52 protein-coding genes and 1 pseudogene (1 of these 53 running past the window's edge) are annotated in these 57,671 nt (G+C 50.7%); 28 read left to right on the forward strand and 25 right to left on the reverse strand.

Translation table 11 applies throughout. The features are described 5' to 3' along the window. Positions 1-4: 4 nt before the first annotated feature. From C2U68_RS17975 to C2U68_RS18010, 8 genes are all read right to left on the reverse strand, one after another. Positions 5-211: a hypothetical protein gene (locus tag C2U68_RS17975; RefSeq protein WP_186289662.1), complete on the reverse strand. Its 207-nt coding sequence runs from the start codon at positions 209-211 to the stop codon at positions 5-7. 161 nt (positions 212-372) lie between these two features. Further along, positions 373-735, reverse strand: coding sequence for an acid-shock protein (locus C2U68_RS17980; protein ID WP_140913851.1), 363 nt, complete (start codon positions 733-735; stop codon positions 373-375). Positions 736-750: 15 nt separating this feature from the next. Then, complete coding sequence (locus C2U68_RS17985) at positions 751-942, reverse strand: DUF2934 domain-containing protein (protein ID WP_140913852.1); 192 nt, start codon at positions 940-942, stop codon at positions 751-753. 44 nt (positions 943-986) lie between these two features. Next, positions 987-1,430 carry an FKBP-type peptidyl-prolyl cis-trans isomerase N-terminal domain-containing protein gene (locus C2U68_RS17990; RefSeq protein ID WP_140913853.1) on the reverse strand — a complete coding sequence of 148 codons (444 nt, stop codon included), beginning with the start codon at positions 1,428-1,430 and terminating at the stop codon, positions 987-989. Between the two features lie 18 nt (positions 1,431-1,448). Continuing rightward, entirely contained in the window at positions 1,449-1,967 is a 519-nt protein-coding gene (gene fae / locus C2U68_RS17995; RefSeq protein WP_186289663.1) for a formaldehyde-activating enzyme, read from the reverse strand. A gap of 87 nt (positions 1,968-2,054) precedes the next feature. After that, complete coding sequence (locus C2U68_RS18000) at positions 2,055-2,426, reverse strand: rhodanese-like domain-containing protein (protein ID WP_140913854.1); 372 nt, start codon at positions 2,424-2,426, stop codon at positions 2,055-2,057. A gap of 230 nt (positions 2,427-2,656) precedes the next feature. Next, positions 2,657-3,268 (reverse strand): response regulator transcription factor, encoded by a 612-nt coding sequence (locus C2U68_RS18005; protein WP_140913855.1) that lies wholly within the window; start codon positions 3,266-3,268, stop codon positions 2,657-2,659. Next, positions 3,265-6,678, reverse strand: a complete 3,414-nt coding sequence (locus C2U68_RS18010) for a PAS domain S-box protein (protein WP_140913856.1) — start codon at positions 6,676-6,678, stop codon at positions 3,265-3,267. The genes C2U68_RS18005 and C2U68_RS18010 overlap by 4 nt, the downstream gene beginning before the upstream one ends. A 279-nt stretch (positions 6,679-6,957) precedes the next feature. Between C2U68_RS18010 and C2U68_RS18015 the strand changes: the two genes are divergently transcribed. After that, positions 6,958-7,500 (forward strand): nucleoside triphosphate pyrophosphohydrolase family protein, encoded by a 543-nt coding sequence (locus C2U68_RS18015; protein WP_140913857.1) that lies wholly within the window; start codon positions 6,958-6,960, stop codon positions 7,498-7,500. 9 nt (positions 7,501-7,509) lie between these two features. Here C2U68_RS18015 and C2U68_RS18020 read toward each other — a convergent pair whose 3' ends face one another. From C2U68_RS18020 to C2U68_RS18030, 3 genes are read right to left on the reverse strand one after another with little or no spacing between them, the layout of a single operon-like run. Next, on the reverse strand, positions 7,510-8,256 hold the full coding sequence (locus tag C2U68_RS18020; protein ID WP_140913858.1) for a hypothetical protein: 747 nt from the start codon (positions 8,254-8,256) through the stop codon (positions 7,510-7,512). 40 nt (positions 8,257-8,296) lie between these two features. After that, complete coding sequence (locus tag C2U68_RS18025) at positions 8,297-10,783, reverse strand: EAL domain-containing protein (protein ID WP_140913859.1); 2,487 nt, start codon at positions 10,781-10,783, stop codon at positions 8,297-8,299. A 15-nt stretch (positions 10,784-10,798) separates the two neighbouring features. Beyond that, positions 10,799-12,598 carry a PAS domain S-box protein gene (locus C2U68_RS18030; RefSeq protein WP_260839395.1) on the reverse strand — a complete coding sequence of 600 codons (1,800 nt, stop codon included), beginning with the start codon at positions 12,596-12,598 and terminating at the stop codon, positions 10,799-10,801. A gap of 303 nt (positions 12,599-12,901) precedes the next feature. On the opposite strand from C2U68_RS18030, the gene C2U68_RS18035 reads away from it, so the two are divergent. From C2U68_RS18035 to C2U68_RS18045, 3 genes are read left to right on the forward strand one after another with little or no spacing between them, the layout of a single operon-like run. After that, positions 12,902-13,627 (forward strand): Crp/Fnr family transcriptional regulator, encoded by a 726-nt coding sequence (locus C2U68_RS18035; protein ID WP_140913860.1) that lies wholly within the window; start codon positions 12,902-12,904, stop codon positions 13,625-13,627. A 43-nt stretch (positions 13,628-13,670) separates the two neighbouring features. After that, the gene (locus tag C2U68_RS18040) at positions 13,671-15,560 is read left to right on the forward strand and encodes a diguanylate cyclase (protein ID WP_140913861.1); all 1,890 of its coding nucleotides are present in this window, start codon (positions 13,671-13,673) and stop codon (positions 15,558-15,560) included. A gap of 33 nt (positions 15,561-15,593) precedes the next feature. Next, a complete protein-coding gene (locus C2U68_RS18045) occupies positions 15,594-16,109 on the forward strand; it encodes an aspartate carbamoyltransferase (RefSeq protein ID WP_260839396.1) in 516 nt (171 codons plus the stop codon). Between the two features lie 45 nt (positions 16,110-16,154). Here C2U68_RS18045 and C2U68_RS18050 read toward each other — a convergent pair whose 3' ends face one another. Genes C2U68_RS18050 through C2U68_RS18070 form a run of 5 tightly spaced genes read right to left on the reverse strand, consistent with a single transcriptional unit; the run spans position 16,155 to position 19,645 of the window. After that, positions 16,155-16,541 (reverse strand): thiol-disulfide oxidoreductase DCC family protein, encoded by a 387-nt coding sequence (locus tag C2U68_RS18050; protein ID WP_140913862.1) that lies wholly within the window; start codon positions 16,539-16,541, stop codon positions 16,155-16,157. 8 nt (positions 16,542-16,549) lie between these two features. Beyond that, the gene (locus C2U68_RS18055) at positions 16,550-17,281 is read right to left on the reverse strand and encodes a rubredoxin-like domain-containing protein (RefSeq protein ID WP_140913863.1); all 732 of its coding nucleotides are present in this window, start codon (positions 17,279-17,281) and stop codon (positions 16,550-16,552) included. Between the two features lie 42 nt (positions 17,282-17,323). After that, positions 17,324-17,758, reverse strand: a complete 435-nt coding sequence (locus tag C2U68_RS18060; protein ID WP_140913864.1) for a GlcG/HbpS family heme-binding protein — start codon at positions 17,756-17,758, stop codon at positions 17,324-17,326. Between the two features lie 24 nt (positions 17,759-17,782). After that, on the reverse strand, positions 17,783-19,186 hold the full coding sequence (gene fumC / locus C2U68_RS18065) for a class II fumarate hydratase (RefSeq protein ID WP_140913865.1): 1,404 nt from the start codon (positions 19,184-19,186) through the stop codon (positions 17,783-17,785). Between the two features lie 12 nt (positions 19,187-19,198). Next, on the reverse strand, positions 19,199-19,645 hold the full coding sequence (locus C2U68_RS18070; protein ID WP_140913866.1) for a bacterioferritin: 447 nt from the start codon (positions 19,643-19,645) through the stop codon (positions 19,199-19,201). 220 nt (positions 19,646-19,865) lie between these two features. Here C2U68_RS18070 and acnA point away from each other — a divergent pair, with 220 nt between their 5' ends. Next, positions 19,866-22,562, forward strand: coding sequence for an aconitate hydratase AcnA (acnA, locus tag C2U68_RS18075; protein WP_140913867.1), 2,697 nt, complete (start codon positions 19,866-19,868; stop codon positions 22,560-22,562). A gap of 35 nt (positions 22,563-22,597) precedes the next feature. On the opposite strand, the gene C2U68_RS18080 is transcribed toward acnA, so the two are convergent. Beyond that, entirely contained in the window at positions 22,598-22,804 is a 207-nt protein-coding gene (locus C2U68_RS18080) for a DUF6494 family protein (RefSeq protein WP_140913868.1), read from the reverse strand. 186 nt (positions 22,805-22,990) lie between these two features. Between C2U68_RS18080 and C2U68_RS18085 the strand changes: the two genes are divergently transcribed. The 10 genes from C2U68_RS18085 (at position 22,991) to C2U68_RS18130 (ending at position 35,392) form a co-directional block, all read left to right on the forward strand. Further along, positions 22,991-25,489, forward strand: a complete 2,499-nt coding sequence (locus C2U68_RS18085; protein WP_140913869.1) for an EAL domain-containing protein — start codon at positions 22,991-22,993, stop codon at positions 25,487-25,489. Positions 25,490-26,683: 1,194 nt separating this feature from the next. Then, a complete protein-coding gene (locus C2U68_RS18090) occupies positions 26,684-27,133 on the forward strand; it encodes a hypothetical protein (RefSeq protein ID WP_140913870.1) in 450 nt (149 codons plus the stop codon). Between the two features lie 15 nt (positions 27,134-27,148). After that, positions 27,149-29,233 carry a MobH family relaxase gene (gene mobH, locus C2U68_RS18095; RefSeq protein WP_140913871.1) on the forward strand — a complete coding sequence of 695 codons (2,085 nt, stop codon included), beginning with the start codon at positions 27,149-27,151 and terminating at the stop codon, positions 29,231-29,233. Further along, the gene (gene traD, locus C2U68_RS18100) at positions 29,233-31,077 is read left to right on the forward strand and encodes a conjugative transfer system coupling protein TraD (protein ID WP_140913872.1); all 1,845 of its coding nucleotides are present in this window, start codon (positions 29,233-29,235) and stop codon (positions 31,075-31,077) included. The genes mobH and traD overlap by 1 nt, the downstream gene beginning before the upstream one ends. After that, positions 31,055-31,453: a hypothetical protein gene (locus C2U68_RS18105; RefSeq protein ID WP_140913873.1), complete on the forward strand. Its 399-nt coding sequence runs from the start codon at positions 31,055-31,057 to the stop codon at positions 31,451-31,453. Before traD ends, C2U68_RS18105 begins: the two co-directional genes overlap by 23 nt. Before the next feature lie 2 nt (positions 31,454-31,455). Continuing rightward, positions 31,456-32,088, forward strand: coding sequence for a DUF4400 domain-containing protein (locus C2U68_RS18110; RefSeq protein ID WP_140913874.1), 633 nt, complete (start codon positions 31,456-31,458; stop codon positions 32,086-32,088). A 14-nt stretch (positions 32,089-32,102) separates the two neighbouring features. Then, a complete protein-coding gene (locus C2U68_RS18115; RefSeq protein WP_140913875.1) occupies positions 32,103-32,594 on the forward strand; it encodes a thermonuclease family protein in 492 nt (163 codons plus the stop codon). Next, positions 32,591-32,953, forward strand: a complete 363-nt coding sequence (locus C2U68_RS18120; RefSeq protein ID WP_140913876.1) for a hypothetical protein — start codon at positions 32,591-32,593, stop codon at positions 32,951-32,953. Before C2U68_RS18115 ends, C2U68_RS18120 begins: the two co-directional genes overlap by 4 nt. Before the next feature lie 17 nt (positions 32,954-32,970). Continuing rightward, positions 32,971-34,383, forward strand: coding sequence for an MBOAT family O-acyltransferase (locus tag C2U68_RS18125; RefSeq protein WP_140913877.1), 1,413 nt, complete (start codon positions 32,971-32,973; stop codon positions 34,381-34,383). Then, positions 34,355-35,392 (forward strand): hypothetical protein, encoded by a 1,038-nt coding sequence (locus C2U68_RS18130; RefSeq protein ID WP_140913878.1) that lies wholly within the window; start codon positions 34,355-34,357, stop codon positions 35,390-35,392. The genes C2U68_RS18125 and C2U68_RS18130 overlap by 29 nt, the downstream gene beginning before the upstream one ends. A 195-nt stretch (positions 35,393-35,587) precedes the next feature. Here C2U68_RS18130 and C2U68_RS18135 read toward each other — a convergent pair whose 3' ends face one another. Together C2U68_RS18135 and C2U68_RS18140 are read right to left on the reverse strand one after the other, a co-directional pair. Next, the gene (locus C2U68_RS18135; RefSeq protein ID WP_140913879.1) at positions 35,588-36,004 is read right to left on the reverse strand and encodes a PIN domain-containing protein; all 417 of its coding nucleotides are present in this window, start codon (positions 36,002-36,004) and stop codon (positions 35,588-35,590) included. Next, a complete protein-coding gene (locus C2U68_RS18140) occupies positions 35,991-36,224 on the reverse strand; it encodes an AbrB/MazE/SpoVT family DNA-binding domain-containing protein (protein ID WP_140913880.1) in 234 nt (77 codons plus the stop codon). The genes C2U68_RS18135 and C2U68_RS18140 overlap by 14 nt, the downstream gene beginning before the upstream one ends. A 248-nt stretch (positions 36,225-36,472) precedes the next feature. Between C2U68_RS18140 and C2U68_RS18145 the strand changes: the two are divergent. After that, a pseudogene (locus tag C2U68_RS18145) lies at positions 36,473-36,616 on the forward strand (cold-shock protein); the annotation flags it as partial. Between the two features lie 316 nt (positions 36,617-36,932). On the opposite strand, the gene C2U68_RS18150 reads toward C2U68_RS18145, so the two are convergent. From C2U68_RS18150 to C2U68_RS21655, 4 genes are all read right to left on the reverse strand, one after another. Continuing rightward, on the reverse strand, positions 36,933-37,097 hold the full coding sequence (locus C2U68_RS18150) for a DUF4175 domain-containing protein (RefSeq protein ID WP_140913881.1): 165 nt from the start codon (positions 37,095-37,097) through the stop codon (positions 36,933-36,935). Further along, the gene (locus tag C2U68_RS18155) at positions 37,087-37,383 is read right to left on the reverse strand and encodes a multiprotein-bridging factor 1 family protein (RefSeq protein ID WP_140913882.1); all 297 of its coding nucleotides are present in this window, start codon (positions 37,381-37,383) and stop codon (positions 37,087-37,089) included. Before C2U68_RS18155 ends, C2U68_RS18150 begins: the two co-directional genes overlap by 11 nt. Next, positions 37,376-37,705 carry a type II toxin-antitoxin system RelE/ParE family toxin gene (locus C2U68_RS18160; RefSeq protein ID WP_140913883.1) on the reverse strand — a complete coding sequence of 110 codons (330 nt, stop codon included), beginning with the start codon at positions 37,703-37,705 and terminating at the stop codon, positions 37,376-37,378. Before C2U68_RS18160 ends, C2U68_RS18155 begins: the two co-directional genes overlap by 8 nt. Before the next feature lie 862 nt (positions 37,706-38,567). Then, positions 38,568-38,702: a hypothetical protein gene (locus C2U68_RS21655; protein ID WP_260839397.1), complete on the reverse strand. Its 135-nt coding sequence runs from the start codon at positions 38,700-38,702 to the stop codon at positions 38,568-38,570. A 62-nt stretch (positions 38,703-38,764) separates the two neighbouring features. Here C2U68_RS21655 and C2U68_RS18165 point away from each other — a divergent pair, with 62 nt between their 5' ends. Beyond that, complete coding sequence (locus C2U68_RS18165) at positions 38,765-39,859, forward strand: L-dopachrome tautomerase-related protein (protein WP_140913884.1); 1,095 nt, start codon at positions 38,765-38,767, stop codon at positions 39,857-39,859. Here the strand turns inward: C2U68_RS18165 and C2U68_RS18170 are convergent. Further along, positions 39,856-40,791, reverse strand: a complete 936-nt coding sequence (locus C2U68_RS18170) for a LysR family transcriptional regulator (protein WP_140913885.1) — start codon at positions 40,789-40,791, stop codon at positions 39,856-39,858. The genes C2U68_RS18165 and C2U68_RS18170 overlap by 4 nt on opposite strands. 251 nt (positions 40,792-41,042) lie before the next feature. Between C2U68_RS18170 and amoA the strand changes: the two genes are divergently transcribed. From amoA to C2U68_RS18190, 4 genes are read left to right on the forward strand one after another with little or no spacing between them, the layout of a single operon-like run. After that, positions 41,043-41,795, forward strand: coding sequence for a bacterial ammonia monooxygenase, subunit AmoA (amoA, locus tag C2U68_RS18175; RefSeq protein ID WP_140913886.1), 753 nt, complete (start codon positions 41,043-41,045; stop codon positions 41,793-41,795). Between the two features lie 12 nt (positions 41,796-41,807). Then, complete coding sequence (amoB, locus tag C2U68_RS18180; RefSeq protein WP_140913887.1) at positions 41,808-43,046, forward strand: bacterial ammonia monooxygenase, subunit AmoB; 1,239 nt, start codon at positions 41,808-41,810, stop codon at positions 43,044-43,046. 16 nt (positions 43,047-43,062) lie between these two features. After that, a complete protein-coding gene (gene amoC / locus C2U68_RS18185) occupies positions 43,063-43,836 on the forward strand; it encodes a bacterial ammonia monooxygenase, subunit AmoC (RefSeq protein ID WP_140913888.1) in 774 nt (257 codons plus the stop codon). Between the two features lie 28 nt (positions 43,837-43,864). Next, positions 43,865-45,118, forward strand: coding sequence for an MFS transporter (locus C2U68_RS18190; protein ID WP_260839398.1), 1,254 nt, complete (start codon positions 43,865-43,867; stop codon positions 45,116-45,118). A 223-nt stretch (positions 45,119-45,341) separates the two neighbouring features. On the opposite strand, the gene C2U68_RS18195 is transcribed toward C2U68_RS18190, so the two are convergent. Continuing rightward, the gene (locus C2U68_RS18195) at positions 45,342-45,965 is read right to left on the reverse strand and encodes a tyrosine-type recombinase/integrase (protein ID WP_140913889.1); all 624 of its coding nucleotides are present in this window, start codon (positions 45,963-45,965) and stop codon (positions 45,342-45,344) included. A gap of 215 nt (positions 45,966-46,180) precedes the next feature. Between C2U68_RS18195 and C2U68_RS18200 the strand changes: the two genes are divergently transcribed. The 7 genes from C2U68_RS18200 to C2U68_RS18230 form a co-directional block, all read left to right on the forward strand. After that, a complete protein-coding gene (locus C2U68_RS18200) occupies positions 46,181-49,366 on the forward strand; it encodes a hypothetical protein (protein WP_140913890.1) in 3,186 nt (1,061 codons plus the stop codon). Positions 49,367-49,371: 5 nt separating this feature from the next. After that, entirely contained in the window at positions 49,372-53,241 is a 3,870-nt protein-coding gene (locus C2U68_RS18205) for a helicase-related protein (protein ID WP_140913891.1), read from the forward strand. 24 nt (positions 53,242-53,265) lie between these two features. After that, positions 53,266-53,664: a hypothetical protein gene (locus C2U68_RS18210; RefSeq protein WP_140913892.1), complete on the forward strand. Its 399-nt coding sequence runs from the start codon at positions 53,266-53,268 to the stop codon at positions 53,662-53,664. Between the two features lie 33 nt (positions 53,665-53,697). Next, a complete protein-coding gene (locus C2U68_RS18215) occupies positions 53,698-54,036 on the forward strand; it encodes a CopG family ribbon-helix-helix protein (protein ID WP_140913893.1) in 339 nt (112 codons plus the stop codon). Then, the gene (locus C2U68_RS18220) at positions 54,033-54,404 is read left to right on the forward strand and encodes a type II toxin-antitoxin system VapC family toxin (RefSeq protein ID WP_140913894.1); all 372 of its coding nucleotides are present in this window, start codon (positions 54,033-54,035) and stop codon (positions 54,402-54,404) included. Before C2U68_RS18215 ends, C2U68_RS18220 begins: the two co-directional genes overlap by 4 nt. Positions 54,405-54,428: 24 nt before the next feature. Then, entirely contained in the window at positions 54,429-55,952 is a 1,524-nt protein-coding gene (locus C2U68_RS18225) for a site-specific DNA-methyltransferase (RefSeq protein WP_140913895.1), read from the forward strand. Between the two features lie 155 nt (positions 55,953-56,107). Then, positions 56,108-57,671, forward strand: the 5' portion of a protein-coding gene (locus C2U68_RS18230; RefSeq protein WP_140913896.1) for a DEAD/DEAH box helicase. 1,130 nt of this gene lie beyond the right edge of the window; 1,564 of the gene's 2,694 nt are visible here — the first part of the coding sequence; it begins with the start codon at positions 56,108-56,110; the stop codon falls past the right edge of the window.

Here is a 57,671-nt window from a genome sequence, read left to right on the forward strand (position 1 = left end):
TTTTTCACCAGCCTGCTAACGCGATACCGCGCTCAATTGCGGAAATAAAATCGGTTTTTATACTGATCCCTTCTTCGGGAAGCCCTTCAATTGGCGTGTCTCTTTTCGCTAGAACATGGATATGACCATCATCTATACCCTCATGATGAAGCTCCTTAACCACCTTGTGAGCAATATCAATATTCGGCACTAAAAAATATATTCTTCTCATGCGCCCTCCAAGTCTCTGCTCAATTCAAACTACGAAATGCGCTTGTTTTCAATATTTCTCGTCTAATTAAATTCTAAAACAGAATACCAGCAATAGAAATAAACTTCTAACCTGAATTGAAGTGAGTTATTTCATTTCTAAGGTTCGAGTAAATTAAATTCCTATTTAGACATATTCGCTTTGGCGGCATGATCATCATGAATAAGAGCCGTTGCAGTATGCTCCTTATCCAACTCAGAATGATGTTTGGCTATGTTTGCATGGCGGGTCGATAAATCTTGATGACCATGCTTCATATGTTCCATAGATAACGAGTCGTGATGCGCTGCCATGCCTTTATGATATTCAGCCGTTTTTCTATGCCGTTCTGCTGCCGCTTTATGTTCTTGTGGCGTCCTGGCCACTTCGTCATCATGTTGCTTCACAAACTCAGGGGAGGCGATAATATCTGCTTTGCTTGAATATACAGGCAAAACAAATATGCTAGCTAACGCCAGTAACAAATAGATATAATGTTTTTTCATGTCAATTCCCCTGGCTTAATTATTTCCACAGTAAATTAATTCGCGCTCTGCCTCTAACCAGTCGTTAAGCTCATATCCTGGCTCAAAACCTCTGCTTTCAGACTTGTAGTAAGCAAGTTCCGCAATTCTTAGATTGATATCCGGCAACGTGATAGGCTCATCGTTATGCACGGGATTTTCTTTTGCATTTTTCTTGGTAGAATTCATAAAGTCCTCTTTTTGTGCTTATCAAAAACCGACTCGAAAGCAAGTTAATATTTTAAAATACCTCGAAATATGATTCCTTGATCTTGTGAAAAACGATTTGCCTTGATTTCATCATGGAATCGGAGTCCGGTATTTTCTCCTATCGCCTGACAACCCATTATCATCATCGCAATTTGCGTGGATTGACTGACTTGCTCATCCGTTAAACGGGATACTCGGTGATGACGACCGTCATCCATACCGTTCAAAAACATCGTCATATTGATATCGATGTTATGTGCACCTAAATTCCTGCCAATTTGCAAGCCAAGGCTATAACTTAGCCCATTGATTCTGTCGGTGAAACTTGAAGTGCGGGGAAAGGAACCCAACAATATAAAAGCACCACTGAAGGCCAATAGAAAAGCGACGGCTACGAATAATAATGCATTTGCTTTCATTGCTGTCCCCATGCCAAATAGAGAGCGATTTATATTCTGTGGATTCATAATCACCCGAATATGCCATCAATCATGGGCGGCCAGCGGATGATGCTCAACCGTTTCTTGGGCGATTACTTCTTCAGGACATGGCAATCCTGCAACGGCACGTTGGATAGCCAGTTTGGTTGCGGCATAATTCCAGTCTTGAATTTTTGCCTTATCGTGAGCGTTCCAATGGATAAAAACGCCTATGCAGATAAAAATATCCTTGGCCTCCGCGATCGGGATGACACCGTCTTTCACCGAGTCAACCACCGCCGTTGCCACACCTCGCTGCGCGGGACCAAACATGAGTTCCGCCTGCTTGCCGTTTTTGATCTCCACTTTGTTGAACATCACCGTGGCGGGCTTCGCCATCAAATTGGGTGCTACTAGCGCCAATAAGGCATTATCACCGCGTTTTTGATTGGTAAGCGTGGAGCAAAAAGCATTTTCAACCGCGCTACCACGCGGCCCCAAGATCAAATCAATGTGAGCAACCTCATCACCTTGTCCCACCAAGGCTTCTCCAACCATGACGTGATCAATTTTTGGAATATGCATACTCATCATTGCGTTATCTCCTGTAACTGATTAGACAAAAAGACCTTATCGTCAACCTGACTTGGGTAACTTTGTTGAAGAGGTTACTTATGAAGAGCATGGCTCGTCACAGGCTGCCGCGTCATTGCATGACACTGGATAGCCAACTTTCAGCCAATCTTCCATTCCACCTTCAAATGCGTAAACATTGGTATGGCCCGCAGCGAGCAAAAGCTTGGCCGCGTCTTTTGAAGCGCTGCAATGACACCCGGCGCAATAGGTCACTATGGGATAATCCTTCGCTTTGCCACCCAATAAACTTTCCACCTGTCTAACAAAATCAGGTTCGGCCACCGAGACATGTTGTGAGTCTGGTATATGCGCTTTCCGGAATGACGAGGTCGATAAAACGTTTAGCAGCATAAAGTCCTGCTGCTCATCTATCATTTGTTTTAAAGCGGAGCGTGATAGTACTTGCATGACTTAGTCTCCTGTTTTGTATACGGACCTGATGACCGACACCGCCAATTTATATTGAACGACGGATGATCATGGCTCAAACGAATTGAGTAATTCTGTTTTTGTCCAGAAGCGATTGGACAGAATTAAATCCCACAATGATTCGTAAATAAATCCGTATGGACACCTATAAGGCGCATCCGATCAGATCTTGAGTCAGAGGAGGTATTACAAGACGAAGCAGTTGGATATTACTTGACGGAATTGCATGGAATCTGGCACTCGCTACAGATACGCGCCAAATCTATAAGGTTGTTTGCGCCGGTTTTTTCCATAACCCGCGCACGGTGTATTTCGACGGTACGATGACTGATGCCCAATTGTCTGGCAATTTGCTTATTGGAGTGGCCGGCAATCACCAGGCACATCACATCAAACTCTCGCGCAGTGAGCGTCGTGATACGCTGGCATTGGCCTTGCTCTGATACCAACGCTTGTTGCCGGAGCACAGTTTCTATGCGTTCAAGTAGCACTTTGCTGGCAACGGGTTTGGTCAGAAAATCGATCGCGCCGGCCTTGATGGCCCGCACAGTTGTGGGTATGTCGCCAAAAGCAGTTAAAAAAATGATGGGTAACTTAATGTTTAATCGATTTAACTCAACTTGTAACTCGTCGCCGGTCATATTTGGCATATTCAAATCAAGTACCAAACAGCCCGGTTGTCCCGGTTTATAGGCTTCAAGAAACTGTTTAGCACTTTCAAAAAGCTGACAGGGCAAGCCTGCAGCTTTCATGACCTGTCCGAGACTATCTCGTACCGCATCATCGTCATCGACAATAAAAACACAGGGTTGGAGATTCATAGGGCAAACGGCAAGGTAAAATGAATGGAGAGGCCTTGATCCGTGTTTTTTTCAGCCCACATCTTCCCGCCATGCGCCATAATCAAGGAACGGCTAATCACCAGCCCCATGCCCAAGCCTTTCGGCTTTGTGGTGTAGAAAGGCCGAAAGAGTTTACGCAACGTCGCATCATCCTCAACCCCTTTGCCGCTATCTCGCACGGTCACTTGAACCATGGATGAATCAAGCGCCGAACGACGGCTTATTACCGCAATTTTGCAGGCGCTTTCGCCGTACTCTTGCATCGACTCCAAACCATTGCGCAATAAATTGATCAGCACTTTCTGGACTTGCAATGCATTGGCCATGACCGGCGGCAAATCGATGGCAAGGTCGGTTTCGACGATAAACGCGTGGCTAAACTCATCGACATTCACCAAGTCTACCGCCTCCTGAATGGCTAAATTGATATCCAACGCTTCGCTAGGTATTTCTTCTTTTTGTAACAGGGCCAACAATTGCCGCATGACATCCCCCGCGCGTTGCGCTTGGGTCGAACAGTTTTCCAATAAGTGGGAAAGTTTTTGCTGATTCGAGCTATCAGTCTGTAATAGATGCAGAGCAACATCAGCGTAAGACGAAATAGCGGCCAGCGGCTGATTCAATTCGTGGGCAATCGCTGCGGCGGTTTGCACCGCAACATATAAACGAAACGACCGTTCAATCTTATCCCGCTGCCCGCTCAGCTGCTTTTGCCGCATGTAGTCGGTAATGTCCAAATTGATACCCAACATACGATACGGGCTATTGTTCAAATCGCTGAGCAATACGCCTCGCGAATGGAACCAGCGGTAGTTACCATCTTGATGCCGAAATCGAAATTGAACTTCGTAATGCGTTTGCAAACCAGCGATGTAGTCGTCCGCCAGTTTCAACACGAACGCGCGGTCGTCGGGATGCAACCGCTCTTCCCACTCTTCTCGTCGGCTGGGTATATCGCACCCGTCTAAGCCGATTTGCTGCTTCGCCTCGGGCGATAAAAATAAGCGGCGGTCGGTTAAATCCCAATCCCAATAACCGGCTTTTACTTGATCGACAATCAAGGCGAGCCGAGTTTGATACTCTCGCAACGCAATTTCGGCAAGTTTATGTTCAGTAATATCAACATGGGTGATAATTATCGCTTTATCGCCATGAACGAATCGTTTGGCGTGCATTAGAAACCAGAGTGTACGTTTCTGAGTATGACAAGCATATTCCATGACAAAACTGCTCTCTGTTCCTGAAAGTAAAGCCTCCAGTCCTTCTAAGACTTTTGTGGCCTCCGGATCGCCCATGGCGGATGAACGTCGGCACACATCCAGATAGTTCGCCCCCACCGACAATTTGGAAGCAGAGCTACCATTCTCGATTGCGAATCGCTCCCATGGCTCGTTTACTGCAGCTATCAGGCCGTGCTCATCCAGCACAGCGATGTGCTCAGGTAGCGAGTTGAGCACATCGCGCACAAATGCCTCGCTTTCGCGAACCGATCTCTCGGCATGCTTGAGTGCGGAAATATCCATGAATGCCCCCAGCGCGCCTCTAGGCATACCGTCTTCGTTCAGTAACGGCGAGGTATTACACAAAACTGAGACAACTTTATGACCGGGACGAATAACTTCAATGACTTGATTAGAGACCAATTCGCCCCGAATCGCGCGTTCCATCGGTAAATCGTCGATAGCCAGCTCGGCGCCATTCTGCTTGATACAAATACCGGCAGTGAAACCTTGCCGCAACGAAAGTTCGCTCTTGGGCGGCAAGCCCATCATACGCTCAAGCACCGAATTACCCCGGATATGCTTGCCATCCGCACTCTCAGCAATACTTAAACCGATAGGTACGGTGTTGAAAATAACCTGCATTTCCTGTACCCGGCGTTGCAAACGCTGGTTCAATAAAGTGATTTTTTGCTCCGATGCCACCCGTTCGCTAATGTCGAATACATGCACAACGATCCCCCTGACAACACCGTTGGCACCGATATTCGGCAAATACGTCACATGCACCCAACGGGGGCCACCGGTTCCATAAGGAATTTGTTGGTCGAAACTGACGGTTTCTCCGTCGCGGGCACGCTGCAGATAAGTGCTTACCGTTTGCCAGGCCGCTGTGCCTAGAACCTCTTCGGCCTGCCGTCCCAAGATTTGCTCGGCAGGCATGCCGAACCACTTTTCATAGGTGGCGTTGACGCGTAAATAACGAAAATCCAGATCCAGATACGATATCAGTGCTGGCGTTGCGTCCATGATCAATCTCAGCTGCGCCTCTCGATCGCGCAAGGTATTCTCGGCCAGCTTACGTTCGGTAACGTCATGTACGTAGCCATGCCAAAGAATACTTCCATCGGCTTCCCGTATCGGCAGCGAATGGCCTTCGTGCCAAACTTCACCCTTCGTCGGATGGTTATAGCGATAGGTGTCGCGCCAGGGTTGCTGACTATGCGCTGATTCGGCAATCGACGCGTGAATGCGGCCAATATCATCGGGATGGATGCGCGCAAATACCGGGTTAAAATCTTTGGAGACCACATCAATACCAATGCCATAGAAGGTATCGATGACCGGACTGGCGTAAGGCATACAGGCACTGCCATCCGAATTTAGCCGAAAGGAACAAATCAGACCGGGTACCGATGCGGCGACTTTGGTCAATTGATCCTGCAAATCGATGCGTCGGGTCACATCCTGGGTAATTCCGAAACCACCGAGTAAATTGCCTTTATTGTCGAATTCCAGAATGGCTTTTTCCCGCACCCATTTCACTTTACCGGCCACGACCAAGCGGTGCTCAATGTCGTAAGGTTCACCGCGCAAACCGGCTTGCCACATGCGATCGACAAATTCCCGATCGTCGGGATGCACAATGGCAAGAAACGCTTCATAGGTCATCGGTGTAGTTTTGGGTATACCGAAAATACGATGATTCTCGTCGGACCAGATCAGTTCGTTACGGGCGACATTCAACCGCCAACTGCCTATTTGACCAAGGGTTTGCGCATGCAGAAAATCTTGCCGGCTTTCCCAAAGCGCCTCGGCTAACTGCCTGTGAAAACTGGTCGTAACGACCATGACGGCTGAAACAAAACAAAACCCGGCATTCAGTAACACTACATCGCCAACTTCTATTGTTGTGGGCAGTAATACAAACAGGTTGACCGAAGCCAAGGATAGAATGGCAGCAACAATACCGGGATATAAACCTAGCCAAAACGAAACCTGAATAACCCCGAAGAAAAACAGTAAAAACGCAGCCCGTTCGCCAATCACCTGCACATAAATGGTTGCCAAACTGGTTGCAACCACAACAAGCGCTGCTAAGCCATAGCGACTTAATGCCGATTGAGAACCTAACAAAAAGAAAATGGATTGGATACTAAATTTCGTCACTCTAATATTGTTGGCTAATTAAAGACATGTAATCCGCGCCCTGTTCTTGGCAAATAAGCCAGAAAAATTCTGGTCGATTGTGATGAAAAGATTGTAATTTGCCAAAGCATTTAAAAGGTGACCATTGGAAACTGAAAACCACGGCCAAAAGAATATGTAGTGATACTTACTTGAATAGGCCAATGACAAGGCTTAAGCTGGTGGCTAAGACACTCGCGCCTTTTTCCCAATCATCCATCGCTCCAAGCGATCTTTCTGACATTTGTCTGGGAGAATCCTGTGAACAAGCACCTGCAATTAGTCCGCGACTACCATGAGCAATTTGCAATAAAACAACCTAATTATCCGGAAACCGTTCAGCTCTCCGACATGGACATCGTTATGTACCAAGCCTTATTGATGGATCAAGGAAGCGCGACTTTTAAGGCTATCACATCTGGCGAATTAGCCGACATTTTGGCTGGCCTAGTCGATCTGGCGTACACCGCGTTGGCCCCGATTGCTTGCAAAGGCGACGATGTCGTCGCCACCTCCGTTGCCTGGCGCCAAGACGGCTCGGTACTGTCCATCATGATGTTACTCAGTGATAAAATCGGTCTTTGCAGCACCGGCGAAACCCATCATTACTCGGCGCTTTACAATATTTGCGAGCAACTGGCTCGCGGCTTCATTAACGCCGATTTCGATAGAGCGTTTCAGATGGTGCATCGGCATGCGATGTTGAAACCCACGCTCTACGAACCCGACCAACATTACGCGGCTCGCATTCTACGAGCCAGCCTGCCATCCCCGCCTGACGTAAGCGAAGCTCTCTACGAATAAAGCACCCAATCACGTTTCCGTGTGCTTGCGGATGGCCTGATCGAATTCCCATTGGCAAAACAGCGGCATTTCGTGGCCGAATGAGGCATCGTGACTCAACGTCCAAATATTGGGAATGCACCAACGATCGAATACCCTGACCCGCTCTTCGCTGAATTGGCCATACAGAATTGTCATACTGCCCTCGTCTTCAAGACTATGGCTTTCAACCACCATTTTGAATAACAAGCCCATCGTCGCCAGTACATCGGCATATTGCATTTGCACTTTTAGCTTCGCAGCATAGTAATTATCCCCGGTATAAAAAGCCGGTTCGGTTTTAACGCAATCCAATACATTAAATTGGCATTGAAGCTTGTTCAAATACCGACCCAATAACTCATCGGTTACGGCGAAGGTAGCGTTGAAATCGACAAAGAAAAAATAACGAAATGCCATTTGCCTAGCCGGCGCCGAAATCTTGGTATCTATCCAGGGTATGAAAGAGCTGGTATTTCGTGAAGGATCAAGGTAATACTCGCCGAGCAACATTTCTTCCTCGGAGAACTCGTACGCTTTACATTCGCATGGCAATATTATTTTTATTTTCCGCCAAAAATCATCAAGATGGGCTCGATCGACGACAAACGAATAGTAGCGTTTGGTCAATTCCATAGATTCGCAAGGTAAGCCGTTGGCATTGATTTGCGCTTCGGATAATTCCAACTGCTGCTGCGTGTTGTGGTCGTGAACAAGCCACAAGTAAATTTTTTCCATGATCAACCTCCCGGTCGCTACAAACAAGAACCGAACCGTGTCACTGGTAACGATGCAGTTGCGGCTTGAACTGAGTCGCTTGAAAGCCGTTTTCCAGCGTTTCCGACGCTTCCGGTCTGCTGAACATAAAACCCTGCAACGAATCGCAACGATGCTTGCTGAGAAAAGACAATTGTTCTTCGGTTTCCACACCTTCCGCAACGACATTAAGTTTTAGCTCGTGCGTCAGCGCAATAATCGCTCTGACCAGCGTTCGGCTACCTTCGTCGCTTGAAATATCCACCACAAACGACTGGTCGATCTTGACGCTTTGTACCGGAAATTGCCTGAGGTACGTCAAGCTGGAATACCCCGTGCCAAAATCGTCTATGCTCAACCTGATACCCAGCTCGCGCAATTGCCGCAACACCAGTAGAGTGTTGTCGGGATCCTGCATGATGGCCGACTCGGTGATTTCCAGCTCCAGTGCCGCCGGATTAAGGCCGGTTTCCGCCAGCGTCTGTTTAACGGTTTGATAGAGATTGTTTTCCAAGAACTGACGCGACGATAAATTGACCGCCACAGAACTAAACGGCCCATCGTTGTCATGCCAAGTCTTGGCTTGTTTGCAAGCAGTGCGTAGCACCCAAGCGCCGATGGGCACAATCAACCCGGTCTCTTCGGCAACCCCGATAAATCGGTCTGGATATACCAATCCCCATTCCGGATGCTGCCAACGAACCAGCGCTTCGACGCGGGTTGCCAGGCCGCTGGCCAAATCGATCTGTGGTTGGTAATACACCCTTAATTCGTTATTAGCCAGCGCGTGCCGCAGTCCTCGCTCAATGGTCATGCGTTCCAGCGACCTTTCGGTCATCGCTTGCGTATAAAATTGGTAGTTATTTTTCCCACGTTCCTTGGCCAAATACATCGCTGCGTCGGCGTTCATAAGTAAGCTATGGCTATCCTTGCCATCGTCCGGGTAGACGCTGATGCCGATACTGGCCGTGACCACAATATCGTTACCTTCGAGCGCGAACGGTTGGGCCAACAATTGGATAGTCTTTTCGGCGACTCTTGCAGCGTCGTCGATTTGCACAACATCGCTGAGCAGAATGATGAACTCGTCGCCGCCCAGCCGGGCCAGAATATCTTGCGCACGAACCGCGCCTCGCAACCGGTCGCTGACGGCCTGCAGCAGCAAATCGCCCAGCCGGTGGCCCAAGGTATCGTTGATTAATTTAAACCGGTCCAAATCCAAAAACATCAAAGCCAATTTTTTATCGTGACGCTGAACGGTGGCTAAGGCCTGTGTCAAACTGCTCTGGAATTGCTCGCGATTCAAAAGGCCGGTCAGCGGATCGTGATTCGCTAAATACAGCAATTGCTGTTCGGCGAACTTGCGGTTGGTAATGTCTTGAATTTGCACAATAAAATATTGCGGATCACCATTCGCATCACGGACTAGAGATGCGCTCAGCAGGGTCCAGACTATCTTGCCGACGATTTTGTGAAAGCACTCCATCTCGATTTGAAAAGACGGCAACTCGTCAGCCAATAGCTGCCGCAAGCGGAACGCAAGCGCATTGTCCATGTGATCAGCGTGCGTCAGCATCTGTAGATTCGCCTGCAACAACTCGGGTTTGGAATAACCAAATATGTCCATGAGCGATTTGTTGACTTGCAAGAATCCGCCATCAACGGCAATTAATGCCATCCCGATCGAAGCCAAATCAAAGGCGCTGTGAAAGCGTTCCTCGCTCTCGCGCAGCAATTTCTCCATACGCCTCCGTTCGCTAATGTCCCGAAACACCATCACTGCGCCCAGCAGGCTACCGTCTTCGTCCAGAATGGGCGCCGCGCCATCCTCGACCGGAAATTCGCTACCTGATTGGCTGACCAGCAGCGTGGCGCCTCCCATGCTGGTGACTTGGCGACTCTTCAGCGTTTGCGGTACGGGGTTTTCGATGATCGACCGATTGTTCTCGTTCAGCAGCGTCATCAACCGCTCAACGCCGGTGCCTTTGGCCTGCTCCAGGCGTAATCCGGTTGCAGTCTCGGCCACCGGGTTCATGAAACGGATATTGCCATCACCGTCGGTGGCGATCACGGCGTCGCTAATACAATGCAGTGTCTTGGCAAACCACTGTTCGCTATCCTTCAGCTTTTGTTCCAATTGGTGCTTGTATAGCGCTACCTCGATCGAGGCATGCAATTCGTCGGGACGGAAGGGCTTGATCAAATAACCATAGGCGCCGGTGACCTGAGCGCGCCGAAGGGTGGCTGGATCGCTGTAAGCGGTCAGGAAAATGACCGGAATGTGCAAGGATTCGCTGATGGCATGCGCCGCGCTAATGCCATCCATATCGCCTTTCAGCACGATGTCCATCAGCACCAGATTGGGTTTGTGTTCTTCAGCCAGGGTAATCGCTTGCCCTCCGGAAAATGCGGTGGCGACCACGTCGTAACCGAAATCTTCCAACTGGCGGCGAATATCCATCGCGATAATACCTTCGTCCTCGACAATCAGAATCTTACTATTTGGCATGGCAAGGTCTTCCGGCTAAACAACTTCGGCGAAACGCAGGGTGAAGGCACTGCCATGACTACGCTCAACGGTCATTTGACCCATCAACTGGTTGATCAAGGTGTTGACCAGTTGCAGACCCAAGGACGCGCTTCGGGTAATATCGAGTTGGGCAGGAAGGCCAATACCGTTGTCGGCAATCACCAGTACTAATTCGCCTTGGCCACGCGTGAAATCGATGTCGATTTCCCCTCGCCTATCGCCGGGGAATGCGTGTTTCAACGCATTGGACAGCAATTCGTTGATGATCAAGCCGCAAGGAATCGCGGTATCGACATTCAGATAAACGTCCTCGATCCTGAGATTAACGGCGATTTTGCTGGCATGCGTTCCATAACCGAACAACAGATGATCGACCAGGCTGCGCATATAGTCTTTAAAATCGATTTTCGCCAAGTCCTTGGACTGGTAAAGCTTTTCGTGCAACAAGGCCATGGCCTTGATCCGGTCCGAGCTTTGCTTCAGCAGATCTCCTATCGCCTCGCTCTTAACGTTGCCGGCTTGCAGATTGATCAGGCTAGACACCACCTGCAGATTATTCTTGACCCGGTGGTAAACTTCTTTCAGTAACAACTCCTTCTCTTTTAAGGCTTGCCTGAGCCTGTCGCTGGCGCTCCTGCGTTCGGTAATATCGATGATGGAACTTAGAATAATGATCCCGTCCTCATCATCGATTAGCCCCAAACCAATTTCCACCGGGAATTCGCTGCCGTCCTTGCGCAGTGCGAACAACTCGCGGCCCTCGCCCATCGGCCTTGACACCGGAGCGGCCAGATAAGTCTGGCGAAAACCGACATGCGCGCCACGAAAACGCACCGGCACTAATATCTCAACGGCCTGCCCAATCAGTTCAGTGCGCGAATAGCCGAACGATTTTTCGGTTTGCACATTGACCATCAGTATCGTTCCCGACTCGTTGACCATCACGATGGCGCTGGGTGCCGATTCGATCGCCTGGCGAAACCGATGTTCCAGCTTTTTATGTTCGGTAATGTTTTCGTGAACGACAATGGCCCTACCCATATTTTGGTCGGAAAACGGCAGCACCTTACTTTCGAACCAGCGCCGCCCGCTTGGCGAAGGATAGGAATATTCCAGGGCAAAGGCCGATCGCGAACCGTTCAACACTGAGCGCACACCCTGGATAAAGTCTTCGGCGCCAAAGTGTTGCGCCAGACCGTTTTCCAACAATGACAAATAGTTTTCACCGATCGGTAAAGTCTGGGGGGCGATGCTCTGCACACCCTCAATCTCAGCCCAGGGCTTGTTGCCCGCCAGGATGGTACCGTCTGCATTTAGCACGCAAAACTGAATCGGCAATGCGCCGACAACGGCATGGATAAAGCGCTCGTTAGCTACCGGCGGACTTGGCGCCTTTTGGATTGCAGTTGCTGCAAGCAGATACCCCGCGCCGACGTCCGCATACGCCGCCAACGAGAACACGGTTAGCTTCACCGGGATTCGACTGTTGCGCTTGCCGATATAAGTCCATTCGCAATGCTCACCGCAGCGTTCGGTTAAGGTTTTTAGGCTGTTGACCGCCGTCGCGACATGTAACGCAATTTCTTTTTCGGCCAGCTCAGTGGCGTCGAAGAAAAACAATGGTGTGAGGATGCCGACGACTTCGTCCCGGCGATAACCCAGCATGCGTTCTGCTGCCGGGTTGAATGCTTGAATAATGCCTTGGGAATCGGTGTCCATAACACAGACATCTTGAGCATCCAATACCGCTAAGAGTGCTGCTGCGGATAGGGTGGTTTGCGGTGCGTCCGACATCTCAATCCTCCTTGGATTAATCCAAAGTCATTCATGATGGTCGTTTTTCCTTTATCAACCCACCGATTTATCCCTCTAAGGATTCATCGTAAATCGCCTTGGCACTCCTATCAAGTACGTATGTTTACGTATGAGATATTAACAACCGTCTAACACATCTTTTCCGCATTTTATTAAATCCACAAAGGATATAAGTAGCCGCCCGTATTTCTGCTCGAAATATCCCGTGCTAAAACACACCAACTGCCCTGTAATTAAAAATGTTAATCGTGTTTTACAAAACATAAAGTAAGGAGAATTTCGATGGTAAGTTCAGATGCTCCTAGACAAAATCACCTTCTCAGCGCTCTGCCTGTACAAAATTTCACATATCTTTCCGCGCTGCTGGAATTCGTCGAGCTGTCTACCGGTGATGTCATTTATGAACCCGGAGAAATACCGCATTACGCCTACTTTCCCACAACCTGCATAGTTTCAAAGTATTGCATCAACGAGAATGGCGCTTCAACTGAAGTTGCCATGATCGGCAAAGAAGGCATGATTGGAATTGCGTTGTTCATGGGCGGCGAAACCATGCTAAACCGGGCTGTCGTGATAACTCCAGGCTATGCCTATCGTCTACGGCGAAATCAATTTTTACTGGAAACCAGCCGTCGGGGCGAGCCGGATAACAGAGCGCTAAATAGAGTTTTGCTCCGCTACACTCTGGCCTTGATAACGTATACGGGACAGATAGCAGCCTGTAACCGCCATCATTCTTTGGAGCAGCAACTCTGCCGTTGGCTACTGTTAAGCCTCGACCGATTAAACGATAACCAGATAATCATAACGCACTCTTCGATCGCCGATATGTTGGGGGTACGCAGAGAGGGCGTCACCGAGGCCGCCGGGACACTACAACGAGCCGGACTGATTCGCTATAACCGGGGACACATTACGGTGCTAAATCGGGCAGGGTTGGAAACGCGAAGTTGCGAGTGCTACCAGGTAGTTAAATCAGAATTCGATCGACTACGATACTATCACTAGAGCCCGCCAAGTTTTCAGACATTTCAAGCGAAAAGGTAAACCTATGTACAGCTTACCCACAAAATCGAATGTCCGCTTAATCTTGTTGGAAGGCAACCAGGCCAATCGCCTGGCCTGCAAACATGCCTTAAGCGAGTATCAGGACTGTGCTTTCGTGATATTCGAAGCAGAAACCGGTTGCCAAGGTTTAAAAATGGCCCGCACCCACCAGCCGGACTGCATTTTGTTGGGCCAACACCTGCCCGATATGCAAGGCGCCGAATTTCTGTCCGAACTTGCGGAATATTCTTTAGAACGAACGCTGCCGGTTGTCATGCTGAGTGTGCCGGATACCCACGTCGCCCACAAACCTCACACGGGTAGCTATTTAATCAAGATCTCGGACAATAACGTCATGGAGGGATTATCAGCCGAGATTTTATCGGTCATCCGTGAACAGCAGGCGATTCAGGAAAAAACGCAGGCATTGGACAAACTACGGGAATCCGAGGCCAAATATCGCAATTTGGTGCAGCAGCTGCCTGTTATCACCTACATCGCCTCATTGGAAACACCGGGCAAGCTGCTGTACGTCAGCCCGCAGATAAGCCAACTGGGGCACCCATCCGAGGACTGGCTGGAAACCTCGGAAGGCTTACTCAAATGCGTACATCCAGACGACCTTTCCATCACGATAGAGGCCTACGCTCACACTTACGAGCATCACTCTCCACTACGTTGCGAATATCGGCTCGTAGACAACAATGGTAAAAGCCGCTGGTTTTTGGACGAAGCCAACGTGGTCCGCGACGAAACCGGCGAAAGCCTGTTTTTGCAAGGAGTGCTGGTCGACATCAGCAAAGATAAGGAAACTGAGCAGGAATTATTCTATTATCGCCGGCGCCTTGAGGAATTGGTTATGCAACGTACCCAGCAATTGGAAAAACAATGCGAGGTTCTTAGGTCTGCAAACGCCAATCTGGATCAAGCCCTCATTGCGCTGAAGAAAAGTCATGCCGAGCTGCGCAATAGCGAAACGCGCTTTCGCTTGTTATTGGAATCGACGGGCGAAGGCATCATCGGCCTGGATGGTTCGGGAAGCTGTACCTTCGTCAATCGTTCGGCACTAGCGATGTTAGGCTACGCTCAGGATGAACTCTTGGGCCAAGATGTTCAAGCCATGCTGGGCTGGGCTTCTTTAGAGCGAGCCCAACTCAAGGAAGAATCCTGGCTCGAGAATCTGCTTCGCGACTGCGCCAGTCCGAACAATGTCGAAACCTTCCGCCGAAAAGACGGCAGCCGCTTTCTGGCCGAATACGCCTCTTATCCTATCGAAATTAACGGCGTGATCGACAGTTCGGTATTGGTATTCCGAGACGTCACCGAATCCCAAGCACAATTCCGAAAGCTGGCCTACCGAGCCAGTCATGACCCGCTGACCGGACTCCTCAATCGGAGCGAATTTGAGCGGCGTCTAATCCGGGTATTGGCCAGCATGCATGCCGGCGAAAACGAACATGTACTGTGTTTCCTGGATCTCGACCATTTCAAACACATCAACGATACCTACGGACACGCGGCCGGAGACTACGTATTGCGTAGCTTCAGCACGTTACTGACGTCCAAACTACGCCAGCGGGATACCTTGGCCAGACTCGGCGGCGACGAATTCGCGTTGCTGCTGGAACACACGCCATTGGAGTACGCCTATGACATTACCAACGAACTTTGCGAATGTGTACGCAACATGCGAATAGCCTGGGAGAACCAGGAATTTTCAGTGAGTGCCAGTATCGGCATCGCCGCATTGGCCCGCACCGATAACAATATCGCCAATGCGCTGTGCCACGCCGACGCCGCTTGCTACGAAGCCAAGAAAAAAGGTCGTAACCAAATTTACGTCTTCAACAGTCTGGCTCGTCAAGGCGCCGAGTTGGCAATGCTCCATAGCTAACCACTGTTTCTCGCAAGAATACGGAGACGTACCATGACAAAAATCCTGATAGCCTTTACTGCACTATTTGTGTTTGCAGCGATCCCGCATGCCGAGGAAAAAAACGCGAAGTATCAAACCCAAATGCAGGGAAAACCGTTAGCCGCTGTACTACCTTACCCCGCAGACCAAACCGAGTACGCTTTTACGAAAACCGTACACGGCGGGGTACAGCATGTCGTGACCAAGTCCGCTAACGATGCCAAATTGGTAAATTTGATTCAGGCGCACTTGCGTAAAACCACCGAGCAATTCAGAAAAGGTGATTTTTCGATGACAGAACGCATGCATGGTGCCAATATGCCCGGGCTTAGCCAATTAAAGACCGCCAAACCGGACGATATTAAAATTGAATATCGAGCCTTGGAAAATGGCGGTCAAATCCATTATTCCACCGAATACCCTCAATACGTTTCTGCACTACACGAATGGTTTGATGCCCAGGCGCGCGAACACGACAATTCCGACCTCCCAGGCCATCAACAGCACCACTTATCACCAGCGGAATAATATTGACTAACGGCGGACGAGCGACATTGGCGACCGCGAACGTCTTTATAACAAACCTCTGCGCCGCAAGCGGCGATTGACCTGCCAATGGTAGATTTTGGCCAGCAATGGCCGGATGACCGGCAGACCGATCAACCAGGCCAACGGTTGCAGCGTCGTGACCTTGTTCATCAACAAGATATAAGCATCCAACTCGGAAACGATGCGGCCGTCCGCATCGCGCACGTGCAACTCCGCCAAGGCTTGTTGCGGATCAATGCCAAGCTCGCGCAATCGGTTTTCCTGACCGGTGATGTCGAACCAGCACACTTGCTCGTCGGTTGCGCCTGCGAGTTTTTGATAGCTATCGCGGTCGCGAATGCATTTCGGACAGGCGCCGTCGTAATACACGGTCAAAGGCGGGTTATGTTGGCCTGCGGTTTCGGTCGGCATGGCAGGTCTCACCTGACCGCTAACAGCCGCTCGAATGCCGGCAGCCAGTCGGCAAAATGGGCGGTGTAATTGTAACCGCAGACTGTTCGCAGGGATTTAGTGCCAACGATTTGGTAAATCCGTTGCGCGTGCTTGCGGGTTTCCGCGTCGGGCCCGTACGGATTGAACTGCATGCCGGATGCGGTTAGAAACACGTAGTCGCAGATGAACAACACATCCCGGTAGATATAAAAGGTAAACCCCGGGGTGTGGCCGCCGACGTGGTAAGCCTCTATGCCATGATGGATGAAATCATCGTTAAAGCGTTGATTGATGTCGAATAAACTGACCAAACGGTGTTTGGCATCCTGTTCGTGCAACCAGACCTCGGCGTTCCAAATTTGCCGGTATTGGTTGGATGCGCCCAGGAAATGGTGATGGGTAAACAAGATGCTTTGCACCGGCGCCAAGGTGCGATTGAACGCCGACGGCGAATCGATCCACACCGCACCGTCTGCGGTTTCGATGCGATACGCGGCATGTTCCAAGCCCAGCTTCGGCACCGACAATAATTGGCTGACCACGTCATTTACCGGGTGAGCGGTGACGCGATACGTGTTTTCGGCTACGTCCCAGTTCATGAATTGATCGTGGCGGGCGCCGCAAAACGGGCACACGTCCGGCATCTCGCCGATCATGTTGTAGCCGCATTGCAGGCAAACCCATTGTTGAGAGTTTTCAAGGAGGTCTTGAGTATTCATACGTCTATCCCCCACCGGGATAAAACCCGAACGTTGCGCGGTTCAAGTCCGCCAGGGATGAGACGGCAGATCGGACAGGCCGACCACGTCGACCCCAGCCTTGGCCACCTGGTGGTCGTTTTCCACCGAACTGCCACTGACGCCAATAGCGCCGATCAACACCCCATCCTGATCGACAATGGGCACGCCACCGGGAAAGGTGATCAAGCCTTGGTTGGAATGTTCGATGCCATACAAAGGCCCGCCCGGTTGTGACAATTGGCCGATTTGTCCGGTGTTCATGCCAAAGAACACGGCGGTCCTGGCTTTTTTGATGGCGATATCGATGCTGCCGACCCAAGCGCCATTCATGCGGGTAAAGGCTTTTAAATCGGCGCCGGAATCGACCACGGCAATACACATTTGCGTACCCAGTTTTTGCGCTTCGGCAATGGCAGCGGCGATTGCCGCCTCGGCTTGTTCGGAATTGACGTGCATGGCATTCTCCTGAGAGTGTTGAAATTATCGGGTTGAGATCATGCGCTCGGGGCGAACGATGGTGTCGAAGTCATCAGCGCTGATCAAGCCGCTGGCAATAGCGGCTTCGCGCAGCGTGCTCCGATTAGCCAGCGCCGCTTTGGCAATGCGTGCCGCATTGTCGTAGCCGAGATGCGGCACCAAGGCGGTCACCAGCATCAGCGATTGCTGCACCCATTGCTCGATGCGCTCGGTATTCGGCGCAATGCCAACCAGACAATGCTCGGTAAAACTGACGGCTGCGTCGGCCAGTAGGCGGATCGATTGCAGCACGTTGTAGATGATCACCGGCTTGAAGGCGTTGAGTTCCAGATGCCCTTGCGCGCCGGCGAACGTCACCGTGGCGTGGTTGCCGATGACCTGGGCGCAGACCATGCACAAGGCTTCACACTGAGTCGGGTTGACCTTGCCGGGCATGATCGACGAACCCGGCTCGTTTTCGGGAAGAATTAACTCGCCCAAGCCGCAACGCGGGCCGGATGCCAGCAGGCGAATATCGTTGGCGATTTTATTCAGGCTCACCGCGATGCAATTCAGTACCCCGGAGATTTCCACCAAGGCATCGTGACTGGCCATGGCCTCGAACTTGTTGGTGGCGGAGACGAACGGCAACCCGGTAAAACTGGCCACGTGTTCGGCGAAGGCCTTGGCAAAACCCGGTTTGGCATTCAATCCGGTGCCGACCGCGGTACCGCCTTGAGCCAACGGATACAAGCGCTTCAGGCTATCGTCGATGCGCTCGATACCGAGCCGTATTTGCGCGGCATAACCGGAAAATTCCTGGCCCAAACTCAGCGGCGTCGCATCCTGAAGATGCGTGCGTCCGATTTTGATAATGCCATCCCAGGCCTGGGACTTATCGAGCAAGACCTGATGCTGGTGGCGCAAGGCCGGTAGCAGCAGATGGTGCAATTGTTCGACCGTGGCGATGTGCATCGCGGTCGGGAGCACATCGTTGGTCGATTGGCTGCGGTTGCAATGGTCGTTGGGATGCACCGGTATTTTCGAACCCAACGCGCCGCCGAGCCGTTCGCAAGCCAGATTGGCGATCACTTCGTTGGCGTTCATATTGGACTGGGTGCCGGAACCCGTTTGCCAGATGACCAGCGGAAAGTGCTCGTCCAATTCGCCGTCGATGACTTTTTGCGCGGCGTCGGCAATGGCCTGCGCGATCGTCACGTCGAGATTAACGACATCGACGTTGGTCAGCGCCGCACAACGCTTGACGATGCCAAGCGCGCGAATCAGCGGCCTGGGTAGCCGTTCGCCACCGATTTTGAAATGCTGCAACGACCGCTGCGTTTGCGCGCCCCAATATTTTCCGGCCGGCACCGCGATTTCACCGCAAGAGTCCGTCTCGATCCGCCATGAGGAAGACTCCGTATTCATGGCTTGACCCGCCTATAACTCGCCGGGCCTCAACAACATCTTCCGCACCTCGCCGACGTGGGTTTCTTCCAGCGCACACATTCGGCGGGCATACTCCTCCAGCAACACGTTGCGGCCGTTCACCAGATCCAGCAGGCGGTGGTATTCGGCCAGGGCTTGGGTTTCGTGCTCCAGCGATTCGCGCAGGATGTCGCCGATGTCGTGGCGGTGGGTTTCGAGTAGCGGGCCGATCCCCAACGACGGGTGGCCGTCCAAATGGGTGATCATTTCCCCGGCTTGATTGGCATGCGCCAACGACTCGGCCGCTTGAGCGCGCATCCACGAGACAATAGGAATCCGGTTGTAACCGAACACCATCAAGGCATAATGGGTATAGCGCACGACACCCGCCAATTCAGCTTCCAGGATATTATTCAAAACGCTTAGAACCGCGTCTTGATCGATTGCGGTATTAGCCATAACGCCCCCTTTGTGAATGTGGGATAAAGCCATTCACACCGTAGAATCCATTAGACAACAGCGACAACTATAAGTTTGATTGCATAAAAACAAACTTTTGGCTTGCAAGCGATTGTAGCGGCCAAATCGCGGGTCTACACGAACTTAAAACGCCTTGATGAGTCTTTCGCAATACGGCGTTATCGCGTCGGCAGCTCTCGAAACGACAGGAGAAAAGATCATGACAAATTTCGATCCTTTCGGTGTGATACGGCCTTTAGGCCTGCCATCGGCCCCTCAGGCCAGCTATTATTCCTTACCCGATCTGAATATCGGCAACGGGATGGATATTACCCGGCTGCCGTTCAGTATCAAGATCCTGCTGGAATCGGCGTTACGTCACTGCGACGGCTACCAAATCCGCGAGCAAGACGTACTCAGGGTGGCCGGTTGGCAAGCGCACGGCATCCGTCACGAAATCCCCTTCAAACCCGCTCGGGTGGTGCTGCAGGATTTTACCGGCGTCCCGGCTTTGGTCGACTTGGCGGCAATGCGCGATGCGATGGCCGAACTGGGTGGCGATCCGAACAAGATCAACCCATTGATACCGTGCGACTTAGTGATCGATCACTCGGTGCAGGTCGACTACTTCGGCAAGGCCAATGCCCTGGCCATGAACGAAACCATAGAGTTTCAACGAAACGCCGAACGCTATACCTTTCTGAAATGGGGTCAGGCCGCATTTCGCAATTTGCGGGTCGTCCCGCCCGCCACCGGCATCGTGCATCAGGTCAATCTGGAATATCTGGCCTCGGTGGTGTTCCGCGATAACACCACTAACGTCTGTTATCCCGATAGCTGCGTGGGGACCGATTCACACACGACTATGGTCAACGGTCTGGGCGTGTTGGCCTGGGGCGTCGGCGGCATCGAAGCCGAGTCGGTGATGTTGGATCAACCGATCTATATGCTGCTCCCCGATGTGGTCGGCATAAAATTGACCGGCAGCCTGCCCGCCGGCGTTACCGCCACCGATCTGGTGTTACGGCTCACCGAACTGTGCAGACAGATTGGCGTGGTAGGGAAATTCGTTGAGTTTTACGGTTCCGGCTTGTCGGCGTTAAGCGTCGCGGACCGGGCCACCATCGGCAACATGGCGCCGGAGCAAGGCGCGACGGTGAGTTATTTCCCTGTCGACGACGAAACGCTGAGCTATCTGCGCTTGACTGGTCGTAGCGACGCGCAAATCGAACTGGTCGAACATTACGCCCGACTGCAAGGTTTGTTCCGCGACGAGTCGACCTTGGCCCCGGAGTTCAGCCAAGTAGTCGAGGTCGATCTTGCCGCCATCGAACCGTCGATCGCCGGCCCCCAACGCCCGCAAGACCGCATTCCTTTGAGTCGAGTGGGACCGACCTACCGGCAAATGCTCACCGCACCGGCAGGTAATCAGGGTATCGGCCTTGCAGAAAGCGAACTCGATTGCCACGGCGTGGTTACCCATCGAGGCGTTAGCGAAACTATCACCCACGGCGCCGTGGTGATTGCCGCCATCACCTCCTGCACCAACACCAGCAATCCCTCGGTCATGCTCGCCGCCGGGCTGTTGGCGAAAAAGGCGGTGGCAAAAGGCCTGATAGTCAAAAACTACGTCAAAACCTCATTGGCTCCCGGTTCGCTGGTGGTGACCGACTATTTGCAAAAATCCGGACTACTGCCTTATCTGGAGCAATTGGGATTTTATTTGGTGGGCTACGGCTGTACCACCTGCATCGGCAATTCCGGACCGCTGGACCCGGCAGTCGAAAAAGCCATACTCGACAACAATCTGGTGGTTTCGGCGGTGTTGTCCGGCAACCGCAATTTCGAAGGCCGGGTACATCCGTTGACTAAAACCAATTATCTAGCCTCGCCGCCGCTGGTGGTGGCTTATGCATTGGCGGGCTCAACGGCGATGGATATTAGTTGCGATCCGATCGGCACGGGCAGTGACGGCCAGCCGGTCTATTTGCAAGACATCTGGCCGAGCAACCAGGAAATCACCGACACCATCAGACAATTCGTCACCCCGGCGATGTTTAAACAACGTTACGCCGACGTGTTTACCGGCAGCCCGACCTGGCGGCAAGTGCCGGTGGTCGCATCCGCGCGTTACCTATGGCAGGCCGTTTCGACTTATATCCGCAAACCGCCTTTCTTCGAAGGTATGACCCAGCAAACGCAATCAATTACAGCGCTAACCGGCTTGCGGGTATTGGCGTTCTTCGGCGACTCGGTAACGACCGATCATATTTCCCCAGCCGGGCAAATTGCGGCCGACTCCCCGGCCGCGGCCTATCTGCTGGACCACGGCATAGCCCGGAACGACTGGAATAGCTACGGTTCGCGCCGCGGCAACGACGAAGTGATGAGCAGGGGCACCTTCGCCAATATTCGGGTGCGTAATCTGCTGGTTCCGGGTAGCGAAGGCAACCTGACCATTCATCATCCCAGCGGCGAGCGGCTTAGTTTTTTCGACGCAGCGATGCGCTACAAGCAAGCCGGTACGCCGTTATGCATTTTGGCGGGTAAGGAGTACGGTTCTGGTTCTTCAAGAGATTGGGCGGCCAAAGGTCCTTATTTGCTGGGCGTTAAAGTGGTAATCGCCGAAAGTTACGAACGAATCCACCGCAGCAATTTGATCGGCATGGGCATACTGCCGCTACAGTTTCTGACCGGTGACACGGTGGCCAGTTTGCGATTAACGGGTGACGAATTATTTTCTATCGACTTGAATGATGCAACCATTGGCCAGGAAATCAACGTTTCGGCCGCTACAAAAGAGGGTTCGGTAATCCGCTTCAGAACCCTCAGCCGCATCGACACAGCTGTCGAAGCTCAATACTATCGGGACGGCGGCATACTTCGCACCGTCTTGAAAAAATTACTGCAAACTTAAACGGCTCGGTCACCTTAGATGCTCCGGCCGGCAAGCTATTCCAGCGCCAACGTTCCTTCAATACAGTGGCAAATACCCACGCCCGGCACCTCGAGAGTCATTTTAACCGCCAGCATCTCCGAACCCTCTAGTTTGCCGGATTCAAGCGCTTTATAAACGGCTTGCTCAATCTCGCGCTGCGAGGTGATACCTACCGTTTTCAGATATTTCCTGATTTCCATGTTAAAGGTATCTTCGTTCATATTGATATCCCCCATGTTGTTGCGTAGCAATCTCAGTCTACTTGGTTCCGGTTTCCACCGACGTTTGCTAATGGTACTACTAATGCGAGCGTTGGCGTACACTGCTTCCGTCCAAATCATCGTCAGTTTTAACGCCCAGTATCCAAGTAACCACTTAATTCCGATTTAAGACAACTAGCAATCAATATGTCGAACGATTTCCTCCAAGACGGTAATAATAATTCTAGGTGCAATGAACCAGCCGCCTTTGGTCTCGACATCTACCGTGCCCTAGTCGAACACATGTTAAATGGCGTTGCCTATTGCAAGATGCTTTACCAGGATGGGCTACCGAATGATTTCATTTACCTTTATACCAATCCTGCCTTCGAACGTTTGACCGGACTCCAAAAAGTCGTTGGCAAATGCGTTTCCGAAGTCATACCCGGCATTCGACAAAATGATCCGCAACTTTTCCAAGTTTACAGCCGAGTCGCCAATGGTGGAGAACCCGAAAGGTTCGAAACCTTTGTCGAATCGCTCAAGATGTGGTTTTGGATTTCGGTTTACTCCCCCGAACCCGAACATTTCGTTGCTATTTTTGATGTCATTACTGAACGCAAGCAAACTGAATTGGCCCTCAGTCTGGCCAATGAGCGTTGGTCTTTAGCTCAGCGCGCTGCGGTTTGCGGTGCTTGGTATTGGGACATCGTCACCAGTGAAATTGCTTGGTCCGACGAATTATATGAACTGTTTGGACTCGATCCAGCAACGACACCGGCCAGCTTCGAGGCTTGGCGTAACGTAATACACGACGACGATAAAACACGGGCGGAGCAAAACATCCATCAGGCAATCGACAATCACCACCCACTGACCAATGAATACCGCATTGTCCTACCTTCCGGTGATATTCGTTGGATTTATGCGTTGGGCAATGCCAGCTACGATGATCAAGGTGTGCCCAGACGCATGACTGGAATTTGCCTAGATATCACCAAGGACAAAATCCGGGAACTCGCCCTCCGCGAGAGCGAAACCCGATACCGCCAAATGTTCCAAGCAAATCCACACCCGATGTGGCTTTACGACTTGGAAACCTTACGTTTTCTTGCTGTGAACGACGCCGCGATTGCGCATTATGGCTATAGCGAGGCGGAATTTCTGGCGTTGACGATTGCCGACATTCGGCCTCCGGAAGAAGTACCTCGACTACTTGAAACAATCGAACAACTCAATGGCAGAGCGCAGTACGGTAATAATATTTGGCGTCACCGTAAAAAGGATGGCACGCTAATTGACGTTGAAATCAGCTCTCACGAAATCGAATACGTGGGAAGACGGGCCAAGGTAGTGCTTGCCAACGATGTCACGGAGCGACATCGCGCCGAGGAACGCATTCACTTCCTGGCAAATTTCGATCCACTGACAAAATTACCCAACCGTAACCAATTAAACGACCATCTGAGATACGCCCTCAGCTTGGCAAAACGCAGTAATGGGCAATTGGCCTTGATGTTCCTTGATCTCGACCATTTCAAGGACATCAACGATACCCTCGGTCATAGCGTCGGTGATCATTTACTAATCGAGTCATCCAGGCGTCTACGCCTGACGCTACGGGAAGAGGATACCGTGACCCGACTGGGCGGCGACGAATTCATCCTCCTATTACCCGGTGTCAATGCCGTCGGTGCCCAATGTGTCGCTCAAAAATTATTGGCTGTGGTCGCCAAGCCTTACCGCTTCGATCACTATGACCTGAGTTTGACCGCATCGATAGGCGTTGCTATATACCCAACGGATGGTACAGATTTAGAAACTCTTTCCAAAAGCGCCGATTCAGCGATGTATCTTGCCAAACAGGAAGGGCGTCAAAGCTATCGTTTCTTCACCCCTGAAATGCAGGCACGTTCGGCACGCAATCTGCAATTAGTGAACGCCTTACGGAATGCACTTGAACTTGATCAATTAGAAGTCTATTACCAACCGCAAGTGTCCGTTTCGGATGGCCGACTGATAGGCGCGGAAGCATTGTTACGCTGGCTTCACCCTGAGCTGGGAATGGTTTCTCCGGCGGAGTTCATTCCCATCGCCGAATATAGCGGCCTGATCTTGCCAATAGGCGAATGGGTATTAAGATGCGCAGTGCGGCAAGCGAAAATCTGGCGCAAGCGTGGCTTTGACCCGCTAACGATGGCTGTCAATTTATCGGCAGCGCAGTTTCGACATCCCGACTTGACGGATCTGGTTGTGCGAATACTGGGCAACGAGGGCTTGCCGGCAAAATGCCTGGAACTGGAATTGACCGAGAGCGTGGCGATGCATAATCCGGAAGGCGCCATTGCGATAATCACCAAACTGCATGAACGAGGTATTCGCATGTCGATCGATGATTTCGGTACCGGATATTCGTCATTGAGCTACTTGAAGAGGTTCAACATCTACAAGCTAAAAATCGACCAATCGTTTGTTCGCGACATGATCACCGACCCTGAAGATAAAGCTATCGTCACAGCAGTGATAGGCTTGGCTAAGAGTCTCGGCCTTGAAACCATTGCCGAAGGCGTGGAAACCGATGACCAGCTGATGTTTTTACTTCAGCAAGGTTGTAACGAGATACAAGGTTATCTTTTTAGCAAGCCGCTACCAGCATCCCAATTCGAAGAATTATTGAAACTCGGCTGTAACTGTTTTTCAAGGTAATCTGGTAAACCTTTTTGGGCTTTGTGTCTAAACTGAATGGCAGCTATCTGTGTTGTAGACGCCATATACTGAAAATCTTGAACGTCTCAAATTGGCCGGTTGTGTGAGTTCCCCAGGGGCTGCTTTGAGCCCTTCCATTGCAAAATCTAGACTTGGCCGGCTCACCGGTTTAGAGAAATGCGACAGGTAAAATGGGTCGGTTGTGTTAATTCGTCACCGCCAAAAGCTGAGATCTACTATTGGTGTACTCATCTCGAAAATCGTGGAGGGTTTTCGATCGGATCCGGTGGCTGTTTTTGATCGGAATGCCTAGATTGTCAAATCTTCCTGGTTCAGCGAGTAGACTGGTGAACAACGAATGATCGACAAGTTCCCTCGACAGTATGTGAATTATGAAAATAGCGAACTCAGTCGATCATTTGTCGATATACAGGCGAATCGAGTCGTTGTAAGGGCTGTATTCTGTCGATTTATAGGCTTTTTTAATCTTTCGAGAGGAAGAACGGGCATTACGGATAATTTGAGTTCGGGCCGGTTGACGCTAGGCATTAGCAAAGCGCATCCCATGAAACGAGATATTCGTGCAAACGACTGCCGATATCAGAATGACGTAGTACCCATTGCTCAGATAGAGCTTGTTAGACGGCTCTGTTTAACGTCATTGCGTAGTGGGAAAAATACAATGTGGCATCGCCGCTAACCTATTGAATTGAAGGCGGAAAGAAAGGAACGACGTAAAAATTCGACGCGCGAAAAGCAATAATTAATCAACTGCGCTGCCACATTAATTGGTTCACAAGCGTGCACCATTAATAAATCCATCGATATATCAATCACTAAGCAAGAAATGATATTGTTTTCGCTCCAATAATCTGGTGTTTTCAAGGCACAACCATCGCAAAATCGATCATAAATATCGAGTTACACCATTATAGTTTTCCACCATGAAGACCCATATTTATAAAATGGGGCAAGCAGGTGGAAAAATATAATGTGGCAGAGGCGTGGGTCAATTGAAAATGTGAATAGCCCGTTGACTTATGGTGGCGGGGTAGACCGCAACAGTAATTGCGCGCGCGATCCAACAAGTGACGGGAAGACCCGCTGGCAAAGTGCATTACAGATGCATCTAGCCAGCGGGTTCAAAATTCGGAATGCGATATGCTGACCTGACCCTAACCAGAGGACAGGCCAATGCGGACATCCATATTCTTACTTCTACCTTTTATGGCTGGTTGCGCCCAGGCGCCGATCGATCCGGCCACTTCCCAGCAAGTCATCACATCGATAACCGACGTCGAGCCTCACCGCGACTGGCAGCTTGGAATGGATGCCTTTGCCTCCGAAACTGGCGGGGCGGCGGTACGGCAATCGTCCGTGGAGCATGTGGTCACCCGTAAACCGCATGCCGCAGCCGGTACCTTGGCAGATGCGAGTGGATTCGTAACTCTGCCATTGGCCGAAGCGGACGCAGCCTTAGCGCAACCCGGTTTTCAGCCGAGTGGCGACGAAATCGAAAGAGCCTGGCGGAAATACTGCCGGCATAAGCTGGACATGACCGATCGCGATCACGAGATTATTCGCACCACCACCATGCCGGCCAGACTGAAAGAGTCATGCAATCCAAAAAGCTTGAAGAAATAAACGGGTTTATCGGCGATGTTAGCGAAATTGCTCAATACGATATTGCGGATTGCCGAGCCGGATGAAGAGGTGCCTCGATATCCACCATTCGCCAAAGGGCTGCCGGTGATCCCCGCAATTAAAATCCTAGAGTCTCAAGAAGAATTAATTAAAAAAATCAAACACTATTTAGGTGTCACCGACCAGGAATATCAAGGGCGGGTATACCCCTTAATATTCAATTACGCGCGATTTGTGCATTTGTTACCTGCGTCGGAAAAGCATCATCACCGCGGCGCCGGCGGGTTATTCCGTCATGGCCTAGAGGTCGGTTTTGAAGCTGTTTATAAATCCCATGGCGTGCTGTACGGCATGGATGAAAACCCAGGTAGACGAAAACAACTGACGCCACGCTGGCGATTGGCGATATTCATTGCCGGTATGTTGCATGATTTAGGCAAGCCGGTCACCGACGTTGAAATTAAATCCGAGGATGGCGCTCATACCTGCAATATAGTGGGGGACGATATTGAAACCTGGGCGAGGAAGCGCAAAATCCAACGGTATTATCTGAGTTGGCGAGTCAACCGGAATGGCGACCATGAAATTGTTTCACCGACTTTAATCAATAAGGTCATCACACCCGAAGTTCAGGAGTATTTAAATGAATACGGGCCGGCTATCTACAAAGAAATGCTGCTCACAATTGCCGGCACCTCACACAACTCAAAGATGTACTCACTGGTAATGGATGCCGACTACCTCAGCGTAGAGAAAGACCTTAAAAATAACTGCATACCCATTGACCCCTCGATAGGCGCACCGATTGAATGGTTCATATTAGACGCCATGCGGCAACAGATTAAAAACGGAGCGTGGACCGATAATGCCAAAGGAGCGGTGGTTTGGCGTCTAAAAGAAGGCACCTTTATCCTGTGGGATGAAGCGGCAGAAGATATTAGCCGTTTGATCACGAAAAGCAATATTCCTGGAATACCAAAACACCCGGATACGCTAGCCGATATTCTGATCGATCGCCAGCTTGCAGTCCCATACCGTTTGAATCCGCAAACCGTCAGGCGCTACTGGACCATAAAGCCTAGCAGCATGGACCGGCCGCTTAGGGGGCTCAGGTTGACGGATCCGATGAACGTGTACACCGACTCACTGCCGTTGATCGTCGACGGACACGTGATTCACATCGAGAACGAGACTGACGGTCAATCCGATGCGGTAGCACAGCATGGTGAGGCGGCCGTAACCCCAACAAATCACGATAGCGCGAACTCAACAGACCCTGATCTGACGAACGCGGAATCTGAACCAGAAATACCGTCCGGAGGTGTCGAGGAAATAGAGACCCCGATAAAGGCTCAACCGGCAACACCGCCCTCGGCGGCAACAAATCATTCCCAACCGAGTCCGGCCAGTCCTGCGCCGAACGCAGAGGACAATAGCAAGGTCAATACCGCGGAAACCCAAGCCGCCAGACAGTGGTTGGCCTCACAGCACGCGGCCGGCGCCTTGTTGATGCAAAGTCTTGACGCGATATCCGCGGAATATTTTCAAATACAACCGAATGGCCGCGTCTTGATGTTGCATCTGAATATCGCAGCGGCATTGGACCAAAAGCCCATCCATATCATCACGACAATAGACGCCGCCGGCATGATCGAAGTCGATCCGCGCAAACCCATGGTCAAGGTTACCGAACTGGGCGGCGTCAAGGGCGTACTGCTGAACAAAGAAACCAGCCGATACCTAACGGTATTGATCCAAAACGCGGAAACGCCGCCGGTTCCCCCAACACCGCCTCAAATCGCCGCCACCCCTCCGAGTACCAACCGCCCAACACCAAGTCGCGGACAACCCCAGAGAGCGCATACAGCGCAACGCAATGCGACCCATGAGATTGATCAACTCATACAAGCGATTAAAGCCTTCGAACTGCCGCTTGCAGTCGATCAAACGGATGATAGCTTGATCGTGGATATGGTGTTACTGAGAGGTTATATCGAGGAACGGCAGTTATTCGAAATGAAACAGTTATTGCGATATGCCTTCGAACGACCGGATATTTCGATCGATAACACCAATAAAAAATTCATCGTTAAAAAGTAATGAAAGACGAATACGACTATCAATTACCCTGGCGGCCCAATTACGAGATTACGGCCATTGTGGTCTGGATCGCCTTTGGTCTTGTGGCGTATTTGATGTATCGGTTTTCGGAATTACCGAGCGAACCTTTTAACGGACTCATGGTGGCGTGCGTCTTTATGGCGGTCAAGCGCGTGCCGGCCTCGGCCGGGGTGTGGTATCGAAAGCACCGGCTCAATTACTTCAAATTTCAGCGGTTCAATGTCGCCAGTCTGGCCGGTATTGTTCGGCGCCACCCGGATCAATGGTGGTTAGGCTGGGGATTCGAGTGGAACCAAAAGCACGCCCAATTGGCTTACGACATCCAGAAGCGCGATTTAACCGGATTAATCCCGGTCAATCATGATCGGATGGGGGCGACATGGATCCATGGGTTAGGCTTAACCGAGGATTACATTCGGCAAGCGATCTCGCATAGCGCCGGCCACACCTTGATCGTTGGCACCACTGGTGCCGGAAAGACCCGCTTGTTCGACATCTTGGTGACACAGGCGGTGTTGCGTAACGAAGCCGTGATTATCATCGATCCCAAAGGCGACAAAGATCTGAAATGGTGCGCCGAACGCGCGTGCCGACTTTCGCGGAACCCGGACCGGTTTGTCTACTTCCATCCGGCTTTTCCGGACGAAAGCGTCCGTATCGATCCGTTAAAGAATTTCAACCGCTCGTCCGAGTTGGCCAGCCGAATTGCCGCGGTCAGTCCTGGTGAATCCGGTTCGGATCCGTTCAAGGCTTTTGGGCAAAAAGCCTTGGATAACATCGTCCAAGGCCTGTTTGCGGCCGAAGAGCAACCGTCCCTGGTGAAGTTACGGACTTACCTGGAAGGCGGCTCGGTGCCGTTGGTGATTAAAGCCTTGGTGCGTTATTTCGACAAGGTGCTCCAATTCGATTGGCGCAGTAGTATCGGAATGAAAAGAATGGATCTGAACGACAAAACTGCGCAGTTGCTGGTCAAATTTTACCGGGAGCGAGTCCAGCAGGAACGGCAGAACACCGACCTGGAGGGGCTGATTTCCATGTTCGAACACGACCGCACGCATTTCAGCAAAATGATCGCCTCCTTATTGCCGCTGATGAATATGCTGACCTCCGGCAGCTTAGGCGCATTGTTGTCGCCGGACCAAAGCGACTCGAACGATACACGGGCAATTACCGACGCGGCCGAAATCATTAAAGGCGCTAAAGTCGCATACATCGGTCTGGATTCCTTATCGGACAGCATGGTCGGCAGTGCTATCGGCTCCATTCTGTTGGCCGATCTGGCGGCTGTCGCCGGCGACCGGTACAACCACGGCGTCGATAATCGGCCGGTCAATATTTTTGTCGACGAAGCGGCCGAAGTGATTAACGACCCGTGCATCCAGCTCTTGAACAAAGGTCGCGGCGCACAATTCCGGTTGTTTATTGCCACCCAAACCTTTGCGGACTTTTCGGCCAGACTGGGTTCCGAAGCCAAGGCCAGACAAATACTGGCCAACCTCAACAACTTGATCGCGCTCCGGGTGATGGACGCCGAGACTCAGACCTATATCACCGACAACCTGCCCAAAACCCGATTGAAGTACATCATGAGAACCCAGGGAGTTTCTACCCATTCAGCGAATCCAGCGGTATTTTCCGGAAATATCGGCGAGCGATTAATGGAGGAAGAGGGCGACTTATTCGCCCCGCAGTTATTAGGCCAATTGCCTGATCTACATTACATCGCCAAATTATCTGGCGGCCGCATCGTCAAGGGCCGTCTGCCGATACTGATCTCTGACTTGGACAAGGAAAAAACCCATGCCTCGCAAAAAAATGCCTAAACCCAAACAAACCGCGGAAGAAATCATGCTGAATCGATGGCGCAAATTAAACCCAACCGAGAATCGAGATTTGCAAATACTGGAATTGGATTGGCCGGTTGCGATCGACATTCTCCAAGCGGCGATCAAGATCATGACCGATCATCACCATAAAGCAGATCAATTGGAGGACGTGATCACGCAGTTGATGTCTCACGTACTGAGCGGTTACGCGCAGGCATCCCAACAGCATCATACGGACGATGCTTACCGGCTGCACCGTACGGTCGAATCGATTCAGCGCTTCTTGCTCCACAGGTACGCAACGGACATACCGATTGAGACCTTGGTGGCTAACCCCAAGGTCGTCGCCTTGATCCAGCGAGCAGCGGCGTAATTATGACCAAGAGCCTCATCGTCACCTTGATCTTCTGGATCGCCGAAGTATTTTTGATTGCGGTATTGGTGTCTGACCAATGGTTAACCAATATGCAAGATGCCGAAGACCGGATGATCATCGAATATCTGGGCGCTGACAACGATCGGCGGATTCGGGATGAAGCCAATGCGGTATTCAACGTCCTACTGGTGGAAACCGACATTCAACGTAACGTGTACCATTTTTTCATCCCTACCGTTGCCGAGCGCGAGAAATCGGTTGGGTTTGAACATTTCGGGCAGACCGATTATTTCCCCCTCGTCCAAAGTAAACTGGACGTGCTATTCGGGACGTTTTACCAATCGTTGCGGCGCTTTTTCTTACTGTTGTCCTGGTGGCCGTTTTTAATCGCCGTCGCCATACCCAGTGCGGTGGACGGCTTGGTGCAACGCAAAATCAAGCAATCCAACTTCGATTATTCCAGCCCGTTGGCGCACCGGTATAGCTTCTACACCGTCATCGGCATTATCTACTTGCTGCTGCTCGGCTTGACCTTCCCATTTCCGATCCCGCCGCAGGCGATGCCGATGGCCTGTGTCGGCATCGCCTTTGCGATGAACGTCTATTTTGCTCACACCCAGAAACGAGTATAGCCAGGAGAACCTGTATGAATCCATCCGGACAGACCGGCCGCTTAGTAGTCCTGTTAAGTCTGTTTCTTCTAACAGGTACCGCTCAGGCACAGAGACTGGTTGGTGTCGTAATAGGCGTGCACGACGGCGACACGCTGACCTTGCTCACCGACGACCGGCAGACCTTAAAAGTGCGCTTGGCCAAGATCGATGCGCCTGAACTCAGTCAAGCCTATGGTCAGGCCGCCAAACACGGACTATCCGACACCACCTACCGCCGCCGAGTTACGGTCGAATATACCCAGCAAGACCGCTACGGCCGCCTTATTGGCCACGTCGACGTGGGCGGTCAGGACGTTAACTTGGCACAAGTAGCCAAGGGCTTGGCCTGGGTGTATCGGCAATACAGCAATGATCCGGTATTTCTTCAAGCCGAGCGCACCGCTCAAGCCAGTCACCTCGGGTTATGGCAAGATCCAAATCCTATTGCCCCTTGGGAATTTAGACACGCCGAGGATGCAAGATGAAGATGGCGAAAGCGAATCCGGCAGACCTCGACATGGCCCTTGAACTGGCGTACGCGTTGGAGGCCATCAGCAGCCGATACGGCGGCACCATGCCCGAGAAAATCGCCAAGCCGCAAGACGAGGAAGACGCCGCTGAGCCCTTTTCTGTTGAGGACGGTGAGAACTGCCGGCGTGTGTGCGCATACCTGATTCGTTTGGCACGTAGCGCGTCCTTATTCCGCGTCGTCATGGGAATGACCGTGTTGCTGGATCCGACAAACAAGGTCGTGGACCCCACCGCCAGCACATTGGAGCATCACCCCGACACGCTAGCCGCACTGGCGGCAATGGCCAAGTCTGCGTCGGACGGCAGAGAATAACCCAGAGCGACGTCGACGTGCTGTTTACCGCCCCCGAATTCATGTACCTGTTTCTGCCGGCGACCGTGCTGTTGTGGTGGTGGCTCATGTCGCGACACTACGGAGAGATCGCGCAATGGTTCATCGTCGGCTGCTCGGTGTTGTTCTATGCAGCATGGAGCGCCGAGTACGCCTTGCTCTTGGTCGTCAACGCCTTACTGAATTTCTATTGGGGCAAACGGATTGCCGTCACTCACTCCAAAATCAGGTTAGTCTTGGGCGTTGTGTACAACCTGGGGCTTCTGGCCTACTTCAAATACGCCGATTTTCTGATCGAGACCAGCAACGCGCTGACCGGTAGCCAATGGCCATTGCTGCAGGTGATCCTGCCGCTCGGAATCTCGTTTTTCACCTTTCAGGCGATTGCCTATTTAGTCGATTGTGCCAAAGGCCGGGTCGATGATTTCGATCTTGGCCGTTTTGCGTTTTCCATTTCGTTTTTTCCGCATCTGATTGCCGGCCCGATCCTGCATTATTCCGACATCATGCCGCAGCTCCGGCAAGGCATCCGCTTCGATCCGGAACGCATGACCAAAGGCTTGTTCCTGTTTGCGGCCGGACTGTGCAAAAAGACCGTGATCGCCGACCGCTTGGCGGCCGTGGTGGATCCCTTGTTTGGACTCAGCGATCAGCTCACCGTGTGCGAGGCCTGGGTAGCGGCCGTGGGGTATGGCTTGCAAATCTACTTCGACTTCTCGGGCTACTGCGACATGGCCATCGGCATCGGACTGATGTTCGGACTCGTGCTCCCGCAAAACTTCGCTTCGCCGTATCAAGCCGGCACGATCGCCGACTTCTGGAAGCGTTGGCATATCACGCTCTCGCGGTTTCTGCGCGACTATCTGTACATCCCGTTAGGCGGTAACAGGCTAGGCTTTTATCGTGGATTGTGGGCCGCGGCCATCACGATGCTACTAGGCGGCTTATGGCACGGTGCCGCCTGGACCTTCGTCGCCTGGGGAGCGATGCACGGCGCCATGATCGCGCTTTATCGGCTATGGACCAGGACCGGTTATACGATGCCGGGTTATCTGGCCAGAACCTTGACCTTGCTTGGAGTGTTTTTCGCCTGGGTGCTATTCCGGGCGGCGAGTATTGACCAGGCACTAGACATCTGGCAGGCGATGTTGGGACTCAACGGGATATCGGTGCCGGTCATGCTCGCCGGCTGGTTCGGGTCCGAGACGGTTCCGATATCGGGGCTGGTCAACGGCCTGGACATGCTCGCCATCGGCTTCCTACTGGCGATTTGTCTACGCTACCGCAATGCACAAGCGCAACTCGACACTTTCACCCCGGATCTGAAGGCACTCGCGAAGTTTGCCGGTTTATTCTTCGCCGGCACCTGGCTATCGGCAGCCCATGAAAGCTTCATCTACTGGTCGTTCTAATTTCGGCCATTTCTGGCGTGCCGCTTTGGCCGTGAGCGTGTTGATTGGCGGGGCGATGCCGGTGTGGAATTGGCTGGTGAATCCCTACCAAGTGTTCGATGTCGACCAAGGCATCGGCGAACCTTACACATCACCAGCGACCAACGAGCGTTACCGCAAGGTGAGCCATCTGTTGAATCAGATATCGGCGCCGGACCCGGAGCAGCCGATTGATTGCCTTCTGGTCGGGTCATCGGTGATGGGCTTGCTCGACCCACCGCTCTTGGCGCAGTATTTCCCTGAAGGCCGGTGCTACAACCTAGCATTCTTGGCGGGGCGGCCGGGTGAGATCCTAGCCACGTTAAAAGCGCTGATCGCGCAAGGACTGCCGCTTAAGCACATCGTCTACGGATTGGAGCCGTTCGTCTTTTCCGACCCGGTAAACGACGGCCCAGCCAATCGATTGCATCCGGTCGTGACCGGCGAATCGCGCTGGAAATTCTATTTTGATTACCTGTTCGAACCCAGCCTTGGCGATGGGATAGGGTATCTGTTCGACGCCTTAAACCACACCATTTCCGTTAGATACGATATAGACCATACCGGCCGGTATCAATTGGTCCGGTACGAGACGGAAATACAGAGAAACGAAACTGAATTCGTCAACAGACAATTCGAGCAGGGTAGGGGACCCAAGTCTGTTTCGCCTTGGATAATGACGCGATTCGACGAGTTTAAATCGCTGGTGGAGTTTCTAAATAGCCAACAGATCGAAGCTCAATATTATTTAAACCCGCTACATCCGAGTATTGCGAAAGTCTACGGGACATCGGAATTGGAGGAGTTCAAAACCCGGATTTCGAGTAGAACCGGTGGCCGGAATATTCCCGACTGCTCACTCTTGCTGAGTGAAAACGCGAATATCCGATTTTACGATTACAAGCATTTTCGGACGACGGAATCGACAACGGTGTTGGACTGTGCGTTAGGACATGGCTCAAGTCAAAGTCGACAGCAGAGTGGCAGGTGATCGACAGACGTATTTGCACAGTTGAAAAGATAACAGTAAATATCGACTGGACCACGACAGACCAACGGCGCGAAAAACGCGTCATTCGGAGCTGAGGACGTGCGGCTAGCTTTTACAGAAACCTCGCTTGCGGTTGAAGCGTCGGCCTAGGAACCCACCGAATCATCTTCCTTTGGGGGAGGCTGCGAAAGCTCTTTAGTTAGGAAGAGAAGGTAAAAACGGATTGTTAATGACTAACGGGCCAATAGCTTGACCATGTTGCATGTCTTCCGAATACAATATTGAGCACCCGGCGTCCAGCGCCGCGCTGACAATCATGCTGTCATACAACGAAAAACCAAATTGTTCGGCAATCGCCAAACCTTGTTCGTGGATGCTGACGCTCAAAGCTTGAGTTTCACAGATACTTCGGATAATCGACAAGGTTTCGCGGATTTCGACATACGTCATCTTCAGCTTGCGCGACGCTACCGACGCAAATTCATTCAACACCTGCACATTGATTACGCCGCCGAAGGCGATAATATCTTCGGCGCGGTCTGCTTTTTGATTGTCCTCAGACAGTAAATACAGCAAGACGTTGGTATCGAGAAACGGCTTAGCGGTTTTCATTCGCTTCCAGGCGGTCAAACTTAAAATCAGCGGGTAGGCGCCCACGAAATTGATGCAATTTGGCTAACAACGTCTTTACCGAAGGTTTTTTCTCTAGTTCAAACACCCGTTCGCCGGCGATATGTACTTCAATGTCATCGCCTTCCTTTAACTCTAACGCTTCTACCACCGTGGCGGGCAAACGAATAGCTAAACTATTACCCCATTTTGCGACTTGCATGTGCCTCTCTCGACTCATTAAAAGATATACATAGCATATTGTATATCCATGAGGCGATGAATGCTATTGCCTCTCATGGTCAACCCTAAGCCGATGATCGAAATCTGCGGAAACCCCGCCGTTCTGGCGCAAACCAGCCACCCATTCCGATTAAAACCGCCACTGGTGTTAACCGGCGTGTAAATTTTTCCAATTTTTGATCAAAATGAGCGTCCAACTCTTTCCAGGATGAAAAAGGCTTTGGTTTCATTGAACAAGCCGGCGGTAAAGATGTCTTTGTCATCTTTAGTGTGATCCAAGGCAGCGGTCGGAAAAGCCTGAAGGAAGGCCAGCGCGTGGCCATGGAAGTGACCTCGAGGCCCAAAGGTCCGCAAGCTGAAAACGTGACCCCTTTATACTTGTCGAAGCAGTGGCTCAGCAAGGCGCGAAACCAAATTCTAACTAAGCTATCGTTTTTATTATAGGAAATGCCTTGAAATTGCAATAATTTAACATAATCCATGTTATGCGAAGTCACACATGCAATTGTTAGTGCAATATCGTCATGTCCTGTTTTAGCCACGTTGACCTGTCCTAGCCTTGTCGCTCGCTAAAGTCGGCCTCAATAATGGACGAAAAACGGTGTCACTACGCCTGTTTTGTTGCCAACATTTGGCCTTTGAGAAGCGATTAGATTTCTGTCTCTTTGCTGTCGAAAATTTCATCAATTTACTGATCACTGATGCCGCTTTCCAAGCCTTCCTTGAGGGCTTCTTGAACCCTTTTTAACTGTTCTTCGTCACTTAACGCATCAAACAGGCATTTTTGTTCTTCTGTCGGTGTTGCCCAAGGATAACAAGGGATTTTCTGCTCTTTCACTGGATTAAGTGACATGATGCGCCGGTTCTGGTTCAAAGCTGATTTTAAGCCGTGATCCGGTCGCCTTGGCTATTTTTTCAAGGGTGCGCGTGGTGGGCATAACATGACCGCTTTCCAGCCTTGCGACCACAGATTGCTTGGTTTGCATCCGGTCGGCAAGCTCTTCTTGGGTTAGGCCAGCCCGTGAGCGAGCTTCAATGACCGCGCTTGCCAATGCGAATTCGTCGTCCAAAGCCTCATAAGCGGCGGAATAGTCGGCATTTTTCAGCCACTTGTTGTGCAATTCACTGATTTTAGTCATTTTCAACCTCTTTCGCCCGTGTTAAAGCAATTTCGATCTCTCGGCGTGGTGTTTTTTCAGTTTTCTTGATAAAAACCCGCACGATCACCACCCGTTTTTTTCTGGCCGTCACATACAATGCCCGTGAAATCCCGTCCTTGCCTTTCAGCCGCATCTCCCATAACAGGCCTTCAAGATGCTTGATGTGCGGTTCGCGGACATTTTCAAGGCCAACGGTTGCGATCAGTTCCGCAATGCGGACTAACCTTGCGCGCATATCAACCGGGAGAGCCTCAATTTCTTCGTCCACGGTTGCATTGAGGGTTTCAATGGTCCATTTCATGGATTCAAATTATAGCATTATTGCTATAATGTCAATTGCGCTATTCTCCCCTACTCTTCCATCGCTAAAAATTACTTCAGAAATCCCAAAAAAAATAGCCGCAGGAAGCCTTTGGCATCATTCGGCGAACATCCCTAGCCAAATGACTTTCGGAACTGCCGCGCCGCAAGCGCCAGCTATGCTCGCAAATGAGCGAACGCTTGCCGACGGCCTATTGTTTATCTGCGTGTGTTGGGGGACCGTAAGGATTCCTTCGTAAATGAGTAACATCTTCATCAGGTATGCTGCATTTAATGGAATTCAGACCGATGTTTACGCCTTCTAAATGTAGCGAACGGCTAAAACCTGCCGGTGGTGATGCCGGCGAAATTTTTAATCTCTATCTACAACGAATGGCGGCTTTATGGCAAGCAACCTTGGGCTGTATTCGGCTCGACCCGGCCACTTTGCGACATTCAAGTATTTCTGTGCAGGTCGGCTGTAAAACAGAAAGCTGTCTTTTAAGGTGGAGCTAACCGGCTATCAGTTTGGCTGCAACGGGGCTATTCGCCATTCACATCTGGATAGTTCGGGGAATAATGCGTTTATTAAAATGCGTGAGTCCACCAGGCCTTTTTTCATTAGTGCTATCAACGTTCTATTTGTGAATCCAACCGGTAGGGGTGCCCATTCAATTGGACATTTTTTTAGCAGATTTTTTTGGGCATCGGTAAGTTTTTCTGTTTCCATAATTACACCTATTTTCGATGGTTGGATTGATATAAGTGGTCTTGTATACGGGGTTTTATGGTCAGGCCTTCACTTGGGGATACGTTAAGCCAAAAGACTGGATTTGTTAAATTGGTAATATTCATCAACTGTATTAATAAAATTCATTCCTTCTTGCCTGAGCAATGGCTCCACAGCCGGGTGGAGCTTTTAGGTTTTTATAACGTGCATCATTACCTGCAAGCAGGTTAATCAGTTTTTTTAATGAGGCGCGATTAAATAATGTCATTTAACAGTATCTCCACGATTCGCTAAGGTTTGCCGTGACCCTATCCTACTCTGGAGACAAAAATGAATCGCATGACCCAATCTTGTGTAGCTCTATTGTTGGCTACGTTTGAGGCCTTGGCTGACGGCAACTCTCATTTTGAGGTATTTGCCAACCTCGATACCGGGCCTGGCAATGTCACGGCGACTGCGAGCGGCCGGATCATCATGAGTCAACATCAGTTTTACCAGCCGCAATACACGGTGGTGGAATACAAGGATCAAACCTTGCTGCCTTTTCCGAATAAAGAAATGTCTGCGGCCGATTCGACTGCGCCGATCAAGCTCGACTCGGTGTTGGGCATCCGCTCCGATAATAACGGTATTGTCTGGATGCTGGACAACGGCATGCGTAGCGGCGTGACACCCAAACTGGTCGGCTGGAATACGAAAACCAATAAGCTCCAGCGTTTGATTTACCTGCCTAGACCGATTACGCCCACGGATGCCTTTGTTAACGACTTTGCGTTGGATACCAACCACAACCATGCCTTTATCAGCGATCCGGCCGGCGGCGCGAATGCCGCCTTGATCGTGGTTAACTTGTCGACCGGCGCGGCGCGGCGGGTGTTGGAAGGACATCACAGTGTGGTGCCGGAAAAAGTCGATTTAGTCATCGACAATGTGCCGATTCAGGTGAAAACCCCGTCCGGCGAATTGGTGAAGCCGCATATCGGTGTTAACCCCATTACCGAGGATTTGGCGAACGAATGGGTCTATTTCGGGCCGATGCACGGCCTCAGCCTTTACCGGATTAAAGCCGCCGACTTGATCAATGAGTCCTTAACGCCTCAAGAACTCGCTCAGCATGTTGAGCGCTACAGCGACAAACCGATCTCGGACGGTATCAGCATTGATGAGAATAACAATATCTATCTGGGTGACTTAGCCAATAACGCGATTGGCGTGATCGATCCTAAGCGACAATACCGGCAATTGGCGCAATGTCCACGCCTGTCATGGGTAGACTCTTTTAGTTTTGGCGCGAATGGACAACTGTATGCCGTTGTTAATCGCTTGCATCGCTCGGCTACGCTGAACGGCGGCGATGATCAATCCAAACCACCGTATTTTCTGTTGAAGGTTAAGGCGTTGGCCGCCGGCCTGCCTGGACGTTAAAGTTTGATTTGCGATGCGCTTATTGTCCGGCCTATGGCGTTGATTTGTTCACGTAACCAACCGTGGGCCGGATCCTTTTCCCATAACGGATGCCAAATCATCGCCAAATCGTAGTCCGGCAAGCTGACCGGCACCGGAAATACTTCCAGAGGTACCAGTTTCTGAAACGCTATCGCCAAGCGGTAGGGTAGGGACAAAATCATATTGGATTGGGCGACGATTAAGGGTGCCGACAAAAAATGCGGCACGATGAAATTAATCCGCCGCTCCAAGCCCAGCTCCAGCAATTTCTCATCAATCACGCCCAACTTATCGCCGGTTCTGGAGATCAGCATGTGCGTCTCCGCCAAATACGCCTCCAAAGTCGGCGCTGCTTTGATCTTTGGATGATCCTTCCTGACAACGCAAGCCATGCGATCCATGAATAAATGTTCGCAGTGCAAATGCGCGGGCGGATTCAGTACCGAAGCAAAACCCAACACCACATCCAGGCTGCCGTTTTCTAACTGCGGCAACGGAAAAGCAGACTCGGTACGTTTGACATGAATATCCACACCCGGCGCCGACTGCTCAATCAATTTCGACAGCTCCGGCAAGATTAAAAACTCCATGTAATCGGTGGCAGCGATGGTGAAACGGCGCTGACTGGATGCGGGATCGAAGGCCTGGGGCGCCTCCAGCAAGCGTTCCATTTCCTGTAAAAGACTGCGTACCGGCTCCACTAATGCCAGCGCCAATGCAGTGGGCTGCATACCGGCGGGCGATTTGATCAGTACCGGGTCATTCAGTTGTTGGCGCAAACGATGCAGGGTGTGGCTCATCGCCGACTGCGTCACGAACATGGATTCCGCCGCGCGAGTGACATTGCGCTCCCGCATCAATGTATCGAAAGCCAGTAACAGATTTAGATCAAAAGTACGTAGATTAGCCATACTGAAATGTTCTCAATGAATTGAGTTTCATACTAAACAAAATCGATGCTGGTCGGTATGAATAGTCTTGATGATAGCGGATGAAATTTGACCATTTCACAGTTCAACCCATTCCCCCTAACGTATAACGCGAGCGTGTCGACCAGCCATTCGGTTTTTACTCCCCCCAAGGGTAGCTTTCGGTTAGCGACACGCCCAGTTTCGATGGCTATCGCCGTCATTCACTATAAGACTTTACGGGGGAACCGCACATGTCCGCACAAATTCCAATTTCCACGTTCAAACCGTACAGCGGCGAAAAAGCCCGGCTGGCAAGGGCCTACGACTATCTGATTTTGGTCTTGGCTTTATTTCTGTTCATCGGCTCGTTTCATCTGCATTTCGCCCTCACGGTCGGCGATTGGGATTTCTGGGTTGATTGGAAAGACCGGCAGTGGTGGCCACTGGTCACACCCTTAATCGGCATTACCTTCCCCGCCGCCGTGCAAGCGGTACTGTGGGATAAATTTCGTTTGCCACTGGGCGCCACGCTGTGCGTCGCGGCCTTGTTGATCGGAACCTGGGTCACTCGGGTGTTTGCCTACCACTACTGGAACTATTTCCCCATCAACATGGTGTTGCCGGCGACGATGATTCCGGGCGCTTTGGTATTGGACACCTTACTAATGCTGACGAATAGTCTGACCATCACGTCCATCTTCGGTGGCGCGGCGTTTGCGTTGCTGTTTTACCCGACCAACTGGCCGATATTTGGCATGTTCCACCAACCGGTCGAGGTGGCCAATAGTCAGCTGACGATTGCCGATTTGTTCGGCTTTCAATACATCCGTACCGGCATGCCGGAATATCTGCGCATCATTGAGCGCGGCACCTTGCGAACCTATGGCCAGTACGCCACACCTCTGGCGGCATTTTGTTCGGCACTGTTATGTTCATTGATGTATCCGCTGTGGTGGTACATCGGTAAATGGTTCGCCGATACCCGTTATCTGAAAAAAATCTAAGGAGCAACTGTCATGAAATCACTCTTTAAACCTTGGATGTTGGCATTGCTTTTCTTGAATGTATGGTCGGTGTTATCAGTACCCACCGCTCAGGCGCATGGCGAAAAAGCCCTGGAGCCGTTCATTCGGATGCGGACCATACAATGGTACGACGTGCAATGGTCCACGCAAAAATTCAACGTCAACGATGAAGTCAGCGTCAGCGGCAAGTTTCATGTCGCCGAGGATTGGCCGGTGAGCGTGCCCAAGCCGGAAGCCAGCTTCTTAAATATCTCCACACCCGGACCCGTGCTGATTCGCACCGAGCGTTACCTGAACGGTAAGCCTTGGACTAACTCGGTAGCCCTCGAGCCGGGTGGCGACTATGATTTCAAAGTGGTCTTGAAAGGCCGTCTGCCGGGGCGTTATCACATTCATCCGTTTTTTAATTTAAAAGACGCGGGGCAAGTGATGGGTCCCGGCGTGTGGTTGGACATTGGCGGCGATCCCAGCGATTTTACTAATACCATTAAAACCATTAACGGTGAATTGATCGACATGGAGAGCTTCGGCTTTGCTAATGGCGTCTTCTGGCACCTGTTCTGGGGGCTGTTGGCGGCTGCCTGGTTATTGTGGTGGGTGCGTCGTCCGTTGTTCATCAGCCGTTACCGCATGCTGGATGCCGGTTTGGAACACGAGTTGATCACCGATCAGGACAAACTCATCGCTAAAGCCGTGTTAGTAGGTGTGCCGGTTTTGGTATTGGCGCTGAATGCCGTCACCGCCAACAGTTACCCGGACGCTATTCCATTGCAGGCGGGATTAGATCGGATATTACCATTGCCGGCTAAAGTCAATGCCGGGACGGTCAATGTAGACACCCTAAAAGCGGAATACAACGTGGCTCAACGTGCCATGGTGCTGCAGGTTAGTGTCGACAATCGCAGCGAAGGCGCGGTCAGAATCGGCGAGTTTTCGACCTCTAACGTGCATTTCATGAACGCTGACTTATCAGCTGTGGGCAATGTCTCCGGCAAAGATGACGTCAGCAATAAGGGCCTGAGCCTAGATAACAATGTGCCTATCGAACCCGGCGAACAACGAACAGTCACGATTGAAGTGCGCGATGCCGCCTGGGAATCGGAGAAGCTGGATGGGCTGATCAAAGACGCGGATAGCCGTTTAGGCGGTTTGCTATTCCTTTACGACGACGTGATGGGCAAACGCTATATCTCGAGCATTTCCGCTGCTGTCATTCCCAAATTCAATTAATTCAGGAGCAACCATCATGGCTACCACGACAGAACACGTGAGCTTAAGCACCGAAAACCCCAAATCATTGCCTTGGTATTTGATTGACTTACCCAAATATTTAAAGGGATTTGGCTTTTTAACCATTATGTACATCGGTTTACGACTGTATCAGGGCGCTTTTGCCATAGCGCACGGTTTGGATTCCACGGAACCCGCGTTCGAACAATACTGGATGCGGCTGTTTTATATCGAACTGGTGATTATCGCTGCCGTCGCCAGCGGCTTTTGGGGTTACTTATGGACCACGCGCGACCGAAATTTGGATCAACTGGCACCCAAGGAAGAAATTCGTCGCTATTTCACCTTGACGATGTGGATCAGCATTTACACCTTTGCCGTGTATTGGGCGGGCAGTTATTTTGCCGAGCAAGACAACTCCTGGCATCAGGTGGCAATCCGCGACACGCCATTTACCGCCAATCACATCATCGAGTTTTACTTCAATTTCCCGTTGTACGTGATTCTGGGTGGCTGTGCCTGGCTGTATGCCAGAACCCGCTTGCCTTTGTATGCCAAAGGCATTTCGCTACCCTTGACCTTGGCGGTATTTGGACCATTCATGATTTTGGTCAGCGTCGGCTTCAACGAGTGGGGGCATACCTTCTGGTTTAGAGAAGAGTTCTTCGCCGCCCCGATTCATTGGGGCTTTGTGATCGGGGTGTGGTTTGCATTGGGCGTCGGCGGCATCCTGCTGCAAGGCGTCACCCGTTTGATCGAATTACTCGATCGGATTCCAGATGCCGATTAAATCTATCCTTATTTAAACCCAGACGAATATGTATCAATCCGAGTCTGAAGTAACCATGCCAAAGAGTTCTACCTATGCAGTTCACTATGCCTGGGTAATACTCGCTGTCACTTTTCTGTGTTTGTTTGTGGCATCGGCGCTGCGCTCCATTCCAGGGATCATTATGATGTCCCTGGAACAGGAGTTTGCTTGGCATCGGGAAACGATTAGCGGCGCAATTTCACTTAATCTGCTTTTATTTGGCCTTGCAGGTCCATTTCTAGGTAGGTTGATGGATGTATACGGCGCAAAACGCATCAGCGTTATCACCTTGATTTTGTCGGTAGCAGGCGCCGGCGGCAGCGTTTTTATGCAGGAATCCTGGCAAATGTATTTGTTTTGGGGATTGTTGATCGGCGCAGGTTCGGGCGGTACTTCAATGCTTATGGGCTCGGCGTTGATCAATCGCTGGTTCCATAAACACCGGGGCTTAGCATTAGGCATATTGGGAGCCGCCTTCTCCTCCGGCCAGTTAGTGTTCACCCCTTTCCTGATGCAAATCAATGTTCATGAAGGCTGGCGAGCGGCGACCCTATTTGTCGCCGTAGCCTTAGGTTTGGTGGTTTTACCTTTGGTGCTGAAATATTTAAGAGACGATCCCGAATCCAAGGGGTTACTGCCCTTTGGCGCCAATGGCGTTCATGGAACAGTGCTTAAACCTGATCGAAATCCCATGCGGTCGGCCATGAGCAGTCCGCAATTCTGGCTGTTGGCGTCGAGTTTTGGAATTTGCGGCTTAACCACTTCAGGATTGTTTCAGACCCATTTGATTCCGCACGGCATCGAACATGGCTTCACCGACATGACCATGGCGATGTCACTGGGGGTCATGGGCGCAGCCGATGTGTTCGGCACCATTTTATCCGGTTGGCTGTGCGACCGATACGGCAAGCGCTGGCCGCTGGCCTTTTATTACGTCGTCAGAGGCGCAACGCTGATCGTACTGCCCAGCATTGATACCACCGGGCAACTAATGATGTTCTCGGTTATTTACGGCATGAATTGGTTGTCCACTATTCCGGCAACCTCAGCATTGACTGCTGACTTATTCGGGAAGCAAAACGTCGGCGTGGTGTTCGGCTGGATATGCTTCGCACATCAAATCGGGGCAGCCATTGCCGCCTACAGTGCCGGCTACGTCCATAGTCTGATGGGTGACTACAACCTGGCGTTTGTGGCGTCAGGCCTGTTCGCTTTTGTCGCAACCGGCATCGTTTGTTTTATCCGCGAACCTAATGTCTGAAAGGGAAAATATTGCAGACACTGGCTGAAATGGGGTGGCCGGCAACAAAGGGTCGTTTGAACTCAGTGACGAACGGCCGGTTCCAGGTATCGTAATTCATGACAGCTTTCCGACGAAGCGGTCCACCTGGCGGTTCTCTTTCCCTTTGGGGCCGATAGGGATCATGATTTACCCGTTCAAAATCGGTAGCAGCCAAAAAATAAGCTGCTACCTTTTTGAGGGGCTATATTTCTGTCTGCTCTGAAATCTCCAGTGCGTCGTCAACTTCTATGCCTAGATAGCGAACAGTACTTTCGAGCTTTGTATGACCCAGCAATAGCTGAACAGCCCGTAAGTTTTTGGTTCGACGGTAAATCAAAGTCGCTTTTGTCCTGCGCATTGTATGGGTTCCGTAAGCAGCCGGATCAAGACCAATCGAGGTCACCCAATGCTCAACTATGCGAGCATATTGCCGCGTCGAAAGGTGTGGCGAATCATGAATCCGACTTGGAAAAAGGTACTCATCGGATTTCAGTTGCGCTTGGCTTATCCAATTTGCCAATGCGTCCCGGGTTTGTTCGGTTATCTCAAATTGAACCGGTCTATGCGTTTTCTGCTGCATGATGATTGCGCGTGATGACACTCGACCACCTTGCGCCACATCGCAGACTTTAAGCTTGACCAAATCGCATCCCCGAAGCTTGCTATCAATGGCAAGATTGAATAACGCTAGTTCACGGATGTTTTTTGCCATCTGCAAACGAATGCGGATGGCCCAGATTTCTTTCAGTTTGAGTGGCGATTTTTGACCAATCAGTTTACCTTTGTTCCACGGCATGCGTTGCTTGGTTTGGATTTCTTGGTCCATGACAGACTCCTAACGATTGTTTGAGGAGAGGCCATGAAACCTTGGATTACTTTTACTAGCCGCAGAATAAGGTAAGAACCCGATATAAATTCTTAACAGATAACATAATCTGCTATACACTCCATCTCATAGAAAGATAAATCCGTTCTCCTTTGTGCTGGCAGACATGGAGGGCGATGTGGCCTGTCGGGTCAATCTATGATGGAGAAATGCCAATGTCTCAAAACGCTCAACAAGGTGGAGCGTCCGTTCTCGCGCGCGGACAAATTCCATCAACCGATCTTGCTTCTTTAATCCAATTTCTGGTGAAAGCCTATCCGCCGGATTTGGCATCCACCAAGCCCGTTATTAAATGGCCCGTTTTAACATTCGATCCCGAGAAACGCAGACTGGGTATCAATACTTACGGCATACTGCGGCGATTGGTTGTCCAAAATGAATTGCAAGCGCAATTCCGTCAGACAACCAACACGGGATTTCTGCGTGATCTCATCAGTCCACCAAAAGGCTGTTCGTCTAAATTAGGCGGGCGGCTATTTGACGACAATATTGCCGGTCTCTCGCAAGGCCTGAGCAAGCTGAAACAACTCATCGAAAATGAAATGAACAGCCTAAATTGTTCAGTGGAGAGTTTGTGGGTCGATGCGCCCTCTTCCGCCCTAGAAGCGTTGTCGGATTTAGCCCACTGCAAAAGCTTTCTCAACGAATTTCCGGCCCAGGTGGTTGCTATGGAGTTTGCCCAAGCCACTCGCCAAAAAGCTGTACGTGAAAAAGATATTGCCCGCGTTTTATCCGCTCAAGAAGCGATTCAAGCGGAAGATTGGCTGGAAAGAATGACGGATAGTATTTCAAATGCGCAATCTCATAGGGATGATGAATTTAATGACGTTCAGCGCAGAAGGTTAGTCGAAACCTTACGTAACGACTTTGATAAAGAGGACAGCCAAGTCACTCGATTCTTGAATTTTCTTGAAGACGAAGCCCTATCACGCGTGCGTTTGCGTGTGAGTTTCGCCATTATGGATAGCTTGGCTGCGCAAAAATCAACATCCGAAAAGGAATCAGATCGACGCTTCATTAATTATATTCGCCGCGTTAATCTACTTTTTCAATATTACGGTGCCCCCGAGTCTGATCATTCATTACATTTTGATTTAACGCGCGAATTTGGTTTTGGTGCAGAGTTCTCGATCTCACAGGAACTTGCCAAAGCTATGTTCTACAACTGCCTTCCGGTATGGGCGGAATGGAATACTCAGTTATTCGAGTCGCGAGGCGTTGACCCCGAATCTAAAGGCGTTTCAGTGGTTCGCGAAGTCAGTTATCGCTTTCGGGTTAATGGCAAAGATCCTCTTAATGGAATGGAACCGGCTTTTAATGCCCGACTTAACCGGATTCAAGATATTTTGCTGAATGAGACGGACAACGAATTACCGCAATTTCTATTGCGAAGACACATTAGTGAAGTGGTGTTTTTATGGTTAGTGTTAAATCCTGCCATTCAAGATGCTGATTTACTCGCCGAGGCAGCACGGCTAGCGGCTCGTTTGAAGGATCAAGGCAAAAATGCAATATCCGTGTTGTTGGACGAGTTAAATTCTTGGAGTGATGCTGTTAAAGAACTCAGTCAAACCTTGGTCAGTATTTTAAGTACCCAGTCTCGCAATGTCGTTTCGCACGCTCAGCGATCAGTAGATGATTTGTATCTGGTGGTGCAACAAGGTGTCGTGGACTGGTCATCGATAGACCGCTCCAAAGGCCGAGTGCGCGACCCACTCATCAAGCCGGGTTCAGGCCAATTCGAAAACATAGAATGGCTCAACCATATTAAAATTGCACGTAATCCGAATGATGTTATTTCCCCCTTGTTTTCCATTCGCGTTCGAACGACCTTGCAGGAACGAACGCTTACGGTAAGCGATAGCGACAGTCTTAAAATTCAAATCCGTCGGGAATTGCCGGAGCAATTGCTGAATATCGTTTGGAGACCGATTCGGGTTGATGAAAAGCAGCCCCCTATCAAACCGGTACCCAGAGTATCCATTGATAAAGCATGGAGCATGTCCTCAGGCATCGATATCTGGTATGACCCCGAGCGTTTGAAATTTCGTAACAGATCAAATTTATCGGAAGAAGATCAACGCCAATACCGCGCAGCTGCCGCCACGGCCATGACCGTATTGATTTACACGGTGCTGCAAGTCATCAGCGAAAAGTTGGTTGCCCTGACAGAAAAGCCGTTTCCCGCTTTTATGGTACGTTTTCAAGAGCAAGGCAAAAATGCCGCCAAGGACGAAGGCGATCATTGGGTTTACGCAATCTCACAAGCCGTCGAATCGGCTTTGATGCGTGATATACCGGTACGCATGCAAGGTTTAGTCGTCGATAAAAGTAAAACCAACGACAGAAAAGACCCTGCTTATTATAAAGTCAGCGGCGCGGCCTATGCTTTGTCAGCCGCGTTCCCTGTTATCCTAGAGACAGATCAACCTTCCACCATCAATAAAGTTGCCACGATCGTTTATACGACCAGGCCATGCGATTACCATCCCGGTGTTCATGACACCGATGGATTCATATTTCAAGCAAAGACCTATCTAGCCGAATGGATTAATCAACCGAAAACCGGTTACCGAATGGCTTTTGACCGCATGCAAAACCATGTCGTGGAAAACCAAAAGGAATTCAAAAGTCCTAAGCCCATCGTCGAAGAAGTGTCACGGCTACAAGGTTTGGGTTACGAACACATTATTTTGATCTCGAATCACTTCGGTAATCGCAGGCTGAACCGGACCGCGCAACGCCATTCTCCGCATACCCAGACCGTTTTTTTAGATGAAGTGGCGACCAAATTTCCACATGTCAGTCTTTATATGTTGCGCAGAGACGTATTCCCCGCCATGCGTTTGCATACCCGAACCAAAGCCGAATCCGCATTTGAAGCAGTACAAATTTCCGATCATGACGAATTTGGTTTGATTCCAGAAAATGCCGTGCAAAAAAAGCTCACCCCTATTTATACCTTTGCGACCTTAGCCATCGTCGGTGGCGATGATGCCGCGCGGCCACAATCGGGATTCTGCACCTATTTTTGGGATGAAGATTACCAAGTTAAAAGCAGCGAATGGCGTGAACGTGTGCGTTCCAACCTGATGAATTCAACGTTAGGGATACGCCCAAGCTTATTAAACATGCTCCGGGGTTTGCATTTTCTGGAAGCGGAAAAACAACCGGACGGTGGCGTTTTTAAACCTGTATTGGACCCTTTCGGTTGGGTGAAACCCTCAACCAACGAAGCGGCCGGCGAAATCGAAGTTCTCTCTAGCCGGCGCAAAGGTAATGTGTTGTTATCACTACCGGCTTTGCTCTCCCATGTAACAGAATGCATTCATAGCCGGTAATTATCGTGCTTGAGCCTAATCAGCGCTATTCGCTTTGGGGACAAGCGTTCGAAATTGCGGTAAAACGCGGTGTTCTGACCGCCTTGTTGGCTAGCCCGATAGCCGATCTGGATAAGCTTGATTTGAAAGCTTGGAAGGAAAACGATGCTGCCGATGTGTACGAAGCTTTAGCGACTGCTCTTCAAGAAGTGGACCCTAATCTGCGAAACAGGACTCGGGAAACCGCTCGGCACCTCTTTGAGCTGGGCATGGGGCTGGGTCAAACTGCCATGCGCGAATATCTGAGCCGATTAAAGTACGATCCTGAAGATTACCGCGTCAAAGCTATTTGGTGTCCTTTACAGTTACCTCGATTGGCGCAAGAAGATCATTTTGACACAGAAACAGAAGCTACATTGCAGGACTTTGCTTCTGCTTTTGCACAAGAGCGGCGGATCGAGTCAAGCCTTGCAAATAAGGGGTTTCCGGCTAGAGCGGACTTTTTACTCTGGCTCGATGGAAGTGATGAATTAATCGATAGAGAGTTTTTATGTTTGGAATTCTCGTTGAACGGTTTACCGGAAACCGCTGATTATCGGGAGCCTACGGCTCACTTGGACGAACTTCGCCGCTTTGCCTGGTTCATGGATACGCGTAGCGTCTTTTCCCGCGTTTGCGCCGAAGTATCCAACGAAAAATTTGCGCTATCACCGGCTATCAAGCATTACTTACCGGCCTTTACCAGCCGTGATAAGCCTTTATATAAACTTTGCCAAGCCGCTTCCTACGTTCACACCTCAATGCGATGGCTGGCGAGCAAGGGCTTCGATGACAAGCCTTGCAACGCGAGGGCGTTTTCGATCACGCAAAATGGATTTGAAAGTCTGTGTGCCCGGTTTTTTACCAAACCAATCCTCGATCCGCGCACATGCTTGCTTGAGGAATTGGGGCGGGCCTACCGTAACACTGAAAAGTTGCCGGAATGTGATGAAGAGGCCTTGAACGATTATATTCGTTACGCGTTCAATACGATCCGCAAAGCCATGCCTCAGGCGATCAGTAAGCAGTTTATTGAATTGCGCGAAGTACAGCATTTAGGAAAAAACTTGGCTTTTGACTTCACCGAAGAGGTTGAAGGATTTTTGAATCCTATGGCAACCCTATCATGGCATGATGCCTTGTCGTTGGTCGATTCCGACACCGCCATCGCCGATTTTCTAAAAACCGATCCTAAATTAGCAATTTCAAACGCCTTAGCTGAAAGAGGGGCAGAAAACCAATCCGTGCCTTTGCGGAATTTACATGCCGCCGCCGTTGTCGCGGGCATGCGGGCATCGGTATTGGGACGCATAACGGTTTTAGGCCTAGAAGGTAATCCAGGTATCGGCAAGACCACAGCGGTCGTCAGTTACCTGAAAGAATCCGACGCTGGTTTTTTGTTTTTGTATGTCAGCCCGCGCGTGATTATCAATGATGATGTCACTGGAAATCTGGCTAGGGATAAAAACACCCAAAAACCTACCGGCATTCTGACGGTCACCACCAACTCGAAATTGATCGGTGCTGCCAAAGCTTGGCATGAAAACCAGGGCGAAGACGCGCAACGCCGGGTAGATAGCGCCGTTGTTGTTGATGGTGTTGAAGACCTAAACCGCCCTGACCGCAGTACGTTGTTTCTTTCTCCCGAACAGAAAGAGGCACTGGAATTGACGCATATCGGTGCTAGTCATCGTAAGCGATCATTGACTGAACGTGTCGATGAAATGGACGATGTCAAACGGCCTGGCGTATTGAAAGTGCTATCTCATGCGACTCGTGAGCTGTTAGACAAAAATCCTCATGTCAACCAAGTTGTACTGACGGCCGCGATTCAAGGATACCGAGAACTAGGCGGCGATAAAAGCACCTTGTCGGCGTTGGAAAATCTCTTTAAAGACCGGGTGAATACCCGCACTGGCAAACAACAACGAAGTCTGTTTGCGCAACGGATTCCAACTATTGTAGTAATGGTCGATGAATTGACCGGTGACGGCGCCGGAGCGCCGTTTATTCATGCTGTCTTCAAATGGCTGGATAGTCAATTCGTTCAGCCCTTCGCCGACTCTCCCCTATTCAAGGTTATTTTGATCGTATCCGATGCCTCATTAGGTAACGAAATCGTCCTCGACCGCTACCTGAATAGTGGTTCACGCACGCCGGATAAAGTGTTGGTATCCCAAAGCGCTGGAAAACGTCCCTTTCGCCTGGCGGCGACACCGGTTCTAATTGGAAGTAAACGGATACCCGTTCTCCATATCATGACCAATAGCTATCCAGCCGCCAAATTGACTGTTGACTATCGAGTGAGACTAGACTTGATTAAACCCGGCGAGTTTGCCGACGGCAAAACGCAAACCGTTCGCCAAGCCATCGCCGAGCAACAAGGGGAAGCGATTATTGCCAATGTCGTCCAGGAAATCAGGCGAGCACTCAATGCAGGAGGCGACCAAATCATCTTTTTTGCACAAGACAAAGCCTTTTTGCGAGCGGTCCAAACCGCATTAACCCATCCTGATGACGACGAAGCTTTGGTGGACGATTCGCAAGTGGCTATTTTGGATTCCAGCGTTACGCCCACCAAACGCAAGGATCTGATAGAGGATAACCGACGGGATACCGTGAAAGTCTTCTTGATGACATCGAGCGGAGCCCGTGGTGTTTCTTTTCCGAAAACCGACTGGATCATCGCTTTGATACCTCGGTTCGGTATTGAAGCGGCGCTAATGGAAGTTGCTCAATTGATTTATCGTGGTCGTGGCAAGAATTATACGACTGATGAAGGGGTGCTCAGAGATGACGGCGACTGGAAGAATCGTAGACTAGTGATGTTGCTCCAGGATTTTATGCCCCAGGAAGACAAACCGGAGCCACGCCAATGGCTGCGTCAAGTCAGTGATTTATTGACCTACTTGGTCATGTTGAGGTCAACGATATACACCCGTATTGTTGGCGATGCGGGACTGGACAAACAAAATCTGGCCTTGGTGCCGGTGGGTGGCATTGGCAGCGCAGAAATGTTGTCTTTGATGAGCACACATATTAGGGAGTTTCTGCAGGAAGCCGATGTGATTCTGCGAGATCAAGCCACCAATCAACAAAAGCGTGGACTCATCGTAAGCGCCCAGCAAAATATCCATCGTCTGTTTTCGAAATTTTCCCTGGAGGGAACCGCTCAATTCAAAGATTTTAAAAGTGTTGCACGGTTGGAAGATATTCAGACCTTTTCCCGGCGAGCCAGTGCCGATAACGCCCCTCTGTTAGTCTCGCCAAACGATGATCGAGACTGCCTATTGCCCGACCATATTTATTGCATTGGCCCATTCTGGTTGGAGCGATGGGACAAAGTAGACAAACAGGAACGGCTCAGCGTGGAAGGCTGGTCGACCGATGTCGACCATTACATATCCAATTTGTTTGGCGCATTGAAACACATCTTTGCCGATGAATCGTTGCCGTTCAAATTGCGGAAACCCGCCGAGGAACTTTACCGGATTTTGGCGCGAGAAAAACAAGGCGCGACACGGGAGTTTTCAACCGTTAAGGCTTTGAAATCACCTTTCTCTTGGTTAGTCGTGCCTTTGGATTATGCGAGGTTTTGGAAAAAAGATGCCAATGGTCGATTGCCATCTTTAGGAACAGATGAAGTGACTTGGCGAGATTCGTTAGCCGCATGCATCCCCTCTTCCTCCGCTGAAATTCTTCCGGTCATTCCACGCTACGCTGACATTCCCTATGCGGCGGTCATTGGTGAACAAGACCCAGCCCGATTGGATTTGATATTCGATGATCGATACTTGGCGGCATCGAATGAGCTCAATTTACTCAATACGATCTTGTTGGCGGATTTGCACGAATAACTTATTTAACGAACGGTGTTCATTATGAAACCAGGGCTTTTTGTTGTCATCACTGAGTTATCGGATAGCGGTATTGCAAAAAACAAAGATGTCGTATGGCAGCATGCGCTAACTCATGACGGTAAGAAAATCACTTTCTGGGGTTCAATTGAGTCAATGAGGAATATCAAAACCATAGAAAATCAAGACTTGCCTGTCATCGTGGAAATCTTCACGCCCAAGGAGAATTTTGACTTAAAACGTAACTATGGCACCGATATATCGGTCGATGAAGCATGCGGTATCGTCGTTCAGCCACTTGCCGCCAAGTATGTCAGATGGTTGCTAACCCCCGAAAACATCAACAATCTTCAGCAATCCCTTGATCAAATATCAGTCACTCTCAATTTAAACGCTATTCCAGATGTTCAATCTACTTTATGATTACACGTGAACCACCTTGCTGAAGTAACACACATGGCCACAGAAGCTTTTACCGTTAGAACCGAATCAGACATCGTGCATCAACTTGATAGCATGGCAGGGGCGTTAGATCGCTCGCGCAATTATTTGGTCAACCAAGCTTTGCGCGAATATCTAAAAACCCATGCACGGCAAATGGAAAAAATCAGCCAAGGCATAGCCGCCGCTGACCGTGGCGAAGTCATCGAGCATGACGAAGTGATAAAGGAAATGGAAGCCATTGCACAACCTGCAACCGGCGATGATTTCTTTAACTGTGCCGGCATTTGGGAAGATAGAGACATTGACCAAACGTCCATTCGTGCAAAAGCCTGGCCGGATCGGCGCGGATGATTTTGTGTGACACCAATATCCTGATTGAATTTTACAAAGGCAATCCGGAGATCATCCAAACTCTCAGAACCATAGGACCGGCTAATATCGCGGTCAGTGTCATCACCAAGGCCGAACTGTTTTACGGCGCTAGAGACAAACAAGAACTGGCCAAAATCGAACGCCATTTAGGGCTTTGCCATTGCTATGGCTTGAATCCGGCCACTTCCAGCTTGTTTATCGACTTGATGCGGCGCTATTCGCTCAGCCATAAAGCCTCGGTCCCCGATATTTTGATTGCAGCGACCGCGCTTAGCCATGATGTGACGCTGTACACCCTGAATACCAAGGATTTCAAATTCATTCCGGACTTGAATTTGTACCTCTAACGGACTCTACGAAAGGAACCTACCGTGCCCATTCTGCACTGGCTCAACAAAAACCAAGCCGTCAAAACCGTTAGCCAATGTGCTTACCGCTTGTTGGAAGAAGTGCCGGATTTGTCGTATGGCGATGCCGTTAACCGCAATATGCTGATTCAAGGCGACAACCTGGAAGCCTTGAAAGCACTGATTCCGTTCTACGCCGGCCAGGTCAAATGCATTTATATCGACCCGCCGTACAACACCCGTTCGGCCTTCAGCCATTACGACGACAATCTGGAACACTCGATTTGGTTGAGCATGATGTACCCGCGTCTGGAATTGCTGCGCGAATTGCTCTCAGAAGACGGTAGCATCTGGGTATCCATCGACGACAACGAAGCCCATTATTTGAAGGTGATAATGGATGAGGTGTTTGGGCGGGGGAATTTTGTAACATCGGTAATTTGGCGAAAAAATTACTCACCTAAATCAACCGCTAAACATTTTTCAGAGGATCACGATTACATCATTGTTTACGCTAAAAATGGTGAACGTTGGATACCGAATTTAATGCCAAGAACTGAAAAACAAGATAAGGCATATAAAAACCCAGATAACGACCCTCGCGGTCCTTGGAAACCAGGAGATCTTTCGGCTCGTAATTTTTACAGCCTTGGGACGTACCCAATTAAAACACCGAGTGGTCGCGAAATACCCGGTCCACCAAATGCCATGTACTGGCGAGTATCGCAGGACAAATTAAAGGAGCTCGATACTGATGGTCGAATTTGGTGGGGAAAGGATGGTTCGAATGTTCCAGCAATAAAACGATTTTTATCTGAGGTCAAACAAGGGCTTGTCCCTCAAACATGGTGGTCTTACGAGGAAGTCGGGCATACGCAAGATGCAAAAAAAGAAATAGTATCTTTGTTTGGTGAGGACGTATTTGGAACCCCAAAACCTGAGCAACTGTTACAACGTATTTTGCATGTTGCCACCAACCCCGCCGACCTCATCCTCGACAGCTTCCTCGGCTCCGGCACAACCGCCGCCGTGGCCCACAAAATGAACCGCCGCTACATCGGCATCGAAATGGGCGACCATGCCCAAACGCACTGCCAGACCCGTTTGCAAAAAGTCGTCGATGGCGAACAAGGCGGCATTTCCAAAGCGGTCGATTGGCAGGGCGGCGGCGGCTTTCGCTTCTTCAAGCTGGGCCAACCGGTGTTCGACGCCTACGGCAAGCTCAATCACGACATCAAATTCGCCGCGCTGGCCGCGCACATCTGGTACGCGGAAACCAAAACACCGCTGGCTAAAACCGCTAATTCGCCGTTGCTGGGCGTTGACGACGGCACCGCCTACTATCTGCTGTACAACGGCATCCTCGGCGACCGCCGCCCGCAAGGCGGCAATGTGCTAACCTCGCGCGTACTGGCCGAATTGCCCGGCCTTGAAGACCATGCCGGCCCGGTCACAATCTACGGCGAAAGCTGCCGCTTGGGACCCTCACGCCTAGCCGAGCACAACATCACCTTTAAACAAATTCCTTACGACGTGAAGGCGTTGTGAAGCTCGTTCCCTTACAAGGACGAGCCTGTGGTTTTGATTGGGTCTGGCGTGTAAGCGCCCAGTCTTCTATCGCCACAAAAAAATTATAAACGGGTATGGCTATTTTTATTCCTTCTACGCCAGATTGATTTAACTAATGCGGTAAGCAAATTCATATGCTGATTCTAAAAGGCTACCAACAACGCGCGATCGACACTCTGGACGACTTTCTGTCCAAGGCCCGCGACCGGCAAAATGTCACGGACGCTTACGCCGAAGCGTTGCAAGTGCAAGGGTTACCAACGTTGGCTTATCGGGATTATGGCTTTGCCGATGTGCCTTATGTGTGTTTCCGCATCCCCACCGGCGGCGGAAAAACCCTGCTGGCATCCCATGCCATCGTTACGGCGGCTAAAAGCTATCTGGATGCGGATTTTCCGATTACCTTGTGGCTGGTTCCCAGTAACACCATTCGCCAACAAACCGTTGACGCGCTGAAAACGCCGGGCCATCCCTATCGGGAAAAACTGGATTTTGCCTTTAACCATCAAGTGCTGGTGTTGGACATTGACGAGGTCACGCAAATCCGGCCGCAAGACATCGGGCAGAAAGCCATTGTGGTGGTTTCGACCTTGGCCAACTTGCGCGTTAACGATACTTCGGGGCGCAAGGTCTATGCCTATCACGAAAACTTCGAGCCGCATTTCGCCAAGTTACCACCCCATCATTCGTATCTGGAGCGGCTGGAAAAGGTCAGCGAAGCCGACATTCAGGAGGTGGGTTTAAGTGCTCATGAGCTCGGCAAGATTAAATACTCGTTTGCCAACCTGCTGGCCCTGCATCGACCACTGTTGATCGTGGACGAGGCACATAACGCCAGAACCTCATTGACCTTCGACACCTTGCAGCGGGTGCATCCGGCCGCGATTATTGAATTTACAGCGACGCCAAACACAAGCCCGACCAACGGCAGCAACATTCTTTACCACGTCTCGGCGGCGGAATTGAAAGCCGAAGAGATGATCAAGCTGCCGATCATTCTGACCGAACATCAAAACTGGCAAGATGCGGTGCGGGATACCGTCATCACACGGAACAAACTGGCTCAGGATGCCCAGCAAGACGAGTCGTATATCCGCCCGATTGCCTTGCTGCAAGCCGAAGCCAAAAACGGCGAAGTGACCGTTGAGGTGTTGAAAGCCTATCTGACCGATGATTTACACATCGAAGCCGACACCATCGCCATTGCCACCGGTAACCAACGCGAGCTGGATGGCCTGAATTTGTTCGATTCCGCTTGCCCGATTGAATACATCATCACTATCGAAGCTTTGAAAGAGGGCTGGGATTGCTCGTTTGCCTATGTGTTTTGTTCGGTCAAGCAAGTCAGTTCCAGCAAGGATGCCGAACAATTGCTGGGACGAGTATTGCGGATGCCGTTTGCCCGGCGACGGGTGATTGAAGATTTAAACCGGGCCTATGCGCATTTGGCTACCAAGGGCTTTGCCAACGCTGCTAAGGAATTGACTGACAAGTTGATTGCGATGGGCTTTGAGGAAATGGAGGTCGCCGCGTTTTTGCGGCAGCAAACGCCGGTTGGCGACGGGCAAACCGATATTTTCGGCGGTGGTGGCGAAGTTTCCAAACCAGCATTGGCTTCTTTGGTGATTGAATTACCCACCATGCCAGAACTGGATCATCTGGATGATGACGATAAACGTAAATTGGCGATTACCGAGG

Origin of the sequence: Methylomonas koyamae (assembly GCF_006483455.1) — a bacterium.
In the GTDB taxonomy this organism is placed as follows: Bacteria; Pseudomonadota; Gammaproteobacteria; order Methylococcales; family Methylomonadaceae; genus Methylomonas; species Methylomonas koyamae_B.

Excerpts from the sequence above, each read along its gene's own strand:
- C2U68_RS18000 (WP_140913854.1), bottom strand. The coding sequence starts at position 2,426 with ATGCAAGTACTATCACGCTCCGCTTTAAAACAAATGATAGATGAGCAG.
- C2U68_RS18025 (WP_140913859.1), bottom strand. The coding sequence starts at position 10,783 with ATGCCAAATAGTAAGATTCTGATTGTCGAGGACGAAGGTATTATCGCG.
- C2U68_RS18105 (WP_140913873.1), top strand. The coding sequence starts at position 31,055 with ATGCCTCGCAAAAAAATGCCTAAACCCAAACAAACCGCGGAAGAAATC.
- fumC (WP_140913865.1), bottom strand. The coding sequence starts at position 19,186 with ATGAATACGGAGTCTTCCTCATGGCGGATCGAGACGGACTCTTGCGGT.
- C2U68_RS18200 (WP_140913890.1), top strand. The coding sequence starts at position 46,181 with ATGTCTCAAAACGCTCAACAAGGTGGAGCGTCCGTTCTCGCGCGCGGA.
- C2U68_RS18155 (WP_140913882.1), bottom strand. The coding sequence starts at position 37,383 with ATGACTAAAATCAGTGAATTGCACAACAAGTGGCTGAAAAATGCCGAC.
- C2U68_RS17980 (WP_140913851.1), bottom strand. The coding sequence starts at position 735 with ATGAAAAAACATTATATCTATTTGTTACTGGCGTTAGCTAGCATATTT.
- C2U68_RS18170 (WP_140913885.1), bottom strand. The coding sequence starts at position 40,791 with ATGGCTAATCTACGTACTTTTGATCTAAATCTGTTACTGGCTTTCGAT.
- C2U68_RS18035 (WP_140913860.1), top strand. The coding sequence starts at position 12,902 with ATGGTAAGTTCAGATGCTCCTAGACAAAATCACCTTCTCAGCGCTCTG.
- C2U68_RS18020 (WP_140913858.1), bottom strand. The coding sequence starts at position 8,256 with ATGGAAAAAATTTACTTGTGGCTTGTTCACGACCACAACACGCAGCAG.
- C2U68_RS18195 (WP_140913889.1), bottom strand. The coding sequence starts at position 45,965 with ATGGACCAAGAAATCCAAACCAAGCAACGCATGCCGTGGAACAAAGGT.
- C2U68_RS18165 (WP_140913884.1), top strand. The coding sequence starts at position 38,765 with ATGAATCGCATGACCCAATCTTGTGTAGCTCTATTGTTGGCTACGTTT.
- acnA (WP_140913867.1), top strand. The coding sequence starts at position 19,866 with ATGACAAATTTCGATCCTTTCGGTGTGATACGGCCTTTAGGCCTGCCA.
- C2U68_RS18050 (WP_140913862.1), bottom strand. The coding sequence starts at position 16,541 with ATGCCGACCGAAACCGCAGGCCAACATAACCCGCCTTTGACCGTGTAT.
- C2U68_RS18120 (WP_140913876.1), top strand. The coding sequence starts at position 32,591 with ATGAAGATGGCGAAAGCGAATCCGGCAGACCTCGACATGGCCCTTGAA.
- C2U68_RS18080 (WP_140913868.1), bottom strand. The coding sequence starts at position 22,804 with ATGAACGAAGATACCTTTAACATGGAAATCAGGAAATATCTGAAAACG.
- C2U68_RS18160 (WP_140913883.1), bottom strand. The coding sequence starts at position 37,705 with ATGAAATGGACCATTGAAACCCTCAATGCAACCGTGGACGAAGAAATT.
- mobH (WP_140913871.1), top strand. The coding sequence starts at position 27,149 with ATGTTAGCGAAATTGCTCAATACGATATTGCGGATTGCCGAGCCGGAT.
- C2U68_RS18220 (WP_140913894.1), top strand. The coding sequence starts at position 54,033 with ATGATTTTGTGTGACACCAATATCCTGATTGAATTTTACAAAGGCAAT.
- C2U68_RS18215 (WP_140913893.1), top strand. The coding sequence starts at position 53,698 with ATGGCCACAGAAGCTTTTACCGTTAGAACCGAATCAGACATCGTGCAT.
- C2U68_RS17990 (WP_140913853.1), bottom strand. The coding sequence starts at position 1,430 with ATGAATCCACAGAATATAAATCGCTCTCTATTTGGCATGGGGACAGCA.
- C2U68_RS18130 (WP_140913878.1), top strand. The coding sequence starts at position 34,355 with ATGAAAGCTTCATCTACTGGTCGTTCTAATTTCGGCCATTTCTGGCGT.
- C2U68_RS17985 (WP_140913852.1), bottom strand. The coding sequence starts at position 942 with ATGAATTCTACCAAGAAAAATGCAAAAGAAAATCCCGTGCATAACGAT.
- C2U68_RS18115 (WP_140913875.1), top strand. The coding sequence starts at position 32,103 with ATGAATCCATCCGGACAGACCGGCCGCTTAGTAGTCCTGTTAAGTCTG.
- C2U68_RS18190 (WP_260839398.1), top strand. The coding sequence starts at position 43,865 with ATGTATCAATCCGAGTCTGAAGTAACCATGCCAAAGAGTTCTACCTAT.
- C2U68_RS18140 (WP_140913880.1), bottom strand. The coding sequence starts at position 36,224 with ATGCAAGTCGCAAAATGGGGTAATAGTTTAGCTATTCGTTTGCCCGCC.
- C2U68_RS18210 (WP_140913892.1), top strand. The coding sequence starts at position 53,266 with ATGAAACCAGGGCTTTTTGTTGTCATCACTGAGTTATCGGATAGCGGT.
- C2U68_RS18045 (WP_260839396.1), top strand. The coding sequence starts at position 15,594 with ATGACAAAAATCCTGATAGCCTTTACTGCACTATTTGTGTTTGCAGCG.
- C2U68_RS18135 (WP_140913879.1), bottom strand. The coding sequence starts at position 36,004 with ATGAAAACCGCTAAGCCGTTTCTCGATACCAACGTCTTGCTGTATTTA.
- traD (WP_140913872.1), top strand. The coding sequence starts at position 29,233 with ATGAAAGACGAATACGACTATCAATTACCCTGGCGGCCCAATTACGAG.
- C2U68_RS17975 (WP_186289662.1), bottom strand. The coding sequence starts at position 211 with ATGAGAAGAATATATTTTTTAGTGCCGAATATTGATATTGCTCACAAG.
- C2U68_RS18085 (WP_140913869.1), top strand. The coding sequence starts at position 22,991 with ATGTCGAACGATTTCCTCCAAGACGGTAATAATAATTCTAGGTGCAAT.
- C2U68_RS18150 (WP_140913881.1), bottom strand. The coding sequence starts at position 37,097 with ATGTCACTTAATCCAGTGAAAGAGCAGAAAATCCCTTGTTATCCTTGG.
- C2U68_RS18090 (WP_140913870.1), top strand. The coding sequence starts at position 26,684 with ATGCGGACATCCATATTCTTACTTCTACCTTTTATGGCTGGTTGCGCC.
- C2U68_RS18070 (WP_140913866.1), bottom strand. The coding sequence starts at position 19,645 with ATGGCTAATACCGCAATCGATCAAGACGCGGTTCTAAGCGTTTTGAAT.
- amoB (WP_140913887.1), top strand. The coding sequence starts at position 41,808 with ATGAAATCACTCTTTAAACCTTGGATGTTGGCATTGCTTTTCTTGAAT.
- C2U68_RS21655 (WP_260839397.1), bottom strand. The coding sequence starts at position 38,702 with ATGACATTATTTAATCGCGCCTCATTAAAAAAACTGATTAACCTGCTT.
- C2U68_RS18110 (WP_140913874.1), top strand. The coding sequence starts at position 31,456 with ATGACCAAGAGCCTCATCGTCACCTTGATCTTCTGGATCGCCGAAGTA.
- C2U68_RS18005 (WP_140913855.1), bottom strand. The coding sequence starts at position 3,268 with ATGAATCTCCAACCCTGTGTTTTTATTGTCGATGACGATGATGCGGTA.
- amoA (WP_140913886.1), top strand. The coding sequence starts at position 41,043 with ATGTCCGCACAAATTCCAATTTCCACGTTCAAACCGTACAGCGGCGAA.
- C2U68_RS18055 (WP_140913863.1), bottom strand. The coding sequence starts at position 17,281 with ATGAATACTCAAGACCTCCTTGAAAACTCTCAACAATGGGTTTGCCTG.
- C2U68_RS18030 (WP_260839395.1), bottom strand. The coding sequence starts at position 12,598 with ATGTCGGACGCACCGCAAACCACCCTATCCGCAGCAGCACTCTTAGCG.
- C2U68_RS18060 (WP_140913864.1), bottom strand. The coding sequence starts at position 17,758 with ATGCACGTCAATTCCGAACAAGCCGAGGCGGCAATCGCCGCTGCCATT.
- fae (WP_186289663.1), bottom strand. The coding sequence starts at position 1,967 with ATGCATATTCCAAAAATTGATCACGTCATGGTTGGAGAAGCCTTGGTG.
- amoC (WP_140913888.1), top strand. The coding sequence starts at position 43,063 with ATGGCTACCACGACAGAACACGTGAGCTTAAGCACCGAAAACCCCAAA.
- C2U68_RS18040 (WP_140913861.1), top strand. The coding sequence starts at position 13,671 with ATGTACAGCTTACCCACAAAATCGAATGTCCGCTTAATCTTGTTGGAA.